Source organism: Rhodococcus oryzae (genome assembly GCF_005049235.1).
Classification (GTDB): Bacteria; Actinomycetota; Actinomycetes; order Mycobacteriales; family Mycobacteriaceae; genus Rhodococcus_G; species Rhodococcus_G oryzae.
In genome coordinates this window covers 56,249-113,919 of the sequence record NZ_SUMD01000002.1, presented here as the reverse complement: position 1 = coordinate 113,919, position 57,671 = coordinate 56,249, and the positions used below count along the sequence as shown (strand labels likewise).

Genomic DNA, 57,671 nt, shown 5'->3' with positions numbered 1-57,671 from the left:
GCCGCAGCCAGGATGTATGGCACGAGGTCACCAGCCGCTAGCGCGGACGGGGCCTTAGCTCAGTTGGTAGAGCGCTGCCTTTGCAAGGCAGATGTCAGGAGTTCGAATCTCCTAGGCTCCACAGCAGGAACACAATCGGATACAGCGTCACATCAACACCCCTCACTCTCCGGTGGGGGGTGTTTTTCGCTGTGCGGGCAAAGGTCACAAGCGGATCGCATGCCGGGGCAAGTTCATCGAATTGTGTTTGAGATCACATGAGCTCGACTACTGTTCGGCTGGGGGAAATCGCAACCGAACCCGGGAGTCGACATGAAACTCAGGAAGATTGTCGCCACTGCACTGTTCGTGACGGCCGCGATGGGCGCCGGGGCGGTCACCGCGCACGCCGACCCAGCCGCGCTGGTCGGTGCCCACATGCAAGGCAGGGATCAGGGCGTCGGTTACAGCACGGGACTCACGCCGGGCGGGAACTCGGTTGTCACGTTGCTCGACGCGGGCGTGTTCCGGGTCTCCGGCGACGGGACCGGGGTCAGCGTGCTCCGGGACGACGGATCGTCCATCGGCACGATTCCCCTCGCATACCGGGTCAACGGTGAGACGCACTCGATAGCGCCCGTGATCGGTGACGGCGGCCGGACCCTGACTCTGACGCCGATGCTGCTTCCGCCGATCGTCCAACCGGTCGCCTGGGACAACCCCGCGGACCAACAGCGCCTGATGGGGGAGATCCAGAAGGCCCAGATGGGCGGGATCGTCGGGCAGACCGTCGGCGGGATCATCGGGCTCCTCGTGGGCTGCGTGGTGGGCGTGCTCGCCGGTTGTTTCCCCGGATCGATCATCGGCTCGCTGATCGGCGGCGTGATCGGGCTGGACATGGTCGGCGGGGAACCGCTGCGGGCGGCGTTCTTCAACTTCGTCGGGCCGCTTCCGACCCTGCCGGGGATGCCGGCACCCGCGGCGCCCTGATCCGCGCCCGCGCAGCAACACACGGCAAACACACAGCCCGCGATCAGCTCCTGGTCGCGGGCTGTGCGCTGTGTGCATCGCCGAGTGTGCAGCTATCGGGGTAAACGTCGAGAGGGGCGGACGGTAGCTGCACACTCCGACGGCGTAGACGGTGCCTGTGCAATTGTGAACAAACCTGTGCAGCAATTGGTTTCGGTACCGCGCGGTCGGATGTCCGAGAGCCCGAATCGGCCAGACCGTCGCGCGAAAAGTATGTGTTACCGTGCGTTCGGCTTCGTGTTCGGAGTCAACGAACACGGGGCGGAGTCGACGGTGGACAAGAGTGTGCGCGCAATCGGGTGGCGGGGTGCGGTCGTGGCGGCGGCCCTGTCGGTGGTCGTAGCCGCGATCGCGGCGCCCACCGCGGCGGCGGCGCCCGCGGACTTCTACACGCCGCCTGCCGACCTGACTGCGAGCGCACCCGGCGACCTGATCCGCAGCGAGCCGTCCGAACTCGCGCTCCGGGTGCCGGGAACCGACGGAGCGTTCCCCGCCGACGGACGGCGCCTCATGTACCGCAGCACGGACGCGAACGGCGCGGCCAACGCGGTCACCGGCACCTACCTCGACCCGCAGCGGCCGTGGGAGGGTCCCGGCCCCCGGCCCCTGGTCAGCCTCGCGGTCGGCACCCATGGCCAGGGGGACCAGTGCGCCCCCTCCAAGCTGCTGAACCAGCTCCTGACCTACGAGGCGCCGATCGGGTTGATGACCGAGTACGAGGTGCTCGGCATCAACGCACTGTTGCTGCAGGGCATCGCCGTCGTCGTCACCGACTACGACGGCCTGGGCACGCCGGGCATGCACACCTACGTCAACCGCGCGGCCGAGGCGCACGCGGTGCTGGACGCGGCCAGGGCCGCCAGGAACCTGCCCGACACCTCGATCACCCCGGCGGGCCCGGTCGGATTCTGGGGATACTCGCAGGGTGGCGGCGCAGCGGCGGCCGCGGCCGAGCTCGCCGCCGACTACGCGCCGGAACTGCAGGTGAAGGGCACCTACGCCGGGGCGCCGCCCGCGGACCTCGCCGCGACCCTGGCGCAGATCGACGGTTCCTTCCTCACCGGCGCGATCGGCTACGCGATCAACGGCCTGTCCCAGGCCTACCCGGAATCCCGGCCGCTCATCGAGGCGGAGCTCAACGACAAGGGCAAGGCGATGCTGGCGGAGACGCGGAACTACTGCGTCGTCGAGACAGGTGCGCGCTTCGCCTTCCAGAAGACCGGCGAGTACACCCGCAGCGGCGAATCGCTCTCCGTGGTGCTCGACCGGCTGCCGCTGGCGAAGGAACTGCTGGAGCGACAGCGGATCGGTACGCGGACGCCGTCGGGACCGGTGCTGATCCAGTCCGGCAACCACGACGACGTGGTGCCCTTCGGTCAGGCCGAACAGCTGGCCGGGGCCTGGTGCGGTCGCGGTGCGACGGTGCAGTTCACCGAGAACCCGCTCCCGAGCGTCCTGCCGGGCTCCGTGATAAACCACGCTGCGCCGCTGGTCCTCGGCCTGCCCGAGGCACTGACCTACATGGTCGACCGGTTCCACGATCGACCGGCGCCGAGCACCTGTTCGTCCTGACGCCTTCTGGCCCTCCGGTAGCAGGGGCCACCGATACCGTGGGGTGATGTGCGGCCGTCGCCGCTCCGCGATGCTCGTGGCATGACAACCGGCGCAGCCCCGCCCCGCTGGTGGGCGCCATCCGCGGTGTACGTGCTGGTGGTGCTCCTCGCGGGCGGCGTGCTCGTGGCTCTCCAGGCGGCGACCGGCCCAGACCCGGACCTGCTCGAACTGGTGCAGTTCGCACCCGCGATCGCGGTGGCGGCGGTCTTGCTGGTGTGGCGGGGCAGGTGGCGGCCGCCGCTGCAGGTCGGCCTGTGGCGGCCAGATCCGGCCGCCCTTGCTGGCGCGATCGGCTCGGTGCTGATCATCCTGGCGCTGCCGGCGGTGGTGCTCGTGTCGCTCGGCGCAGGCCCCGATTTCTCCGCCGTCCGCGCCGGCGCGGCCCCGCTCGGCCTGCTGGTCCTCGCGCAGTGCGTCGGGGCGTGTGGGGAGGAACTCGGCTGGCGGGGGTTCCTGCAGCCCTACCTGCGCACCAGGTATTCCGTGTTGGTCACCGGCGTGCTCGTGGGAATCGTCTGGGGGGTGTGGCACGTCCAGGTGTTCGCGGCGGGCGCCACGTACGCGGCGGCCTTCCTGTCCGCGACGATCGCGATGTCCGTCCTGCTGGCGGTGCTCCTCGGCACCGGGCGCAGGGGCAGCCTGTTGATCGCCACGCTGTTCCACGCGGCCGTCAATCTCGGCCTGCTGGCGTTCGGCGACGCCGGCGGTCGTGCGCCCCTGCTGTGGTCGTCGATGGCCGTCGCCGCGGCGGGCTGTGCCGCGGCGACAGCGTGGATCAGGAGTTCTCGACGTCCCGCAGGCTCGGCGGTGCGGGCGCGACCGGCGGCACCTCGCGCCGACGCTGCTTGAGGTAGACGGCGCCCGCCGCCGCGGCGGCACCGAGACCGACGACGAGCAGCGCCCGCCTGCCGCGCCTGCGACCGCGACCCTTGACCTGCTCGGCGGCAACGGCCGCGACGGCCTGCTCGTCCACAAGCGCAAGGGCGGGGACGGCCTTCGGCCGGGACGACAGTGCTTTCCTGGCCAGGGTGTAGCCCTGACGGCCGAGGTAGAGGCTCAACGCCCCGGTGCCCTTGGCCACCACTCCGGTGCCCTTCGCGACACCTCCCGTGCCCCTGGCGAAGCCGAGCGCCGCGAGCTGCGCGAGCCTCAATGCGCTACTGAGCGTGGTGGATTCGGGGGCGGGGGGTACGACCTCGAGGGTGGGCGCCTGCTCTGCCGGGGCGGGGACAGAAACCGGGGTGGACTTCGTCGCGCGAGTCATCTGTCCACTGTCGCACATGTTCCGTACGGCGGAATGGCACCATGGTGGAGTGACCTCACCGAATCAGACCGCAACCGCAACGCTGCACACCAACCGCGGCGACATCAAGATCGTCCTGTTCGGCAACCACGCGCCGAAGACCGTCGCGAACTTCGTCGGCCTCGCCGACGGCACCCAGGACTACAGCACCGAGAACGCCTCGGGCGGCAAGACCGGACCGTTCTACGACGGCGCCGTCTTCCACCGCGTCATCGACGGCTTCATGATCCAGGGCGGCGACCCGACCGGCACCGGCCGTGGCGGCCCGGGCTACCAGTTCGGCGACGAGTTCCACCCGGAGCTGCAGTTCGACAAGCCGTACCTGCTGGCCATGGCGAACGCCGGCCCGGGCACCAACGGCTCGCAGTTCTTCATCACCACCGGCAAGACCCCGCACCTCAACCGCAAGCACACCATCTTCGGTGAGGTCGTGGACGCGGAGTCGAAGAAGGTCGTCGACGCCATCTCCGGAACCTCGGTCGACCGCACGGACCGCCCGCTGGAGGCGGTCGTCATCAACAGCATCACCATCTCCTGATCGGTACCGCGAGATGACCAACCCCGGTTGGGGTGGCGTGGCCGGTGACGGCACGCCGCCCCAACCGCGGTGCGTCCGGCACCCGGACCGGCCCACCGCGCTCTCCTGCACCCGCTGCGGCCGTCCCGCGTGCGTCGAGTGCCTGCGACCGGCCGCCGTCGGCCAGCACTGCGTCGACTGCATCGCCGCCGACGCCAAGACCGCCCGTTCGGCCCGCACCGTCGCCGGTGCTCCGCTCCGGACCGGCCTGCCCACCCCGATCGTCACCTATGTCCTGATCGGGCTCAACGTCCTGATCTACGCGATCACGGTGCTCCAGTCCGGCAACGTGGCGAACAATCACCTCGGCTCGCCGCTGTTCACCAGCTGGGCGCTGTGGCCGCCCGCGGTTGCCGACGGCGACCTGGTTCGCGTCGTCGGCAGCGGCTTCCTGCACTTCGGTGCGGTCCACCTGCTGGTCAACATGTTCGCGCTCTGGGTGATCGGCCGCGACACCGAGATCATCCTCGGGCGCTCCCGCTACGTCGCGGTGTACCTCGTCTCGATCCTCGGTGGCTCGGCCGCCGTGATGGCCTTCCAGGTGAATGCCGTCACCGCGGGCGCCTCGGGTGCGGTCTTCGGACTGATGGGTGCGCAGGCGGTGATCCTGCTGCGGCTCAAGCGCAGCCCCGGCCCGGTCTTGGCCATCATCGCCCTCAACGTGATCATCAGCGTGACGATCCCGGGGATCTCGCTGTGGGGGCACCTCGGCGGGCTCGTCGCGGGCGCTGCCGCCACCGCGGCGCTGATGTTCGCCCCCGGCAGCCTCGGTACCCCCGCGGAGCGCCAGAAGGCGCGCACGCTCGGCTGGGGCGGCCTCGCCGCCGTCACCGTCGTCTCGGTCGGAGTCATCGCGCTGCGGATGGCGCAGCTGCGGTCCGAACTCGGGATGTAGTCGCCTCGCCGGCTACGGGCGCGGCCGCTCCGGCGGCACCAGCCCGCGGCCGGCGAGCGCCTCGAAGACATCGGTGGGATCGGTACCGAGGTCCCAGCGACCGAAGATCATCAGCTTGTCGTCGTCGACCCCGGGCGGGCGCACGTCGATCTCCAGCATCGGCACCCGACGGCCCAGCCGCGGATAGCGCACGATCCGGACCCGGCTCAGCTCCGACGCCTGGTACTCGTGGCGTCCGGTCAGCCGCTGCACCGCGATCCCCCTCGCGCCGTCGAGCACGGCGAGCCGGGGCCGCTGGCGCAGCCCAAGCGCGGTGATCACCAGCAGCCCGAGCGCGCCGAGTCCGATCAGCACCCGTCCCGCCGGATCCGAGGCCACCGCCGCGGCGGCGAGGAGCATGGCCACCCCGCCGACACCGGTTGCGATCAGCGCACCGGTGGGTGTGGACCATGCGAGCTCGGGGTTGTGCACAGGGTTTTCGGGGTTGTGCACAGGCTCTCCACAGCTATCCACAGGGTTTATCCACATTGGGGATGAATGACAACGATGTAATTGATGCTGCCTGAAGGGGGATATCCCCAGGTCAGCGCCATCTCATCGTCATGATGAGGCCGACAACCATGAATCCGAAGCCGACCAGGAAGTTGTAGGCCCCCAGGTCGTTCATCCAGGTGATCTGGTCCGCGGCCAGGTAGTAAACGATCAGCCACGCGAGCCCGAGCAGCATGAAGCCGAGCATCACAGACACGTAGAGCGTGCTGGACGGGCCGACCTTGACCTTCACGGGCGTGCGGTTCGCGGGATTGATCGTGTAGTCGGTCTTCTTGCGGACCTTCGACTTGGGCATGACGTCCTCGTTGGTTCAGTGTGGATCGTGCGATTGCGTCGGCGTCGGCGTCGACGCCCACCAGGTAGATTCGAGATTACCGGTGGTGAGTACACGCTAGCCGAGCACAGACGTGCCCGGGCAGGGTCTGCTGGCTGGACCCGCGAGCACGACAGGGGAGGAGGCGGGGAGCTGTGACCGAACCCGATCCGTCCGCACCCGATCCGACGGCACCCGATCGCACCGTGTCCCACCGGCCTGCGGCGCACGTGGCGCCGCGGCGCAGGCAACTCTTCTGGAAGATCTGCGTCCCGATCGTCTGCGTGGTGACCGGGCTGCTCCTGGCGACCACCCGCGCGGTCTCGGAGGGCAACGAGTTGCGGCGCGGAGACACCACGAGGCTCTCCGACCTGGTGCGCAGTGCGCAGGCAGACGCGGATGACGCTGCGGGGGTGCGCGACGGGTTGGCCGCGCAGCTGGCCGCCCTCCAGGACGAGGCGGCCGGTTCCGACTCCGATGTCGCCGGCGCCCTCGAGCAGAGCCGGGCGCTGGAGGCCGCGGCGGGCCTGAGCGCGGTCACCGGACCCGGAGTGCGGGTGACCCTCACCGACGCGCCCCGCGACTCCGACGGCAAGTTCCCCGCGGGAGCCTCGCCCGATGATCTCGTCGTGCACCAGCAGGATGTGCAGAGCGTGCTGAACGCGCTCTGGGCGGGCGGGGCGGTCGCGGTCGGGATGCAGGACCAGCGCATCGTCAACACCTCGGCGCCGCGTTGTATCGGCAACACGCTGCTGCTGCACGGGCGGACCTACAGCCCGCCGTATCAGATGACGGCGATCGGCGACCCGGCCCGGATCGAGGCCGCGCTCGCCGCCGAGCCCGGCGTGCGCACCTTCAAGCAGTACGCCGTCCGCTACGGGCTGGGGTACACCCAGGAGGCGTCGGACACGTTCACCGTGCCTGCGTATACCGGGCAGCTGCGGACCAAGTTCGCGAACTAGGCGCCTGCGCCGCCCGTGCGTGATCCGTACCCCAGGCGGGGTGCCGATCGCGCACAGGCGGCGAAGCCGCATATCCTGCTGCAATGCGCATCCTGGTCGTCGACAACTACGACAGCTTCGTGTTCAACCTGGTGCAGTACCTCGGCCAGCTCGGCACCAAGGCCACCGTCTGGCGCAACGACGACCCGGAGCTCGCCGACCGCGATGCCGTCGCGGCGCAGTTCGACGGGGTGCTGCTGAGCCCGGGACCTGGCACGCCTCAGCGGGCAGGCGCGAGCATGGACCTGGTCGCGGCGTGCGCGGCGGCCCGCACCCCGCTGCTCGGGGTGTGCCTCGGCCACCAGTCCATCGGCGCCGCGTTCGGCGCCACCGTCGATCGGGCACCGGAACTGCTGCACGGCAAGACCAGCCAGGTCAGCCACGACGGCACCGGGGTGCTGGCCGGGCTGCCCGACCCGTTCACCGCCACCCGCTACCACTCGCTGACGGTGCTGCCGGAGACGATGCCGGACGAGCTGATCGCCACCGCGCACACCGACACCGGGATCGTGATGGCGATGCGGCACCGGGAGCTGCCGATCCACGGCGTCCAGTTCCATCCGGAGTCGGTGCTGACCCAGGGCGGCCACCGGATGCTGGCGAACTGGCTCGAGGTGTGCGGGCAGCGGCCGCCGGAGGCGCTCGTCTCGACGCTGGAGGCCGAGGTCGCGCAGGCGCTGGGGTCCGCGCTCACCCACAACTGAGCCGGACGCCGCGGCCGGCCTGAGTCAGCTGATCCGGAGCGGCAGGCGGAGGTGGCGCCGCACGAAGATGCTCGGCACCCAGCTCGCCTCGTCGGCGATGGAGATCCGGGTGCTGCGTTCGAGGAGAAGGGTGACGGCGGCGAGGGCTTCCATCCGCGCGAGCGCCGACCCGATGCAGAAATGGGCGCCCTTGCCGAAGGCGAGATGGGAGCGGATACCCGGGCGGTCGAGGACGACCTCGTCGGGACGCTCGAACCGGGCGGGATCGCGGTTCGCCGACCCCCACAGCAGGAGGGCGTGACTGCCCGCAGGTAGCGCGACCCCGCCCAGCGTGGTGTCCGCGACGACATGCCGGTGGTGCGCACGGAACGGGGATTCCAGGCGGAGCGCCTCGTCGAGGAAGGGGTCGATCAGGGCGGGATCGTCGCGGAGCGCGCGCTGGACGTCGGGGTGGGTGGCGAGCAGCCGTGCCGAACTGGCGATCAGCCCGGCCGTCGACTCGCCGCCCGCGCCGACCAACTGAACGAGGATCAGCACCGCGACGTCGTCGGTCAGGTCACCGGTCGCGCAGGCGCGCGCCAGCACGCCCATGAGGTCGTCCTTCAGATCGTCCTTGGCCCGGACGAACTGCGTGTGCAGGTAGCCGGCGAGCTCGACCGACGAGGTGACGAGCTGACCGAGTCGGTCCGCGGTGACCACTCCGCCGAGCAGTTCCGTGCTGTCGTACGCCCAGGTCAGGAGCTGTGGGACGTCACCCTCGGGCAGGCCGACGAGATGCGCGATGAGGGCGAGGGGCAGCTTGTCGGCCATGTCGGTCGCGTAGTCGATCCGGTCGTCCCGCACTCCCTCGGCCCACAGCCGATCGGCCAGGACATCGACCGTCGGGCCAAGCGCGCGGATCCTCTTGCCGAGCGTCTGCAGCACCAGCTTGCGGTGGTGGGCGTGCGTCGGGTCGTCGGCGGTCGCGAGCACGTGCACCGCCCGTCCGCCGCCGTCCATGTCGAAGGTCACCGGTGGCCCGTCGGGCTGCTGAACGAGGACCCCTGTCAGGTTCGACGAGAAGTCGTCGACGCGCGCCGCCGCCTCGGTGACCAGATCCCAGGTGGAGACGAGATAGAAGTCGGTTCCCGGGACCCGGTGGACGGGCGAGTTCTCTCGGAGCGCGCGGTACAGCGCGTTCGGGTCGTCGAGATTCGCCGGATCGAAGAGGTCGATCCCCTCGAGTGGCAATGCGGTCATCGATTCTCCCACCGGTAGTAGAACGTGTTTCAGAATTACCACGTTCACCCGGCGCCGAGTGCATGTCAAGGGCGTGGGGGAAGATGAGATCGTGCCGCGTGACCTGCATAAAACGGAAAGTCTCACGCTCTCGATCCGATGCCGCCCCCGTGCAGCTCATCGCGGCAAATCGCGGGTCGAGTTATAGACTGATTGGGAAATTTGTCTCATCACGAGACAAATTCACACAGCGCTATCCGGAGGCGATTCGTGGGTGAACCGGGCGCGGGGTCGGACTGGCTGGCAGGCGGCAACCGCCGTGCGATCGCGGTGGCGAGAATCCACGCCGCCGCCGCGGAGTTGTTCCTCGAGCGGGGACTCGACCGGGTCAGCGTCGAGGATGTCGCGGCAAGGGCCGGGTGTTCACGAGCGACCCTCTACCGGTACGTCGGGGGCAAGTCCGCGCTGATCGGCGGAGTGGTCTCCGCGGCGGCCGCGGCGGTGGCCCAGCGGGTCGCGGTCGAGGTGGAACCGCTGAGCGGTTCCCGCCGGATCGTCGAGGCGATCCTGATCTCCGTCGCGGCCGTGCGCGCGGACGCCGCGCTGTCGCAGTGGCTGACGAACTCCCGCACCGGCCGCGGCGACGACTACCTCGCGTCATCCCCCGAACTCGGGAGGGTCGCCACGGCGTTGACGGGCATCGCGCCCGATGCGGAGGCTGCGCAGTGGATCGTGCGGGTGGTCATCTCGCTGCTCACGGTGCCGGCGGGAGACCCGGCGGCGGAACGCCGGATCGTTGAACGGTTCGTCGAACCGGCCTTTCGGTAGCCGCGGCGTCCGGGACGCCGCGCCTACGCGTGAGGGGCACCCTCGCGCGGTCGAACCGCACGACGATGCCCCTCAACGGAACGGGTTACCGGCTCTACCGGGGAATGCCGAGCTGACCGATCCCGACCGAGATGGTCGAGGTCTTGGAGATCTCCGAACCCGCCGGCTGCGCCTGGGTGACCACCTTGCCGACCTGATCGGTCTCCAGGGTCGCCTCCGGATGCTGGACGAGCTGGCTCGAGGACCCGGTCCAGCCCGCGCGCCGAAGTGAGTCCAGCGCCTGCGACACGCTCTGGTTGTTCAGGTTGGGCATCGTGACCATGTTGCCGTTCGACACCCGGATCTTGACGGTGGCACCCTTGGCCTCCGCGCTGCCTCCGGACGGGTCGGTGGAGACGACCTCGCCCTTGGGCTTGCCGGAGTCGATGTTCTCGACCTGGACCTTGAAGCCCGCGCCCTCGATGTTCGGTTGCGCGACGTCGAGGGTCTGGCCGACGACGTTCGGGATCCGGATCTGCTCCGGTCCGCTGCCGAGGGTGATCTTCACGGCGCCGTCCAGCGCGACATTCGACCCGGCTTCCGGCTTCTGCGCGACCACCTTGTCCAGCTGGTCTTGCGTCGACGCGGCGGTGCTCACCGTCGAATCCAACTGCAGGCCGATCGCGTTCAGCGCCTGCGCCGCCTGCGCCTGCGTCATGCCGGTCAGCGTCGGGACCTCCACCTCCTGCGGACCGGTGGACACGTCGAGAGTCACCGTGGTGCCCTCGTCGGCCCTGGTCCCCGCGACGGGGATGCTGGCGATGACGTTGCCCGAGGCTACGTCATCGCTCGGCTTCGGCTGGCTCTGCACCCGGAAACCGAGATCCTGCAGCGCGTTCTGGGCGTCCTGCGCGGACTGGTTGGCGACGTTCGGGACCGTGACCTGTGCGGCCTTCGAGCCGGGGCCGAGCGACCACAGGAACGCGCCGACGATGCCGATCACAGCCAGGGCCGCCACCGACAGCAGCACCGCGCGCACGGCCTTGCGGCTGCGCGGCTGACCGTCCTCCGGCGCAGGCGCGGCCGCCTGCGCCACCGGCGGGGGCGAGACGGGGGGCGCGCCGTACCGGTTCGACCCGTCCACCGCGCCGAGGATCGTGGTGCGGTCCTCGTCGTTCATTACCATCGGCGCGCCCGGACGCTGACCGCCGAGCACCCGCACCAGATCGGAGCGCATGTCGGCGGCGCTCTGGTACCGGTTGGCCGGGTTCTTGCTCATCGCCTTGAGGATCACCGAGTCGAGCTCGCGCGGCACGTTCGGGTTCACGCTCGAGGGGAGGGCCGGATCCTCCCGGACATGCTGGTAGGCGACGGCCACCGGGGAATCGCCCTTGAAGGGCGGCTCGCCGGTGAGGATCTCGAACAGCACGCAGCCGAGCGAGTACACGTCCGAGCGGGCGTCGACCTGCTCGCCGCGCGCCTGCTCGGGCGAGAGGTACTGAGCCGTGCCGATCACCGCGGACGTCTGCGTCATCGGGCTGGAGGCATCGGAGATCGCGCGGGCGATGCCGAAGTCCATTACCTTCACCGCGCCCGCGCGGTTGATCATGATGTTCGCCGGCTTGATGTCGCGGTGCACGATCCCGTTGCGATGGCTGAAATCGAGCGCCGCACACACGTCGGCGATGACCTCCATCGCGCGCCGGGCCTGCATGGGGCCCTCGGTGCGGACGATATCGCGCAGCGTGTCGCCGTCGACGTACTCCATCACGATGTACGGCAGCGGACCGCCGTCGGTCTCGGCCTCGCCGGTGTCGTAGACGGCCACGATGGCGGGATGGTTCAGTGCCGCCGCGTTCTGCGCCTCGCGGCGGAAACGGAGGTAGAACGTGGGGTCGCGGGCGAGATCGGCGCGCAGCACCTTGATCGCTACATCCCGGCTCAGGCGCATGTCGCGGGCGAGGTGCACCTCGGACATGCCACCGAAGCCGAGGATCTCGCCCAGCTCGTAGCGGGAGGAGAGCTTGCGGGGTGTGGTCATGGCTGTCCTTGCGGGGCCGGTTCGAGGACGTCCGGCGTGGTCGTGGCGGTGGTCGTGCGGGGCGCTGTCGTGGTCGTGGTGGTCGGTTCCGTCGTGGTGGTCGTCGGCTCCGTGGTGGTCGTCGTCGTCGGCTCCGTGGTGGTCGGTTCCGTCGTGGTGGTCGTCGGTTCCTCGGTCGTGGTCGTCCGTTCCGTGGTGGTGGTCACGGGCGGGCGGGTGGTGGTGGTGACCACCGGCCGCGTCGTCGTCACCAGCGGCGGCGTCGGATTGCTCGGCGCTCCGCCACCGCCGGACAGGAGAATCCACACGGAGATCAGCAGGGCCGCGAGTAGCAGTCCGCCGCCGCCCCACGCCAGGATCTTCTGTCCCTTGGTCATGCCCGTCGCCACCGCCGGTTCCGACCCGGAATCGGGGCCAGCATATTCGCGCTGGGACGTCGGCAACATCTGGGTCCCGACGATGGGCGGCACCGCGCCCGTCCCCGGCCGCGGCGGCAGGCCGGCCCCGGGCAGCGGCGGCCGCGCGCCGGACCTGACCACGGCGACCGCGTCGGCGAATTCGCCGCCGCTGCCGTACCGCGCGGCCGGGTCCTTGGCCATCGTGATGTCGATCAGCTCGCGCACGTTCGGCGGCAGATCCGCAGGCAGCGGGCTCGGCACCTCCTGAACGTGCTTCATCGCCACCGTCAGCGCGCCGTCGCCGACGAACGGGCGACGGCCGGAGAGGGCCTCGTAGCCGACCACGCCGAGCGAGTACACGTCGCTGGCAGGCGAGGCGTCCTGTCCGAGGGCCTGTTCGGGCGCGATGTACTGGGCGGTGCCCATCACCATGCCGGTCCGGGTCACCGGGGAGGCCTCGACCGCCTTCGCGATGCCGAAGTCGGTGATCTTCACCTGGCCGGCCGGGGTGATCAGGATGTTGCCGGGCTTGACGTCGCGGTGCACCACGCCCGCCTCGTGCGCCACCTGAAGGGCGCGGCCGGTCTGCTCGAGCATGTCGAGCGCGTGCGGCAGCGCCAGCCGGCCGACACGCCCCAGCACCGCGTTCAGCGGCTCTCCGTTGACCAACTCCATCACCAGGTATGCGGTGGACTGGCCGACGCTGTCGAGGGTCTCGCCGTAGTCGTAGATCCCCGCGATGCCGGGGTGGTTGAGCTGGGCGGTGGTGCGGGCCTCCGTGCGGAAGCGCTCCAGGAACTCGGGGTCCGCGGAGTACTCCGACTTGAGGACCTTGACCGCGACCCGGCGGTGCAGGCGGTTGTCGACGCCCTCCCAGACCTGGCCCATCCCGCCGGTGGCGATCAGCCGCTGTAGCCGGTACCGGTTCGCGATCACCGCGCCGTTGTTCAGACTCATCACTCAGCCCCCCTGCCGCAGTCCGGCTTCGATGACGGCCCGCCCGATCGGTGCCGCGACCGAGCCTCCGGTCGCGGCAAGGGCGCGGTCGCCGCCGTTCTCCACGAGCACGGCGATCGCGATCTCCGGGTTCGCCGCGGGGGCGAACCCGATGTACCAGGCGTGCGGTGGGGTATTGCGGGGATCGCTGCCGTGCTCGGCGGTTCCGGTCTTGGACGCGATCTGGACGCCGGGGATCTTGTTGCCGCCGCCGGTGTTGTTCTCCGAGCCGATCATCAGGTCGGTGAGCGTCGCCGCCACCTGCGGGGACACCGCCTGACCCAGCGACTCGGGGTGCGTCGTCGCCAGGTTCGACAGGTCGGGGCTCTGCAGCTGGGCCACCACGTGCGGCTGCATCCGGACGCCGCCGTTCGCGACGGTCGCGGCGATCACGGCGTTCTCCAGCGGGGTCAGCGCCACGTCGCGCTGGCCGATGCTGGACTGCCCGAGCGCGGCGTCGTCGGGAATCGATCCGACGGTGCCGTCCGCGACGGGCATCGGGATGCCGGGTGAATCGGGCTGGATGCCGAACCCGGCGGCCTCGTCCTTCAGGGCGTCGGCGCCGGTCCGGATGCCCAACTCGACGAACGCCGTGTTGCAGGACCTGGCGAAGGCCTCCCGCAGCGAGGCGGTCGGACCGCTGCCACAGGTGCTGCCGTTGTAGTTCTCCAGCGTCGTGTTGGTGCCGGGCAGCGTGATGTTCGGTGCCGCGGTCAGCTGCTCCTCCGGGTTCGCCCCGTTGCTCAGCGCGGCGGCGGTGACCACCACCTTGAACGTGGAGCCGGGCGGATAGGTCTGCGAGATGGCCCGGTTGAGCAGCGGCTTGTCCTCGTCCTCGTTCAGCGCCTCCCAGGCCTGGGTGCTGACCGCACCGTCGTGGCTGGCCAGCAGGTTCGGGTCGTAGCTGGGCGTGCTCACCATCGCCAGCACCTCGCCGGTGCTGGGCCGGATCGCGACCACGGAGCCGGTGTAGCCCTTCGCGGTCAGCTGGTCGTACGCCACCTGCTGGACGACCGGGTCGAGAGTGGTGACCACGTTGCCGCCGCGCGGGTCGCGGCCGGAGACCAGGTCGAAGAACCGCCGCCCGAACAGCCGGTTGTCGGAGCCGTTGAGCACCTGGTCCTCGGTGCGTTCGAGTCCCGTGCTGCCGTAGAGCATCGAGTAGAAGCCGGTGACCGGCGCGTTCGCGAACGGGCTCGACGGCGCCGCCGGGTTCGGCGGATACGTGCGCAGGTACTTGTACCGGTCGTCGGTGGGGATCGACGCGGCCAGCACCTGACCGCCCGCCGAGATCTGTCCGCGCTGACGCGAGTACTCGTCGAGCAGGACCCGGGAGTTCCGCGGGTCGGTGCGCAGGTCGTCGGCCTTGATGACCTGCACGTACGTGGCGTTGGCCAGGAGCGCCACCACCATCACCATGACCGCCATCGCGACGCGGCGCAGGGGCGTGTTCATGGGCGCCTCAGCATTTCGGTCGGTGCGTCCGCGATGGGGGCGGGTCCCTTCTTCGTGGGCTTCGGCGGGGTCCGCGCGGAGTCGGAGATCTTGATGAGCAGCGCCAGCAGCAGGTAGTTCGCCAGCAGCGAGGAGCCGCCGTACGACATGTAGGGGGTGGTCAGGCCGGTCAGCGGGATCAGCTTGGTCACGCCGCCGACGACCACGAAGACCTGGATCGCCACGGTGAACGAGAGCCCGGCGGCGAGCAGCTTGCCGAAGCTGTCACGCACCGCAAGCGCGGTCCGCAGCCCGCGGATGACGAAGATCAGGAACAGCATCAGCACGGCGGCCAGGCCGATCAGCCCGAGCTCCTCGCCGATCGTGGCGACGATGAAGTCGGTCTTCGCGAACGGGACCTGGGACGGCCGCCCGCTGCCGAGGCCGGTTCCGGCGAGCCCGCCGGTTGCGAGCCCGAACAGCGACTGCGAGATCTGATACCCGGTGTTGTTGTAGTCGCCGAGCGGGTCGAGCCAGGTGTTCACCCGGACCCGGACGTGGCCGAAGAGCTGATAGGCGAACACGAACCCGAGCGCGAGCAGCCCGCCGCCGATCAGCAGCCAGCCGACCCGTTCGGTGGCGATGTAGAGCATCACCAGCACGGTGCCGAACAGCAGCAGCGAGGTGCCCAGGTCCTTTTCGAGCACCAGCACGCCGATCGAGACGACCCAGGCGACGAGGATCGGCCCGAGGTCGCGGGCGCGCGGCAGGTCCATGCCGAAGAAATGCCTGCCCGCCGTGGTGAACAGCTCGCGCTTGGACACCAGGACAGAGGCGAAGAAGATGATCAGCAGGATCTTGGCGAATTCGCCGGGCTGAATGCTGAAGAACGGCAACTTGATCCAGATCTTCGCGCCGTTCACCTCGGACATCGACGACGGCAGCACCGCGGGGAGTGCGAGCAGCACCAGACCGGCAAGGCCGAGGGTGTAGCTGTAGCGCGCCAGCAGTCGGTAGTCCTCGAGGAACACCAGCACCGCGATGAAGCCGGCGATCGCGAGCGCGGTCCACAGCACCTGCTGATTGGCGTCGGGGGAGGGGATCTCCCACCCGAAGGAGGCCGCGGTCGCGGCGTCGGCGAGGTCGAGTCGGTGGATGAGCACCAGCCCGAGACCGTTGAGCAGCGCGACGATCGGCAGCAGCAGGGGGTCGGCGTACGGCGCGAACCTGCGCACCGCGAGGTGGGCGATGACGAACAGGACGGCATAGGCGAGCGCGTACTTGGCCAGGTCCAGGGTGATCTTCTGCTCCTGGCTCGCCTCGACCAGGATCAGCGACAGGGTGGTGATCGCGATGGCGCAGCAGATCAGCACCAGTTCGACGTTGCGTCGGTTCGATTGCACGGGTGCGGGCGCGAACCCTCCGGCCGGACTCGGGAAGGAGGGCCCCGACGGTGCCGCGGAGACAGACATCAGCGGCCGGTCCTGCAGTTCTGCCCGGGCACCTGTGCCTGAGCCAACTCGGAGGGGCTGATCGGCGGTGCCGCGGTGGTGCCGGGCGTCGGCGGCGCCGCGGACGGCGGCGGTGGGTTGGTCGGCGCGGCCGGGGTGGTCGGCGCGGCGGGGACACCGGTCGCCGGGGGAGCGGGAGGCGCGGCGGTGGCGCTCTGGCACACCGGGAGCAGGTCGGCGGTCGCGAGACGGCTCATCTGCCGCTTGGCGTCGTCGAGGCTCCCGGACGGCAGGCCGGCGCGCACCTGTTCACGGGCCGAGGGCTGCAGATCGTCCACCATCATCAGGGTGCAGTTCGTCGGCTCGGCGTCCGGGGTCACCAGGCTCAGCGAGCCGCTGTTGGTGATGCACCCGACGAGGTTCGCCTCCTGCAGCGAGTACCCGAACACGGAACCGGGGACGCCGCGCAGCACGGTCACCCGGCTGTCGTCCGCGCCCACGTAGTAGTTGCTGCGGATCAGGCTGCGCCCGACCACGAGTCCCACGACCACGACGGCGATCAGGCCCAGCCCCAACAGGATCCAGGTCAGTCGGCGCTTCGGCTTCGCGGCGTCGGTGTCGACCGGGCCGGTCACCCGGCGCGGGGTCGCCCGCGGCGGGCGCATGGCGGCGGCCCGTCCGGCGGCGGTGTCCGGCGGCGGGGAGTCGTCCTCGTCCTCGTGGGAGGCGGCGCCCGCCACGATGGGATGGCTCTGGCCGTAGTCGAGGTCGATGACGTCGGCGACCACGACGGTGACGTTGTCCGGTCCGCCGCTGCGCAGCGCCAGTTCGATCAGCCGGTCGGCGGACTCGCCGTGCTCCCCCTCACCGAGCACCTCCGAGATGGTCTCGTCGCTGACGACATCGGAGAGCCCGTCGGAGCACAGCAGGTACCGGTCGCCCGCGCGGGCCTCCCGGACCGTGAGCGTCGGCTCGATCTCGTTGCCGGTCAGCGCCCGCATGATCAGGGAACGCTGCGGGTGGGTGTGCGCCTGCTCGGCGGTGATCCGTCCCTCGTCGACGAGGGACTGGACGAAGGTGTCGTCGCGGGTGATCTGGGTGAGCACGCCCTCGCGCAGCAGGTACGCGCGTGAGTCGCCGATGTGCACCAGGCCGAGCTTGCTGCCCGCGAACAGGATCGCGGTCAGGGTGGTGCCCATGCCGTCGAGTTCGGGCTCCTCCTCGACCTGATCGGCGATGGCGGCGTTGCCCGCGCGGGTGGCGGCCTCGAGCTTGCCCAGCAGGTCCTCGCCGGGTTCGTCGTCGTCGAGATGTGCGAGGGCCGCGATCATCAGCTGGGAGGCGACCTCGCCCGCGGCGTGGCCGCCCATGCCGTCGGCGAGCGCGAGTAGCCGGGCGCCCGCGTACACGGAATCTTCGTTGTTCGAGCGCACCAGGCCGCGGTCGCTGCGCGCCGCGTAACGGAGGACGAGGGTCACGGGCGCAGCTCGATCACGGTCTTGCCCACGCGAACCGGGGTGCCGAGGGGAACCCGCACCGCGGTGGTCACCTTCGCCCGGTCCAGGTAGGTGCCGTTCGTCGATCCGAGATCCTCCACGTACCAGTCGGTTCCGCGCTGGGACAGCCGGGCGTGCCGGGTGGAGGCGTAGTCGTCGGTGAGCACGAGCGTGGAATCGTCGGCTCGGCCGATCAGGACGGGCTGCGCGCCGAGCGTGATGCGGGTGCCCGCCAGCGCGCCCTGCGTGACGATGAGGAACTTGGCCACCTTCGGCTTGCCGAACGAGGGCAGCACCGAGGCGCTCCGCGAATACCGGGGCGGGACACGCACACCCGAGGCGGCGTAGACGTCACTGCGCAGGGCCCGGAGCACGCCCCAGACGAACAGCCACAGCAACAGCAGGAAGCCCGCCCTGGTCAACTGCAGGATGAGTCCCTGCACGGCGGTCCACCTCCTCATTCGTGGCGATCGGGTGGTCCCGAACTCCGGCATTTTATAGGCAGCATCCTATGGCGATGCGGCCTGTGTCGATCGCGATATGGGTGCGCAACCACCATACGGAATCCGAAGAGGCTTCCGCTGGTTCGGCTGTTACCGCCGTGGCGGATCAGAGGATACGGACCAGGATCTCGGAGTTGCCCGCGCGGATCACATCACCGTCGGCGAGCTGCCAATCCTGAACCGGGGCGCCGTTCACGGTGGTGCCGTTGGTCGAGCCGAGATCCGAGAGCATCGCGACCTGGCCGTCCCAGCGGATCTCGATGTGGCGACGCGAGACTCCGGTGTCGGGCAGCCGGAACTGTGCCTCCTGACCGCGGCCGATCACGTTGCGGCCCTCGCGGAGCTGGAAGTTGCGGCCGCTGCCGTCCTCGAGCTGCAGCGTGACCGTGAAGGTGCGGTCGGCATCGAAGCCCGAGTACGCGCCCGCGCCGTACGGCTGCTGGTCGTAGGCCGGGTAGTCCTGGCCGTACGCGCCCTGCTGGTAGTCGTAGCTCTGCGGGGCCTGCGGGGCCTGCGGGGCCGGGTAGCCGGAGCCCTGCTGCTGCGGCGGGTAGGCGGGGGACTGCGGCGGGTAGGCCGGCGCGCTCTGCTGGTAGCCGCCCTGCTGCGCGTAGGGATCGTTGGCGGGCTGGGCGTACGGGTCGTTGCCGCCCTGCTGCGCGTAGGGATCGCCCGCGCCCTGTGCGTAGGGATCGTTCGCCGGCTGGGCGTACGGGTCGCTGCCGCCCTGCGCGTACGGATCCTGGTAGCCGCCGCCGTAGGGGCGCTCGTAGCCGTTGCGCGGCTGCTCGCTCGCGTAGCCGTTGTTGCGCGGCTGCTCGCTGGGGTAGCTGTTGCCGTTGGCGTACCCGTTCGAGGCGTATGCCGGCTGGTATTCGGGCCGGCCCTCGTTGTCCGCGGGCTCGCGGTTGGCGTCGTAGCCTGAGTTCTGCGTCATGGGGCCAGCTCCTGGGTTCGGATGAGCGGAGGGTCGAGGTAGCGGGACTGCGTGCACTTCCGGGCCTGGGCTACGAGCCGGTGGCCGCCCCGCATCGGGGTCCACCGTCCCGCTGGTCCGGAACTGGCCCGTGTGCAACGCCGGGCTCGGTTCGAACCGCACGGTGATGGGGCCATAGGTCTGCCATCCCTGGTCGCGGATGAAGCCCTCAAGGTGTCGGGCGAAGGCCTTGACTGTCAAGTCCCGGTCCGTCGCCAGTTCGTCGTGATCGGATTCGTTGATGGTGATCACGTACATGTTGGGGGCCAGCAGGTGTCCGCCATCGAGGTGCTGAACCCGGTCGGTGGCCTCCTGTTGGAGTGCGGATTCCACCTCTTGGGGCATGACGCCGCCTCCGAAGACCCGGGCGAAGGCATCCCCGACGGCGCCCTGCAGCTTGCGCTCGAATCGCTGGACGATCCCCATCGTGGCTCCTCTCCGGTCCCGGTGGCGTGTCGCGGCCTCGATGCCGCCACTGCATGATATCTACCTTTGCCGGACGCCGGTGTGGGTGATCGCTTCCTTCGCAGGTCGGGAGGGCGAATCGTCATTCCCGACCGGCACGTGTTAATGTTTCCGGCGTCGCTCGGGCGAGTGGCGGAATGGCAGACGCGCTGGCTTCAGGTGCCAGTGTCCTTCGGGACGTGGGGGTTCAAGTCCCCCTTCGCCCACCAGGAGCAGTTCTACGAACTGCGACGAACGAGGTCACGAACTCGAAAGAGGTCGTGACCTCGTTTTTCGTTGGCTTGGGTCGCCTGATCCTCCGCTTCGGCGTGTGTGGGGGTGAGCGCCGGCAGGTTCCCCTTTCCGACGTCGCCATCTCTTCGGCGGATTGCGTGACGTGATTCCGGACTGCGAGGCAGGTCAGGCCCAGGGACTGGTCTGGGCAGTCCGCGACTCTGCCGGACGTCGCCGACAGGGTGGGGATTGCGCCAGAACCGGTAGTACCCCCAGTTAGTCTTCGAACCGTGAAAACTACCGACCTTGGCAAAGTGCGCGCGACCCTGTGGGCCGCCGCCGACGAACTGCGAGCCAACTCGAAGCTGACGCCGGGTCAGTACCGCGACCCGGTACTAGGGTTGGTGTTCCTCGCATACGCCGAGAATCGCTTCGAAGCAGTGCGTGGCGAGATCGAGACAAGGGCGACCAAACGCAACCCTGCGACGATCGCAGACTTCAAGGCGAGGTCGGTGCTGTACGTGCCCGATGAGTCGCGTCTGTCTCACCTCGTCGACCTGCCTGAGGGCGATGACGTTGGCAAGGCCGTCGATCAAGCGATGAGGGCGGTCGAGGCGGCCAATCCGGAACTCAAGGACATCCTGCCGCGCGGCTACCAGAAGCTTGAACGCTCAACGCTGATCGAGTTGCTGCGTATGTTCGCGCCGCTACCCACCCAGCTCGAAGGTGACGCGTTCGGCTTCATCTACGAAGACTTCCTGTCGAACTTCGCCGCTCAGGAAGGCAAAGGCGGCGGTGAGTACTTCACGCCTTACTCGATCGTCCGGCTCATCGTCGAGATCCTGGAGCCATTCCAAGGCCGCGTACTGGATCCTGCTTGCGGGTCGGGCGGCATGTTCGTTCAATGCGCGAAGTTCGTCGAGCGCCACCACGAATCCGCGACCCGCAAGCTCTCGATCTACGGAGCGGAGAAGACCGACGACACCGTCCCGTTGGCCAAGATGAACTTGGCGTTACATGGCCTCTCAGGCGACATCCGACAGGCCAACAGCTATTACGAAGACCCACACGGCGCGGTCGGCGCATTCGACTATGTCATGGCTAACCCTCCGTTCAACGTCGACAAGGTAAAGAAAGACCAGCTCGCTGGCGACAAGAGGTTCCCCTTCGGCATGCCGCGCAATGACAACGCGAACTACCTGTGGATTCAGGAGTTTTACTCCGCGCTCAAGCCGGACGGTCGCGCGGGCTTCGTCATGGCGAACTCAGCGGGCGATGCAGGCCATTCCGAAAAGGAGATCCGCAAGCAGATCGTCGAGTCGGGCGCGGTCGACGTCATGGTTGCGATCAGCTCCAACTTCTTCTATACGGTGACCTTGCCCGTGACGCTGTGGTTCTTCGACAAAGCCAAGGCAGGCACCACTCGTGAGGACACGGTTCTCTTCCTCGACGCTCGACACATCTACAACCAGATCGACCGCGCCCACCGCGATTTCAAACCGGAACAGATCGAGTTCCTCGCCAACGTCGTGCGGCTCTACCGTGGCGAGGATGTCGAAAAGGTCGCAGGCAGCGAGACCTTGATCGAGCAGCACTTCCCTGACGGCACGTACGTCGACGTTCCAGGCCTGTGCAAGATCGCCACCCGCGCTGAGATTGAGGCGCAAGGGTGGAGCCTCAACCCTGGTCGCTACGCGGGTTCTGCTGCCGTCGACGAGGATGACGAAGAATTCGTGGTCAAGCTCGAAGAGCTGTACGAGGAGTTTACCCAGTTGAGTGGTGAGGCCGACTCGCTTCGGGCCAAGGTCGACGCGGCGATGCAAGGGATTCTCGACGTATGAGCACCGAGTCAACGATCGGTGAACTGATAGAGACGCTGATCGATTACCGAGGCAAGACGCCGCCCAAAACGGAAGCAGGAGTGCCGCTGGTCACGGCGAAAGTGATCAAGGGCGGGACCATCTTGACCGATCGGCGTGAGTACATCGCCGAGGCCACCTACGAGACTTGGATGCGAAGAGGATTGCCAAAGTCTGGCGACGTCCTCGTCACCACAGAAGCTCCACTGGGCGAGGTCGCCCGGGTTGGACTAGACGCCAAAATTGCGCTGGCACAGCGGGTCATCCTCCTTCGGCCTGATCCTGGCCTTGTCGACCCCAGCTACTTCTTCCACTACCTCCGCTCGCCAAATGCGCAAGCGAGCTTGCGTCGACGTGCTAGCGGGACGACAGTGAGCGGCATCAGGCAGCCAGAACTGAAGGCTGTGGAGATCCCACTACTTCCGAGGAGTTCGCAGGCGGTCGTCGGCGCAGTCCTTGACGCAATCGAGGACCTGATCGCGAACAATCGGCGGCAGGTGGAAGTGCTGGAGGAGATGGCGCGGGCCATCTACCGCGAGTGGTTCGTGAAGTTCCGCTACCCCGGACACGAGGACATCTCCCTCATCGACTCCGACCTCGGCCCGATTCCTGATGGGTGGGAAGTGCGAACAGTTGCGGACCTGTGTACCCGCATTCAGGCCGGTGCCACCCCCAAACGGTCCGAGCCGAAATTCTGGTCCGACCCTGAAGTCGACTGGTACAAGACGGGCGACCTCACGGACTCGGTCCTGATTAGCTCGTCTGAACGGATTTCAGCTCTCGCAATGGTGAAGGGCCGAATATTTGAACCCGAGACAGTTCTGATGGCGATCTACGGCTCGCCGACTGTTGGGCGTCTTGGCCTCGTGGCCACCGCTTCTAGCGCAAATCAAGCCGCGCTCGGCTTGGTCGCCAACCAAGCTGTTGCGACCACCGAGTATCTATGGTTCGTGCTCGAAAGTCTACGGGTCCACCTAAACACGATCGCCCAGGGAGCGGCGCAACAAAACGTGAGTAAGGACAAGGTGGCGTCAGCGCGCGCTATTGCGCCCCCACACCCGATCGTGACCGCCTTTACCGATGTGGTACGCGCGCCTTGGCGGCTTTCGCACGCCCTTCAGCGTGAAATTGTCGCTTTGAGCGAACTTCGCGACTTGCTGCTCCCAAAGCTTGTGACCGGGCAGATTGATGTCTCGAAGCTCGATCTCGACGCGCTGATTGCGGGGGTAGTTGCGTAATGATGGCGAAGGGTCCGGAGTACGACTACGTCGAGAAGCCAAGCATGGAGCTGCTTGCCAAGCTCGGCTGGACTCCAGTCGACGCCTTCTCCGAAACCCTTGGCGCGCAAGGCACGCTAGGCCGCGACTCTCAGCATGAGGTCGTGCTCACCCACCGACTCCGGTTCGCGATGCGCAAGCTCATCCCAGAGGATGTGCCCGATACCGCGATCAACGAGGCCATCGAGGTACTCACCAAAGACCGCTCGGCCATGGACCGTGTGCGCGCCAACCGCGAGGTTCATGACCTGCTGTGCGACGGCTACCAGGCCGAATGGGTCGATGAGAACGGCGACAAATGCATCGAGGCGCTTCGCTACCTCGACTTGAAGGACCCGACGAACAACGACCTGCTGGCGGTGCAGCAGATGTGGGTCAAGGGCCATCTGCACAGCCGCCGGCTCGATGTCGCCCTGTTTGTCAACGGCGTGCCGCTGGTGCTGATGGAGTTCAAGGAACCGAATGAGCCGGTGCAGTCGGCTTACGGCGACAACCTCACCGACTATCGCGATACCATCCCGCAACTCTTCGTCCCCAACTGCTTCGTGCTGCTCTCCAACGGCAGCGAGGCCAAGGTGGGGTCGACGTACTCTCCGTGGGAGTTCTTCGGTGACTGGAAGGTCATCGACGCCGATGGGACGCGCGGCAAGATCGCCTTGGAGACCGCGTTGCGTGGCACCTGTGACCCTGCGATCCTGCTCGACCTGTTCGAGAACTTCGTCGCCTATCTGGAGCGCCCGGGTGGGCTGATCAAGAACATCGCACGCTCGCACCAGTACCTCGGAGTCAACGCCGCGATCGAGAACCTGCACCGTGCACGTTCCGAGCAGGACAAACGGCTCGGGGTCTTCTGGCACACACAGGGTTCCGGCAAGTCATTGTCGATGCTGTGGTTCACGCAAAAGGTGCTCCGCCAGGTCGCGGGCAAGTGGACGTTCATCATGGTCACAGACCGAACCGAACTCGACACCCAGCTCCACGGCGAGTTCGCTGACGCCGGAGCTATCCCACCAGAGGCGAGGGTCCACGCCGAATCAATCACGCACCTGCGCGAGCTGCTGACCGCTGACCACCGCTACGTCTTCACACTGATCCAGAAGTTCCAGCCGTCCAAGGCGGCCGGCGAGCGTGAGATGCCCGTGCTGTCTGACCGCTCCGACGTCATCGTCATCACCGACGAGGCCCACCGCAGCCAGTACGACACCCTCGCGCTCAACATGCGCCGTGCACTGCCCAACGCTTCCATGATGGGCTTCACCGGGACCCCTCTGATCGCCGGCGAGGAGCAGGCGACGCGCGAGCAGTTCGGCCCCTACGTCAGCACCTACAGCTTCCGCGACGCCATCGAAGATGGCGCGACTGTCCCGCTCTACTACGAAAACCGCATCCCAGAGCTGCAACTGGTCAACGAGGGGTTCTCTGACGAGCTCGACGCCCTCCTCGAAGACGCCGAGTTGGATGAGGACGCGGAGGGTGCGCTGACGCGGGAGTTCGGCACCCAGTACACGCTGCTGACCCGGCCCGAGCGGCTCAAGACGATCGCTGCCGACTTGGTGCGGCACTTCGTCGGGCGTGGGTTCTCTGGCAAGGCGATGTACGTCGGCCTCGACAAAGCTGCCGCCGTACGGATGTATGACCTCGTCCAGGAGGCATGGGCTGAGCACCTCGACGAGTTGCGCCGGCAGCATGATGTGCTGCCTGAGCTGGAGCGCCTCTGGCTGGCGTCACGGATCGAGCTGATGAAGACCACCGACATGGCGGTCGTGGTCTCCCAAGGCCAGAACGAACTGAAGATGCTCGACGACCTCGGTCTCGACATCCGCCCCCACCGTGAGCGGATGAACCGCGAAGACCTCGCCGAGAAGTTCAAGGACGCCGACGACCCGCTGCGGCTGGTTTTCGTCTGCGCGATGTGGATGACCGGCTTCGACGCCCCGAGCGTGTCGACGGTCTACCTGGACCGGCCGATGAAGAACCACACGCTGATGCAGACCATTGCGCGCGCCAATCGCGTTTTCCCGGAGAAGGACAACGGGCTCATCGTCGACTACGTCGGCGTCTTCCGGAACCTGGAGAAGGCGCTCGCAGTCTACGGTGCTGCGAACACCGGGGAGTCCCCGATCGAGATCATCGACGCCCTCGCCGGTGAACTGGATTCAGCGGTCACAGAACTGATCTCATACTGCGCGAGCATCGGTGTGGACCTCATTTCCATGCGCGATGCCGAGGGCTTCAACCACATCGCCGAGCGCGATGCCGCTGTCGAGGCTCTGCTGGTCGACGAGGAAACCCGTAACGACTTCACCTTGAAGGCGCGCCAAGTACGGAAGCTCTTCAAGGCGCTTCTGCCGAACCCGAAGGCCGCCGCGCAGCAGCGCACGGTTGCCGCTATCCGGGTATTGCATGAACGGATCATCGAGGTCACCCGGCCACCAGAGGCTGACATCTCGGCCGTGCGCAACGCCGTGGACGCCCTGCTCGACCGGTCGGTCGGCGCTGAAGAGTACGTCATCCGAGCCGCGGCCGAGGGCACCAAGCCCGACCCGTTGATCGACCTGTCGCTCATCGACTTCGATGGCCTTGCGGCGAAGTTCACCGGCCGTAAGCGGGCCGAGACCGACCGCCTCGCACAACTGCTGCGGCAGCAGGCCATCGGCGCAGCGTTGCGCAACCCGACGCGATTCGAACTCGTCGAGCGCATCGAACAACTGATTGCCGACTACAACGCAGGCAGCGTCAACATCGACGAGTACCTGCGCCGCCTCATCGAGCTGTCCGGGACGCTGACAGAGGAAGAAGAACGCGCTGTCCGCGAAGGCATGAGCGAGGAAGAACTCGCCATCTTCGACCTACTAACCCAGCCCGATCCTGTACTCACCGCAGAGGAGCGCGAGGCGGTCAAGGAGAGCGCGAAGAAGCTCCTGGAGCACCTCCACGAGAAGCTCATCCAGGACTGGCGACGCAAGGTCGCGACCACCAACGACGTCAACAGCACAATCCGCCGCGTGCTCGACGAGGGTCTCCCGGAAGGCCCGTATACGTTGGACATCTTTATGAGCAAGGTCCACCTCGTGTACGACCACGTTCTCACTGCGTACGGCGACGATGGAAACAGCGCCTACAGTCGACACCTCGACATCAGTTGCCCGCAGGCGGTAGAGGCCGATCTCGCCGGACCGCTCGACTTGAGCAAGATCGCTGACGAGGTGGTGGCGCGCATCCGTGCCGACCCAACTTTCGCAGCCGAGGTTGCAGCGCAGATTCAGGCCCGAAACTGAGTGCGACAGCCGAATTTCGGGGTGCGAACATGATTTCGTATCACCACAGACCAGAACAGACCCCACCGCGCCCGGACCGCACGGCCGCGTTGCTATAGCGCACGGATCGGCCGATGGATCTGGCGCCGCCCTTGGTGAATCCGTGGGTCACAGCGCTCTGATCTCGACCTCGCCGAGACCCTGTCCTTGACCCCGGGGAGCGCTGCCGTGGGACGCAGCGCAGTACGGCCATTCCACCGCGACGGCCAACGAGAAGTCATCACCCTGCCTGTAGCATCACGCCCGTGAGCGCGCCGTGCGTCTCGATCAAGCGACTGGTCGAGAACTCGCTCGCAGCCATGCTTGCTGCCATCGAGGTCTACAACAAGCCCCAGATGACCTACCGCGACGGGGTCACCGTGACGCTCGTTGTGAACGCCTGGGAGTTGGCGCTCAAGGCAACCCTGCGACAAAACAGGCAGTCGACCTTCTACCCGAAGAATCCTGGCCAGCGGTACCTTTCGGTCGGAATCGACGACGCGCTCAGGCGGGTCAACGCCGGAAACCTCTGGCCGGCTGACGTTGATGGCGTTGCGGCAACTGCAAACATCAAAGCCCTCACGGAGTACCGCGATCGGGCGATCCATCTGGGAGCAGTCCCTCCCGCTGACGCTCAGCGCTGTCGGACCAGTGTGATCTGCTAGCTCTGAGTCCGTTCGATGGGAAGGTCACCGGTGCCGAATCAGTCAGATGCAACGCGGTCTAGCTCGCCGTATCGTGCGGTGGGCCCCAACAACGAGACACGAACCATCCCCGATCGGGTCGCGCTGCGCGTGTGGGTCGCCGCCGGTGGCCGGTGTGCGATGTGCAACAAGCGACTGCTCGACGATCAGTACACCGGCGCCGAGGTCGCCGTCGGCCAGCTTGCCCACATCGTCGGTTGGTCCACCAGCCCCGGTTCGCCGCGAGGAAATGCGCCGCTGCCGGGCGAGGAACGCAACACCGCAGACAACCTGATGTTGCTCTGCTACGACCAGCACCGTGTCATCGACAACGCCACTATGTGGGACGTATACGACGTCGACATGTTGCGTCGCATCAAGCGTGAGCACGAGCACAGGATCCGCCAGCTAACCGCGCTGCGTGATGAGGATCGGACGACCGTCCTACGCGTTGTTGGTGCGATCCGGGGCGCAGGTGTGACCGTCAATCCACAGACCGTGGCCGCCACCCTGTTGGCCGACTCCCGGTATCCCGACTACAGCCTGATTGGAATTGACGAACTCGAGGTGGATCTGCGGCACCTGCCCGGCGAGGCCGAGTCGGCTGAGGTGTACTGGTCGACCGGCGTGGCGATGATCCAGGAGCGGCTCCGATTGCTGCGTGCCCGAATCGACAGGGAGTCGGTCCGGCATATTTCGGTATTCGCGTTTGCTCGAATTCCCCTCCTGATCGCGCTCGGCGCCGAACTGGACGACACAACTCCGGCGCAGATCTACGCGAAACGACGCGGACATGGCGAGGGCTGGGGATGGGTGCCCGATGCTCTTACCGTCGACTTCGAGTACGTGACCCGCAGAGGAGGGACGGATCCGCACCAGGTCGCGGTGATGTTCTCGGTATCCGGAAGCATCGACATCGCTCGGCTTCCGGCGTCTGTCGACGCATCGACAACCGTGTACGAGGTGCGGCCAATCGGAGTCACACCGGGGCCCGAGATCATCAGCTCCCCGGGGTCGCTCGAGAACTTCACCCGCACATGGCGGGACCTGTTGTCGCACATAGAGGTCGACCACCCAGGCATAGAGGAGATCGACGTCCTTCCTGCGGTACCTGTCACCGCAGCGGTGACAATCGGACGGACTCCGATGAGGAACGTCCATCCAACTCTTCGGGTGCACGACCGGGTGTCGGACGGTGGCTACAACTTCACCCTGGCGGTCACACCATGAAACTCCACGCCTACTTCAAGCACTTTCTCGAGAACACCGTCAACCTCGACGACTCGCGCATCGAGACGCTCAACAAGCGAGTCGATGCGATCTCGTCATTCCTGCGGGACCACGAGGTCTTCGGTGAGTTCTTTCTCGACGTCGTCGCACAGGGGTCGTTCGCGCAGCGGACGATCATCAAGCCAGTCGGGTCGCGCGAGTACGACGCGGATGTGCTTCTGTCGCTGAAGGAGCACCCGGACTGGACCCCAGCGCAGTACACGCAGGAGCTCTACAAGGCGTTCGACGGCAGCGGTCGGTACAAGGGGATGGCCCATCGGCGTACGCGGTGCGTGTACATCGACTACGCCGACCCCTTCCACATCGACGTCATTCCCTACGTCGAGTCGCGAATGGACATCACCAACAACAAGACCAACGACTGGGAGCACTCTGACCCGGAGAGCTTCACCGCATGGCTCGAAGGCAAGACCCGTATCACCGGTGGACGCCTGCCGACCGTCCTGCGCCTCCTCAAATACCTGCGTGACAGCAAGACGACCTTCTCAGTGAAGTCAGTGCTCCTGACAATCCTCGTCGGGGAGCGCATCGAGTCCTGGCGCACCGACGTCGACGCCGGTCACTACGGGGACATTCCGACTGCGCTGGTCAACATCGTCAAGGACCTGGACCAGTATCTGCAGGCGAACCACTTCATGCCAGCCATCTGGGATCCAGCAGGGACGGGCCAGGACTTCAGTGGGCGATGGGACCAGGACGGGTACGCAAACTTCCGCCGGCAGATTCACCACTACGCCGGCAAGATCCGCGAGGCATACGACGAGCCCGACAAGGCCACGAGCCTCGTGGCGTGGCAGGCGATCTTCGGTACCCGTTTCCAGGCGCCACCAGCGGCGGACACCGTCACAGGGAGTGCGGCTCGCGAGGACACGGGTGAGCAGTTCATTGACACCACCCTGCGCATCCCGGTGCGGATTTCAGCGTCGGTCCGCCTCGTCGGGCGGGTACGGCGTGCGGGTGTACTGAGACCGTACGATCTGCCCAAACGTGGCGATCGGGTCGGCAAGGGCCGCTACATCGACTTCCGACTCGACGTCTGCACGGTGCCGGAGCCCTACCAGGTGTACTGGAAGGTCAAGAACACCGGCGCCGAGGCCAGACGACGCAATCAGCTGCGCGGACAGGTTAGGCGCGGGGAATCGAGCATGTACGAGCACACCGAATACATCGGCGGCCACTACGTGGAGGTCTATATCGTCAAGGACGGAGTCTGCGTCGCTCGAGACCGCCAGCAGGTCATCGTCCAGCCGGGTATGGGCGGGTAGCTGGCGGAACTGGTAACCCGGCATAGGTCGGATTACCGGTGCCGGACTCCAGCGGCCTGCGGGGCGGGCTCTAGCGAGGAAAAGTGATAGAGCCCCGTGGAGTGGTGTGAACCGTTGACGCGAAGCTCTGCACGCTGGGCCAGCGTGATGGTTGGCTACCGCCGACGGGGTCCGTACGTGCTCCAACCTTTCATGTGCGGTTCGAGGTCTTCGTGGCTGCAGGACGTTACCTGCATGATGCGTAACGGCCCGTTGAGCGGATCGGTAGCTTCGGCGTGTTGGCGGATCCAGTTGGCCCATTCGTGTGCGGCCTCGGCGTCGAAGCCTGTGGATCGAGCGGTGACGGCATCGATCTCGTCGGCGTACTCCCGCATGGCTGCCACAGAGTCGCGTCGCGCCAGTTCGTCGCGAAGCTTCTCGGCATTGCGTTGCTGGGTGAGCGCAGTAAACGCCTCCTTCCTGACCTCTTGCCAGCGGACCTCGCGGATTTCCGTGCGGCGTGCCTCCTCTTCTCGTGCCCAGTGAGCTTGTGCCTCGGATATCTCGAGGCGTTGGATGAAGGTGGGAATCTGCTCTTCGAGAGTGGTTTCGCCGGTGTCACGCAGGCTCAGGATCGACTGTCGGTCCCACTGCTTGGTGAGAGTCAGTTCGAGCCTGCCGGAGGCTAGGAAGCCCTTGTTCGCGGTCGTGGTCTGGACTCGGGTGTAGTACTCGGTGCCGGTGGTGAAGGCGAAACCAGTCCTGCCGCGTTGGTCGAGTTCACGAACGGTAACGGCCACCTCGGACGAGGGCAGACTGAGCGCGAGATCGGGGCTTACCTCGCTGTGACCCCTGTAGGCGTTGTGAGGCCGGGAGACCTTCCACCCCATCTCGGTCGCCGCAGACACGATTGCCTGCAGGAGCCTGGCTGTGCGCGAGATCTGCTTTTTGGACACATATGCGCGCTTGTCCTGGAATGTGACCACTGCCGGATGGGGGTCACGCAGTTGTCGGGTGACCTTGAAGTCCCTCAGGGGTGTCAGCGTCGTGAAATCTGGCTCGAGGTAGGCGGTGACGCCGAGGGTTGGGTCCATCCGGGTCGGCTCATGTGTAAGTCGCTGGCCTACGGGCAGCAGTCCTTCTCTGGCCAGTAAGCCCTCAATCTGCTCGATGCCATGGACGTTGATGTCAGCCCCGAGTTCGAGTCGTCCGCCCGCGGCTACGACGGCATCCAATACCTCGATCGCGCGTGCCTGGAGTAACTGCCGTTCACGTTCTTGCTCGGCTCGGGCTTGCGCTTCCTTTCGTTCACGCTGACGCTCGGCCTCGACGCGTTTGGTCTGCTCTTGCAGAACTCGCGTGCCCTGGGGGGTGATCTTCGCGGTCCAGGTCTTGCTCCTTCCCACTACCTGTATCAGTCCTCGGTTGTGCAGGCCGCGTGCCGATACACGGTGTGAGGTCCCGTCGTACACGCCATCGGCGCATCCGTCGGCGACCCATTTCAGCAGGTCGTGCTGCGCCACGGTCAGATGGTCGGGTGAACGTCCCATCAGGTCTCCCAGTTCTTCGCGCTGCTTGGAGGGACTTCCTCCGGTCCTAGTTGACATCTTGACCCCTTCTGGTGAAGGCGCAGCCCAGCGCGTCACTTCGCCGGGCACGCGTGAGCGGGACCGTGCGATACGTGATGTGGCTGCGCGGTCACCAGTGCTGGGGGCGGAGCGAAGGTCATCCGGCTGCTCCTCCCAGCGACCGCGTGCACGGAGGAGAAGGACGATGGTCGAGGTCGGCTGTCGGACCCGGCTTCTACACTGCGCCCCATGCTTCCTGGCCTGACGACCCTGATCGCGACGATGCGGTTCGAGCATCCCTGGCTGGAGGACGAGTTCGTCGAGGAGTCTCGACGCATCGGTCGCTCCGAGCAAGGGAAGAAGCACCACCACGTTCCGCAGATGTACTTGCGGCGGTGGGCGGTGGACGGGAAGGTACAGCCGACTCAGGTTGATTCCCAGCAGGCCCACCGGCCGCAGCCTCCGAAGGAGGTTGCGTACCAGAACAACTTCTACAGTCTGCCCGAGGTCGACGGCACGATGGACCTGCCGCTGAAGTGGATCGAAACCCATCTCGCGCGAATCGAATCCGAATGTGCATGCCACCTGGACGCACTCACCGCATGGGGCGCCGGCGTGGTGTCCGATGTTGCGCTGAAACGGGATCTGTCGGTGTTCCTGGGGCTGCAGATCACCCGGACGGTCGGCAATCGGCAGCGGGCGATTCCACTGGTCGAGGGGCCGGACTCTGCCAAGCGTCTGTTCTTGAGGAAGGCGAACCCGCAGTGGAGCCCGGCGCAGATCGAGGAGTCGATGAATCGCCGGCAGGACCATCCGAAGCACGAGGCGCTCGACCTGATGATCAAGGATGTGCGCAACGTCGTCGCGGACGCCTTGTACCAGCGAGAATGGGCGGTCTATCGGACTGCATCTCCACTCGTCGCCAGTGATGACCCGGTGGTCTTCCTTGCCGGACCACCGCTGCCTCGGTCGGCCTTTGTTGGTGCGATGGGCAGCGCCGTAGTGCTGTATCCAGTCGGACCACACTGCCTCCTCGTCATGCTCCGGCCGGGGCTTCGTCATCGGGGCCCGTACAGGCTTGACGCAGCCGAGACCCTGAGCATCAACACCGAAATCGTTGCAGCAGCAACCAAGACGGCGTTCGAGCGCCCCGGCGACGACATTGCCGTGAACATCGCTGTGCCCCCACGCCCAGTAGTGACCGAACTCGACGACGAGCAGGCTCGCAACCTAGGAGACTCAGAGGCACTGCAGCACCTTCTGCAGTCGGCCACCCCGCGTACACGGTGGACTGCGGACGCCAAAGCCGCCCCTGACTGGCCTGTCTCACGGTGGTACGCCGGCTAGGACCCCACGTGTGGGAGCGGAACTGCCCCGCTCTGGCTGACTAACCAACTGAACTGGGCAGTTCCCTCCGCTGCGGATCAGAGTCGGTCAAGGGCGGACAAGAGGGCGTGCTCGATGGTGTAAGAGGTGGCCCCCTTCGCGACGAGAGTCAGGCCCGAGTCGAGAAGTGTTACGACAGGACCCCATTCGCCCGTGGCGATGAAATCCATCGTGAGCACCGCATGCAGCCCGCGGGCGGCGGCCGACTCGGCGACATCGACGAGCAGTTGCCGAATCGTCGGCATCGACTCGAACGACAGCGCACGCGATACAGGCACACCACGTGCGTCGAGGTCTACGCCGATTCGCGCGGCCACGTCACCCCTACGGTTCGGAGGAAGCGTCCCCGGCAGCAAGGTGCGGTAGTCGGCGAGCAGGCTCGCCTCGATGCCGGTGGCGACGTGCTCGGCTGTCGGCATGAGCGCAGACCAGCCGAGACCGGATCCCATCGCATTCTGTTCCAGCGCTGCGTCCAACGGCGGGTCCTTCTCGACTCGCCCGTCCTCGACGATGGCACGGAACGCGGCGATGCCGGCGGCCCACCGGGGGATCTCCAATTCGTGAAAGCGGTTGTTTCGCACGATGATTCGCTGTGGGTCGAGGCCCGCAGCGGTGAGCGCCTGATCGATGATGGTCTTCGAGTCGACGCTCCAACGGACGACCACTTCATGGGGCCCGAAACTGCACCGCGCAGTGACGGGGATCCGGTGGGCCAGGGCCGCTGGCTGGCCGTCGATCACGATGGGGGCGCCGCCCGCGATGGTGATGGTTGTCGGGATAGGCCCGGTCAGCACACCCGTGCCGTCGCAGTCGTAGCAGTGACGGTGGTAGTGGCCGGTGCCGGCGCAGGTCGAGCAGTCCTGGTTCGGCTCGTACGTACCCGCCGGTTCAGCGGTCGCCGCGTCGAGGTCGATGATCCTCGGCGGTCCGAGATGTATGCACATGCATTCGCCCAGAATCTGTCCGGTCCCGGCGCAGTCGGTGCACGCACGTTCGGTCAGTGGCGGACGGGACTGCCCCGGTTTGGTTGACTCGTGGGGTTGTATAGCTCAGCTCGCGGAGCAGACAGGGTCCATTGCAGGGTCCGGTGCCGCTATTGCGATTTGCGTGCTCCTCGCCGTCCGTCAACGGGAAACGGCCGATTATTGGAAGGCCGATCGTCAGGAACCAGTCGAGGCCGGCAGGGGAGGTGAGAATCCATCCGGCCACAGGGTTGAGGCTGAATAGCGAATATCGGTCAGGTCCGCGTGCGTCAGGTTGGCGTCGTCGAGCGTCGCGCCGGTCAGGTCCGCGCCGGTCAGGTCCGCACTGGTCAGGTCCGCGCCGGTCAGGTCCGCGAGCTTCAGGTTCGCGCTGGCGAGCGTCGCGCCGGTCAGGTTCGCGCCGGACAGCGTCGCGCGGGACAGCGTCGCGCGGGACAAGTCCGCGCTGAACAGAATCGCACTGGTCAGTGTCGCGCCGGTCAGCCTTGCGCCGGTCAGCCTTGCGCCGGTCAGGTCCGCGCCGGTCAACCTCGCGCCGGCCAACCTAGCGTCGGTCAAGGTCGCGGAGGACAGCTTCGCGTCAATCAGGTTCGCAGCGCGCATGTTCGCGCCGATCAGCTTCGCGCCGAACAGGTTCGTGTCAACCAGGGTCGCGCGGAACAGCGTCGCGCCGGTCAGGTCCGCGCCGGACATATCCGCATGGGACATGTCCGCGTGCGTCAGCTTCGCGCCGGACAGGTCCGCGGCGGGCAGCCTCGCGGAGGTCAGAATCGCGGCGTAGAGGTCCGCGCGGGACAGCGTCGCGCGGGAAAGGTCCGCACGGGAAAGGTCCGCCGAGTTGAGAGAGAGCGCACCAGCTGGCCAGCATTTTTCGGGGCTGGCTGTTTTTCTCGCGCGGCGACGGATGACATTGATGACCGCAGCGCGGACTTCCCGCTCCTGACGGTCCGGGGCCGGTTGTGGCGGGTTGGGGGTCAATCGGGGGGACTTTCGGCCGGCGATGGTCCGTTGAGGAAGTGGGCCTGGCCCAGGCGGGGTGGGCACGCTGGATGGGGCACGGTCTGTCCGAAGGTATGCGCACAGGAGGTCGATGCAGACCTGGCGCTCGGCATCGTTTCCGTAGATGTGCCAGTCGTCGGCGAGGGAGGCGAGAGCGTAGATTCCTGCCTGTCGGATCGCAGGAGAGTCGTGTCCGAGCTGTTCTGCGCAAGTGGTGTAGCGGCTACGCAGTTCCCCTGTCTTCTGGAGGACATGTGCTTCTTTCTGGAGCACGTGCGCTGCCTCGGTGGCGAGCTGCTTGCGATAGGCGAGGAAGGCTGCGCCGCCGAGGCCGATGATCCCGATCAAGGTGACCGTGGTGCGAGCGGCATCGAACCACTGAGATCCGTTGAGGTAGAAACCGTTCTCCCACACCGCTTTGCCAGCCTGCAAGCGCGCGAACACCAACAGCACCGTCAGCCCGACGCCGGTCGTGACTGCTGTTCCGAGCAAGACCCACGAGCGCAGCTGCCAGCGGGTCGCCTTCATCGAGGTCCTGTTCACAGGAGCATCTTCCTCGAACCGATTGCACGGTGTCCCTGGCGGGCGCCTGTGAGTCTCGCCGGTACCAGGGGCGTGCCCGCGATATGGCTACGGAGCGACCCACACGTAGCTCGATACCACGAGGGCGCTGGGAAGGGTCGAGATCACAACCATGTTGGCCCAAGTGCCGGCGGGAATGTCGATCCGGGTTGGGCCGCGGTCGACCGGCACCCGCAGGTGTACGTGAACGGTGAGATGCCGTTGATCGAGTCGGCCTGGACCGTCCGGCAGGCGGGGCTCGCACCGCAACTGGCCGTTGACTTGAAAACTTAAACACTGTATTACTTAAGTTCTTAAGCAGTGCTCGTGAAGGGGTGGGTCATGCACAAGATCGAGGTCGACGACGAAGTGTTCGCGCTGCTGCAGCAGTTGGCCGTGCCGTTTGTAGATACGCCCAACTCGGTTCTACGCAGGAAGCTGCTCGGGTCGAAGCAGGAGACGCCGCCGGATGGAGGCCCGTCGGACTCGACAGTTCCCCGTCCCGCCCCGAGGCTGCATAACCGGACCGGAGAGCTGATGCCGTTCATCACTTCCGGAAAGATCAAGCCGAACGACATCCTGATCTACATCAAGCGCAACGGTGAAAGCTTTCGCGGCACAGTGACCAACGACGGATGGATTCAGGTCAACGGAAACACCTACTTCTCCCCCTCCGGCGCGTTGAAGGCGTGCGTGGGACATGACGTAAACGGGTGGAAGACCTGGACTCACCAGCGCACCAATCAACTCCTGGACACGTTCAGGAAGTAGGGAACGTCCCCGCAGGTCCGGGGCGCAGCGGCACGTCGAGCCGAACACAAGCATCTTCTGTGTCACTGGCTAGGGGTGGTGACCTCACCGCCGAGGAACTAATCCGGAGCCGCCCCGTCCAGGGGTCGAGGAGTAGACGGGGGCTGCCCAGGTTTGGTTGACGAGCTTTTGGGCGCCGAGGGATTTCACCCTGCAGCGGCCGTGAGGCGTGCGGCGTGGGCGATCACCCGGTCGGGGCCGTGCGCGAGCACATCCTGCAGGGGGGTTGGTTCGTCCGTCGAACTCGGCGCTGGGGGTGGCCATCCACGCCGACAGGCTGACCGGGCCGCCGGGGAACACCTTCTGCAGCGCGTCCAGACCGGGGACGATGCCGGCAGCGTTGTCGGGGACGAACTGCCACGCCGGCAGTCGCCACTCGCGGCCACGCTTGATTCCGATCAGCTTGCCCTCGTCGATCTTCGCGGTGATCACCTGTTCCCGCACCCCGAGCAGGGCTGCCGCTTGCTTGCAGGTCAGGCCACTGTCCGCGAGGGCCTGGCGGGCAGCGTACTGGTCGTGGAGGTCTCCTATGACGGCCTCGAGAGCCTCGGCCTAGCTGGGAGCCGGGCCCCACGCTGCGGCGTCGAGATCGTCGTCGGTGGTCACGGCGGCTGCGACCCGCGCGACCTCATCGGGGTTGGCCTCGGCGAGCAGTTTGGTCAACGCGGGCAGCAGTGCGTCGGATCCGTTGTCGGGTGTCTGTGCCGGCGCCGGAGCCAGGGTGATCTTGTGGTTCGCGATCAACCGCTCAATCAGGCGGCCAGTCTGTTCGGGTGACAGATCGGCGGTGGCACGGACGGCGTCCGCGTCGTCCTCGGTGAGCTCGGCGACAAGATGCAGTTGCACGCGGCGGGCAGCCGGCCCCTCGTGGCCGGTGCCGCGCCTTGTTGTCGCAGCCATCGGATCTCCTCGTGCCAAGTTGTGAAAGCCACCCCTGCAGCAAGTCTATGCAGCGGACATTGGGTATCCGGGCGCAGTCAGCGCAGGTCATGAACTTTGGGGCTGCCCCGGTTTGGTGGCGAATCAACTGATCTGGGGGCAGTCCCCTGCGCCGCGAGCGGTCGTTGCTGTACGTGGCCGCGACGCGGGCGCGGGACGAACTGGTGGTGTACACGGGCGCAGAGTGACCTGCTGCCGGGCCCACGTGCCGTGCTGTCCTAGTAGGTCAGGTTCAGCGGCACCTCCGCACGGGCAATGTCGGTGTCCATGTCAGAGTGGCATGGCATATTGCGGCAGCACAGGTGAGTGCGCACATCGGCCGACAGGGAGGGATGGTTGCATGACCCCGGACGTGGTGTCACTCGAGGCTGCAGTCTGTACTGCGGTTGAACAGGGACGAGCGGAACTGTCCCGGTTGGATGACGTCGTCGACGGTCTCGTCAGTGCCTTCGCCGGGGTGGCGGCATGCCCGCAGCCGGTGTCGCCGTTGGTCGCAAAGCTCGACGATCTCGCTCGGGGTTTACCACGAGACCTTCGACGCCACCTCGACCGCGAGCGTGACTCGCTCGGATCGTTCAACATCGCGTTCTTCGGGCGGACCGGGGTCGGGAAGAGCACCCTGCTGTCGGCGTTCGGCCAGCTCGACGGCGAGTTCGTGTCGCCCGGTGTCAGCGACTGGACCACCGACGTCCACCGCGTTGAGTGGCGTGGCTGCCGGCTCTACGACACCCCAGGCATCAACGGGTGGGGTCGCACAGAGAGCCGCCACGATCTCGAGTCCAAGGCCCGCCGGGCCGTCGAGATCGCCGACATAGTGTTGCTGTGCTTCGACAACCAGAGCCAGCAGGCAATGGAGTTCGAGAAGATCGCCGCGTGGATCCGGGACCACGGGAAGCCGGTGGTGGCGGTGCTCAATGTTCGCAACCCACGCTGGCGGCATCCCGCCACGGTTCCCGAGACTCGTCGCAAGACCCTGTCCGAATCGGTTCGCCAGCACACGGACAACATCCGGACCGAGCTGGCGCAGATCGGCCTGCCGGACACCCCGGTCGTCGCGATCCACAGCAGGCGGGCATTGTTCGCGCGTGCCACGACACCGTTCCATGGGCCTGCCCAGAAGGAGTTTCTCCACGAACGTGATGCGTTCGGGGTCGAGTACCTCGCGCGCTGGTCCAACTTCGGGACCCTCGAGCAGTTGCTCGCAGCCTCCATCACGGAAGGTGGTGCGGAGCTTCGCCTGGCCGCGCTCCGCGAGGACATCCGCGGGCGGTATCAACGCACGGTCACCGATCTGGAAAGTCTCGCGGTCGATATCGAACGCGAAGCCGATGCACTCGAGCGCAACATCGAGTCGCTGTTCGCGGTGCTGGGTTACCCAGAGGGTGACGAGCGAGCGAAGTGGTTGTACGACGCCGACGAGGATCTCGTCGCCCTCTCCGAGGCATCGCGGGGCCGGCCGTACACCTCCAAGGCGCAGGGCAGTCTCTGCCGCTACGTCCGCTACATCACCTCGTCACACCTGGCGGTTTGCAGGCGCAACGCGCGCGCGGCGGCGGACGAGTTGATTCAGAGTGCCTTCGACGAGGGCAAGTCGATCGACGATTCTGAGTTCAAGGAGGCCGTTTTCGACGAGGACGCAGTCGCTGCCGTCGAACAGACGATCTGGGCGGACCGCGGCACGTTTCTGAAGCGCGAACTCAAGGTTGCGGTTGAGCACGATCACACCCACAGCCCATCCGCCAGCGCTCGCGCGGCCTCGATCCTCGGCGCAGAAGGCAATGGTGGGCTCGGCAAGGTGGTTCAGGGCGGAGGTATCGCTGTCGGACTCGGGGTCCTCGCCGTACCTGTCATCATGAACCTCTGGAACCCTGTCGGTTGGGCTGTTGGAGTGGCGGTCGTGGGCGTCGGAATTGCTGGTCAGGTGCAGCAGTTCTTCGGCAAGCGAATGAGTGATCAGGCAGACGAGCGAACACGCAAGGCGAGAGCCCAAGCGATCGCAGATACTAACCGTGCCGTCGACCAAACGTTCGACGATCGTGAAGACTTCGTCGTAGCTGCGAGTCGGGATGCGGGATGGGAGCTTCTGGCCGGCGGGGTTCGGGAATCGCTACGCGGTGCAATCGAATTGCGCGAGGCGTCCCGCAGGATCGAGCAACTGATCGGCAAGGTGCAAGCCGGAGCGAACTCGATCGAGGGCACACCCGCGGTGGCAGATGTCCTGCACCGGGCGCAGCGCCGATTGGCCGACACCCCCGCAGCGTTGACTGGAGCGCTGCTCGGGGAGGGCTGGCTCGCGACCGCGGAAACCGAACACAGACCGGCAGAGATCGATTCCGCCGTCCAAGCGATGTACATGGGGCGCCACGGCCACGACAAGAGCAGGCTGCAACGCGCAATCGCGGGTGCGTGGAACACACCACGCGTAGAGCGTATTCGTTCATGGCGGGAAGAGCTCGAGGACGCTGCCATGCGTGATCCGTCGATTCTCGAAGTTGCGCACGAATTTTCGCGGGTCTCTCGGATGAATCCGACACTGGTGGTCCTCGGTGACTACAACTCCGGCAAGTCGTCGCTGATCCGCCGAATCCTCGTCGAAAACGGTCAGCACACGAATGCGCCGCTCGACATCCGAGCTGTGCCAGCGACCGACGCCGCACACCGGCACGAGTTCCCTCGTTTCGACCTCGTGGACACCCCTGGGTTGCAGAGCGGGCATGCCGACCACGACGCGCAGGCGCTGGAGGCGGTCGTCGAGTCGGCACTCGTGTTCGTCGTCGTCCACATAAATCTGTTGGTCGGGAATACCAGCCTGCTGGAACTGATCGCACGTGGCTCGGACACCATTGCCGCCAAGGGTGGGCGGATGATTTTCCTCGTCAATCGATGTGACGAACTCGGCGTGGATCCGATTACCGCATCTGACGCGTACGTCAATATGCAGGACCGTAAGCGCGACGAGCTTCGGGCAGCCTTCTCCGGTCGATCCATCGAGATCGACAGTGACAGGATCCACTGCCTGTCGGGGGACCCGTTCGGCCTCATCGGAAGCGACGCGGCGGTTGAACCGCAGGACTTTGCAGAGAACAGGCTGTGGGACGGTGTCGCAGCACTGACGGAGACGATGGCAAACCTGCCCGACGTCCAGTTGGCCTCGGCAACTGTCGCCGCTGCATTCGACACTGCGGTCACCGGACTCATCCGGCACCGAGTGCGACTGCACCGGAAGAACGCCGCCGCGGCGGAGGAGTTGCGGGTCCTGGAACCGATCATTGCGGCTGTGCAGGCAGCACTTGATGACGCAACAGTCCTCGGCGCATCGCTCCGAGAGGAGGCCCGCCAGATCATTGACAGTCACGGGTCGAGCGCGAAAGCCAGGATCTACGAGATGGACCGAAACGACAGTGAGGCACTGGAGCAACTCGTCGTGTCCTGGTTCGAAGAACCAGAGCTCACGGACGCACTGAGCAGGTACCTCAAAGAAGCGAAGAGGAGCTTGGACGAGTGGCAGAGCGAGCACGTATCCGCGATTGATCGCGAGCGTCGAGAGGCGGACTTCCAGTTGTCCCATGGAATCGCCGAGGAGTTCCAGGTCGACGGCGGCGCCCTGTACGAGGACGTGGCAGAAGGCGCGGGCCAGGTGGCAGCAGCTGCAGCACCACTTGTGAAGGCCTTCGGGAACAGGGACGCCGTGTATGCGATCGGTAAACTGTTCAACCACAAGTTCAAGCCGTGGGGTGCAGTGAAAGGCGGGGCGAAGGTCGCCAAGGTTGCGAACGTACTCGCAGTTGTCGGCGCTGCGGTGGATGTGGCAGTGATGGCCAACGACGCCCGCAAGTCCAGTGAGCACAAGGATGCACAGGTCGCGGCGGCCCAAGCCGTTGACGAGTATTCAGCAGTTCTGATCGACACGATTGTGCAGGGCGATGACATCGACGGTCCGCTGAGCTACCTCGAACAGAGAAAAACGGAGCTCGAGTCGCTGCTTGCTGATCAACTGGGTCACGCGAGCGCAACGCGGCAGGCTGTCGATGAATTGGCCTCCCGGATGGAAGTTGTTGGTTCTCTGCTTGTCTCGGCAGGCGAGATGGTGGAAGCGCAAGGGAGTCAGGAGTGACCGTGGTTGATGTTGATGCTGTGCGGGACTGGCTGGAACGGCTTCCGGGTGGGTCGTTGGCCGAGCAGTATGCCAAGGAATGGGCGACGTTCGGGACGTCGGTCCGCCCGGTGGTGACACTGTTCGGCTCCTACGACGCGGGCAAGAGTTCCTTGCTGCGCAGATTGCTTGTCGACTCGGGAAGGGCGGTTCCAGATTGGCTCACCATCAGTGCCCGCCACGAAACCTTCGAAGTCAACGAGGTCGATACCGACGGCTACATCATCCGTGACACCCCGGGATTCGTTGTCGGCGCATCCGACGTTCGTGGTCAGAACAACTCGCAGCGCGCAATGTCGGCAGTGGGGCTCACCGACATCGGTATCGCGGTACTGACACCACAGTTGGCAACCGCCGAGCGGGATGTGCTTCAGAGAGTCGTGGCCGAGGGATGGCCGCCGGGATCGTTGTGGTTTGTCATCTCACGTTTCGACGAGGCCGGTGTGAACCCGGAGTACGACCTCGACGAGTACCGCGAGTTGAGTGCTCGGAAGGTGAGGGAGCTCCGCGAGGTATTCGAGTTGGGCGCAGACGTTCCGGTTTTCGTTGTCGCGCAGGATCCTTTCCAGACCGCGGGTCCTGACACCGACATCGATCGCGGGGAATGGGACGCCTACCGGGACTGGGACGGAATGCGAGATCTCACGGAGGCCGTTTACGCGATCTCCAGCGCATCCGTGGCTGAGCTACGAGGCGCAGCCGGTCGCCGGTACTGGGGCGCCGCCTTGGACGCTGTCCTCAACGAGCTACAAGGACAATTGGCGGAGTACCGGTCCAGTGCCGAGATCGCGGCTACCGGCACAGCGAGGCGTGACGGTTGGGAAGCCGAACTGGACGCCCTCGACCGCGCCGCCCGGGCCAGCCTCGCCGGCCTTGTCGAGGAGGTGGTACGGCAATCCGAGTTGGGCTCGTACACCGGGGACGTGCAGGGCGAGATCCGGCGGCAACTCGAACAGTGGTTCACGAAGCACGAGGCACGCCTCCAGCGGCTGACCCAGTCAATCACCAAGGCCGGCGGTCGTGAGCGAGCACGGCCGTCGTGGGAAGGCTTCGCTTCCCTCGTCGCATCAGTTGACGCGGAGCCGGAGCCCACTGTGAACGAGCCGAGGGAGCAGTTCGCTCCCCATATGGAACAGGTCGGCAAGATGCTGATCGGCGTTCTCAAGGCTGCGGACGGCCAGAGTTCAGGGTCTGCAAAAGTTCTGACGACCAAGGCTGCAGGTAGTGCCAAGGCTGTGGGTGGACTGACCCGACACATCGGGGTGGCAGAAGCCGCACTTCCTCTGGCGGTACACATCGCGAAATGGGTGGACGACCGCTCAGCAGATCGTGCCACGCAAGGCAACGGCATGCCGGTGGCGAGGGGAGACCTTCAACAGTTCGTCGATGACTGCACAGCGCGCGCAAACGCTATCTGGCAGCCATTCGTTGACGACGTAAGGGAGGTTGTCGATGTGGAAACCGCCAACCAGGTTGCTCTCCATGACAGCCTTAGCCGACTCGTCGGACAGATGCAGGATTCCATCGCGGAGGGCAAAAGCCTGACGTTGAAAGGAGCGGTGTCGGCGCAGGAGCATTAGCTCGTCGCCGGCGGGTGGCCATTCGGCCATTGGGCGGATATGGCCAACCGCCCAATGTAGGGTTGGGGATTCTCGGCTCATGGGGAACTCAGGATGTCTGGTGGCCCGGTCGGCTTGCGCAAGAAGGGAATCGACGAGGGGTGACTGCGCCAGTTGAGCCGAACGCCGGCCAGATCAAGCCGAGGTCCGCTGGTGACCCGGCGCCCCTCAATCGCTGGGAACGGACGGCCGCCGCGCTCGCCGGCGTGACGGGCAGTGTGGCAGGCGGCGTCGCGGTCTTCGTCACTGACAATCAGGCCGGTACCGCCGCCCTTCTCGTCGCCGGGGTTGCCTTCCTCCTGATTGGAATCCAAGGAACCGCGCTGAAGCGAATCGGGTCAGGCGACCAGGTTGCCGAGTTCGACCTACGCGCAGCCAATGAAGTTGTCGACAAGGCGGAGGCAGTCCGGGCCGCGGGCCAGCCAGAAAGGGACGTCGAAGCGCTAGTCGACGTCGCAATCATGATCGACCCTTCTGTGGAGCACCGACCATTTGTACGAGAGGTCCGCTACGCACAGAGAGTCGGCGAGGCGCTTGATCGGATCTTCGGCCAGAAGTCCGTGCTGAGGGAACCTGTCTGGGACAGGGGTCGAAGGCCCGACTTCCAGTTGGTCGTGAATGGCCACGATATTGATGTCGAAGTACTTCACCACCTCTGGAGCCTGGTCGACCTCGAGCTCATCGCGGAAGAGGCCGCAAGAAGTGGCCAGCCGATTCTCGCGATTTCGGACACGACGGTGCCGCCCTGGGCCATGGAGTTCAACAGTATGGACCATGCCGTTCCGGTCGAAGTTGTGTCGTGGCGTGGCGGCAATGACGACGATCTCCTGCAGCGAGCTGTCTTGCGGTTGTCGCGCTAGCTGTCGACCCCACCCCTACTCGGTCGTAACGCCACTGTCCGAAAAGACGGTATATCGATCATGAAGACAGCACGTCTCGTGACGGCGCTGTTCGCCTCGGTGATTCTACTGGCCGGCTGCGGCCAGAGCGACTCGCCCACACCGGCCGACCTGAGCACCGTGTCCTCAGCATCGCCGACAGTGACAGAACCCGAAGCGTCCGACCCTGAGCCACCCCTAGTAGTGGAACCGGTACCGGCCCTAGTCGAATCGGAGCAGGTCCTCACCGAACCCAACCACTCCGTCGTCGAGGAAGAGCCCTACATCGTTGACTGCCAAGCGGGGATGGGCCCGATCATCACCTACTGGTCGGACGGCACCACAACTGGCTACTCGGACTACTGTCAGTCTGCGCACGATAAGGCTGGTCGGGACGAGGCAGCGGCCAACACCCCGACCTGCGACGGGGTCAAGTGCACGTACCCTAACGGCGCAACGATGCCGGATCCGAATGCCGCGCCCCCAATACCCGACGACCGCTGCACAAACCAGATCAATTATGCGGGAGACCCACGCTCGAATGCTGAGATCAACTCCATCGGTGCAGCGACGGGGCGTTGCCCTGATCCAATCACATAGCCTAGTTGTTGCAGGTCATAACGTTGTAGATACCGGCGAAAGACCGGGCCGCAGACAGCGGACGGGGCCTTCGGTGGCAGGAAGAGAAGCACCACCAACTCGCCCGCCGAAGGAAAGGGCCGTCCGCGCCCCACCGTAATTCGCCGCTGTCCGGCGAAGGAAGCCGCAGGCTTGTCCAGCTGTCTGGTACTGCCCGCCCAGGAAGGGACTCCCCGGATTGGCTGACGAATCAACTGAACTGGAGCAGTTCCCTTCATTGCGGATCAGAGGCCGTCAAGGCAGGAAAGGAGGGCGTGTTCGATTGTGTAGGAGGTGGTCCCCTTCGCGACGAGAGTCAGGTCTGAGTCGAGAAGTGTTACGGCGGGACCCCATTCGCCGGTGGCGATGAAATCCATCGTGAGCACCGCGTGCAGGCCGCGGGCGGCGGCCGACTCGGCGACGTCGATGAGCAGTTGCCGGATCGTTGGCATCGACTCGAACGACAGCGCACGCGATACAGGCACACCACGTGCGTCGAGGTCTACGCCGATTCGCGCGGCCACGTCACCTCGGAGGTTGAGGGGCAGCGTCCCCGGCAGCAAGGTGCGGTAGTCCGCGAGCAGGCTCGCTTCGATGCCGGTGGCGATGTGCTCGGCTGTCGGCATGAGCGCGAACCAGCCGAGACCGGATCCCATCGCATCCTGTTCCAGTGATGCGTCCGACGGCGGGTCCTTCTCAATTCGTCCGTCCTCGACGACGGCACGGAACGCGGCGATGCCAGCAGCCCACCGGGGGATCTCCAACTCGTGAAGATTGTTGTTCCGCACGACGATTCGCTGTGGGTCGAGGCCCGCAGCGGTGAGCGCCTGATCGATGATGCTCTTCGAGTCGACGCTCCACCGGACGACCACTTCACGGGGCCCGAAACTGCACCGCGCAGTGACGGGGATCCGGTGGGCCAGAGCCGCTGGCTGGCCGTCGATCACGATGAGGGCGCCGCCCGCGATGGTGATGGTCGTCGGGATCGGGCCGGCCAGCACGCCCGTGCCGCCGCAGTCGTAGCAGTGACGGTGGTAGTGGCCGGTGCCGGCGCAGGTCGAGCAGTCCTGATTCGGCTCGTACGTACCCACCGGTTCAGCGGTCGCCGCGTCGAGGTCGATGATCCCCGGCGCACCCAGATGTATGCACATGCATTCGCCCAGAACCTGTCCGGTCCCGGCGCAGTCCGTGCACGCACGCTCGGTCAGTGGCGGACGTCGGAGCAGGATTCGGGTGGCGTCCTCGGCCAGCCTCTCGGCATGCCCGACAATGATGTCCCGCACGGCCTGCGGCCAGTTCTGCGCAACGTCTCGCCGGTTTCGCTCTCCGAGACTGTCCCGGTGTTCGTTCGAGTCGGCGTCACCACCGGCCGGATCAGCAGAGTCCGGGTCGAGGTAGCTCAGCAGGGCGTCTGTGCTTGAGAACACTGGGCCCGACTCGAGCCGACGTTCGGGTTGATCGCTGGTGTAGATCTGGTCGCCGATGCCGACCGATCGGTAGTCGGTGCCACCGGTTTCCACTGAACCCCACACCCGGAATCGCAGTCCATCGTCATCGAGTTCGAGCCCGATCCCGCCGTAGCGGGCATACCGCGGGTCCAGCATCGACAACGCGGATTCAAGTGCCGCAGCGTCTGACTCGGCCGATGGTTCGGATGTCGTCATTCGTGCTCTCCGATCACTCGCGCCTGCGGGCATGGGCACACGCTGGGCGGCACCACCTCTGCCGAGCGATGATCGCAGGCAGTGCAGCCCGCCCGGTGCGCTCACCTCGGACTCGTTCCGCACCGATCATGTCCGTGCGTGGGTGTTCATGAATCCAGGGATTGGTCAGCGTGTAGTGAATCATGCTGCAGTGCAATTCGTATCGAATGAACCATCAAATTACATCAACGTGATTCAACTCTTGTCTTCAACCGGTTCCAGCCGGTATGGTGCTCGTTATCGGACGTCAACCCGATAACTGAATACTCACTTTGTTTGTCGAGTACAGGAAGGGTTGACGTCAGATGATCGAGATCAGGGCCGCTCGCTTCGGGCGGCATGTGACCCGAACTGTCGCCCCTGACGAGGTCGTCCGGGTTGAGCTCAGACTCCCCGCACGCACCGCCGCAATGCTTTTCGAGCTCGCTCATCTGCGGGAACGCACCCTCAGCTCGGTCGCCGGTCAGGCGATCAGCGAGTTCGGGCAGCGGAACCCCCTCCACCCAACCGGCGATTCATCGTCGACGCCGCCGTCGGCCGGAGAGTCCGCGAAGGGGGTGGGCGACATGTAATCGGCATGCCCTAGAAATGGAAAAAGCCGGGCGCCAACCCGGCTTGTTTCCTCGAAACTTCGTTCAGCGGCTCGAACCGCTGTCCTAACAAATTCCCTCTGTCAAAGGAGCTTTGTTGTGTCTATTTCATCGTGCCTGAACGGCGATGTCAACCCTGCACGGGCCGGCGTGTTCGGCGGTGGTCTCTGATGGGCCGTCATGTAGCCATGAAGTCCGCCCCACCTGTCGAGCGAGCTGTGCCGACGGCTGCCATGCAACGCGTCTGCAGCAGTCGCACTGACGACGGCGTCGGGTCCTCAGCGGACTTCGCCACGCCGGCAGAGAACAGGCTCTGGACCGGGGTCGACGATGCACACCGCGAGCGCGCCGCTCTGCTCGCCGGGCAGGAGCGCGTGCTCCCGCCCTCGCCGCACACCGAGCAGGCTGTTGCGGTCGCCATCGCACTCTGGGTGCGCACACCGGCACAGACGCCGGCAGCGGACCGAGACGCGGTCACCGCGCTGGCTGCGGTCCTCCAACTCGATGCGGACGATCGTGGACACGTCAGCGTCGAGAAGGCGCTGATGCCACGCGAGCTCGAGCGAGTTTTGGCGATGAACCCACGGGGCTGGTCACCGGTGTCGATCCCGACCTATCGCGCATACCTGACGGCCGCCGGCCGTGTCGTGCACCCGACATTGTTTCCGCCGCTTCGTCGTCGTTCGCTCGTCGAGATCCGGCAGCTGCGCCGGTGGCCGGGGGTGGTCAAGGGTGCGGAGCTTCGCGTCGCCTCACTCGACGACCAGACCAACGCGTACGCGTGGGCTCAGCGGGACAGCTACTTCACGCGCCGCGCGCAAGTCGTGCTCGATCTGGTCACCGGGGCCGGACTGCGTGCAGCCGAGCTGCGACGATTGCGATTCGGTGACATCACCCCACTGGAGCTTCCGGGTGGCGTCGTCGTCGTGGTCGTCGCCGTCAGCTCGTACAGGGGTCGAGTGCGACGGGTACCGATCGTCGACGACGGCAAAGCGATGCGGCTACTGAAGGTGTGTGACGGGAAACGCGCGGACGCGTTTGTGCTGGCTCCGGACGGTGTTCACGTCGAGCGCAATGCAGTGAATCGAATTTCCGAGCGCCTGTGCCAACATGGTTGCCCGCCAATTGATTTCGAGGCCCTGCGCAATCGGTGGGTCGTCGACCTGGCGAGTGTCGTTCCCGCCGCGATCTTCATGGCTCTTGCCGACGTGTCGCTCGAGGATCTCCAGCGGCTGGTGCGCGCGTTCGAGGTGGTTGAGGACCTCGACGTGCTGAGCACCTACCTGCGGGCGGTGCAGCCATGATTACACCTATCACTCGTGAGTATGAGCTTGACGCCGCCATTTTCGGTGAGGCTCTGGCCATCATCGACCGCGGCGGCGCCGACCGACTCATCGAGCAGTACTGGGAGGACAGCCGCGGCGTCGGCGGCCGAACGCCGAAGGGTCCGCGCTACACAATCCGCGCGGTGCTGGTCGCCGCCCTGACCTTGCTGATACTGGGGCGGACGGTCAGTATCAAGCAGATCCTTTCTGCCATAGCGAACTTCACCGAGCCCCAGTTGGCTGCGGTCGGGATGGCCGGCGAGGACCTGTCGGTGGTTCTGGGGCGTTGGCGGCGTGAGTACAAGGTCTTCCAGAAGTGGCTGACCGACCGTCTGGAACCACTCGACTCCGGGCCAGACCTACCCGCCAGGCGGATCACCAACGCGGCGCACCGTCGACAACTCAGCGGCCGCACCGCCAAGCAACGCGCCAGAAGCGCCGTAGGGCTCGAGCGGGCGAGGACTGTGATCAACAGGATCGTCGCCGGCAGCATCATTGAACCCCGACCCGAGGGTTGTGTGGGGGACGTGGTGGCCGACGAGACGATCATCCGACTGGCCGGCCCGTCCGCCGGCCTGGGCAGTCGACCCGACAAGAACCGGGGCGCTGCGTACCTCGGCAATTACCACGTCCAGAGCAGGAAGAAGGTGGACAGCACCGGTGCGACGATCATCGAGACCCACAAAGCAGGCTTCAGCGTCGGTGTTACGGCGTTGACGCGGGTCGGTCCCCGCCACGCCCTGCACTCGGTGACCCCGGTGATCACGGCGATCGACATCCACTTCCCGAACGCGGCAGACGTGGCCGGGTTGGCTCACGCACTCGCGCACCACATCCGCAACGGCTTCGACTGCCGACGTGGTGGGCGTCATGCCTGGCCACTGCTGACCACCGACATGGGATACATCGCCGCGAACGACTTCGCCCGGTTGATGCTCGATCGGGAGTACGCGCATGTCTCGCGGTACCCGAAGCACTGGGGGATGGTCCTACCGTCGGCGAATGCTCTCGGGGCGCCGTCCGAGCAGTTGCCAGGTCCGGTGCAGGGATACGGGGCCTTCTACTGCCCGGCGGCAATGCCGAAGCTCAAAGGCGGTCTCGTTCACCGCACACTCGATCTCCTGGACGGCGACGGGTTCCGCAGGCACGATCGGCGACTGGCCAACGTCCTGCCTTTGTTGATGGGCACGAACTCACGTCCCAAGCTCGCTCGCCCGACACGGGGGCGGCCGAGGCTTGGCGATCCGGCGCCAGACAAGGTCGTCAAGATCGACGTTGTCTGCCCGGCGGTGCAGGGACGCTGTCGATGCCCACTGAAGCCGGCATCGATGGACACGGCACCTGTCGACGCGCCACTGGTTGAACCGACTTGGGCGGCGGCGCAGTACACGTGCTGCGAGAAGTCCTCGACAACGGTGTCTCTGACCGCCGAGCAGTTCAAACGGGCGCAGTTCGGCCTGGTGCCAGGCTCATGGGAACACGCAACGTACTACGAGGCCGCCAGGTCGCTGACGGAGCAACGCTTCAGCATCCTGAAATCGCAGCACGTCACGGGCTACCAGACTCTGACCTGGGCACCGCGCCGAGAGCCGATGATCAAACTGATCATCGCGCTGACGTTCGCCGCCGCCAACCGGACCGCGCAAGGACGCAGTATAGGAGAAATCTCACAGCGCGAGGAGTCGATCGACATCCGTATGCGCCAACTCACTCGGGACCTCGGGCACGATCCGACCAGGACGCCACCCCGAACCTGACACAACAAGCGCTCCGAGGGGGCGATCGGCCCAGGCCGATCGCCCCCTCGGCGTGTGTGCGGGCGCAGGAAATCCCCGGGACAATCGTTAGTACATGCATTCGAATATGGCCGATTCGCTGCCTGCGCTGTCAGCGAGGTATCCGCGGTCGCGGTGTCGGCCGGCTGGGGAGGTGAACCCCGGTGGAGCTCCGGGTCAGTGCGGATTCGTGTTCGTCCTGGTCAGGGCTGTGGATAATCTCGGGAATCCTGGGAGCAAAGCTTTGGACGCCCGTGGTGGTTCGCTGGGCTGGCCAGGGTTCGTGTACCGCTCACCAGAGCAGTTCGATGAACTGCCACGAACGAGGTCACGAACTCCGAGGAGATCGTGACCTCGTTCTTTTTTGGTTGATATGGCCCGACGTGTGTGGCAGGCGGGAAGGCTCGTGACGTCGCTCACAATCCAGTGAGGTCACGATCCGGTCACGCTATGGTTACCGGCAACACTGACCGCAGCTGACTTGATCGCTGCGGTCAGTCGTCATTTCGGGGCCTTTTCGCGGTCCCGCGTCATCCGAGCCTGGTCACCAGGCCGATCGCGACATCCCGCAACGGCGTCAGCCGGGTTGTGGTCGCCACCCTCCCCATGGTCCGCGAGGCGCGCACCAGCGCACGGGTGGGCCGTCGACGGCACCGGTCGTAACGACGCAGGGCCTCGGGCACGTCCGCGCTCTCCGTCAGCGCTCTGCCGAGGGCCACCGCGTCGATCATCGCCTCGCACGCCCCGCGGCCCAGGTTCGGTGCCATCGCGTGTGCCGCGTCGCCGATCAGGGCCACGTTGCCCCGTACGTACGAGGGCAGCGGCGGGCTCTCGTAGAGGTCGTGGTGGAGCAGCGTGGCGGGGTCGAGTCGATCGAGGATCGTCCGGACCTCGGAGTGCCAGCCGCCGAAGCGCTCGCGCAGGAAGGCGGCTCCGCCGTCGACCGCGTCGGGTTCGACGCGGACCGCGGCGAAGAAGTTCGTCAGGCCACCGTCGCGTGGGCTGATCCCGAAGAGTGCGCCGTCGCCCCAGGTCTCGGCGGAGCTGTCGGCGGTGCCGGACACCCAGCCCCGCCAGGCGGCCATCCCGAGCGGGCGGGGGCGGTAACGCTCGCCTAACACCGCGTCCCGGATCCGGCTGTTGATGCCGTCCGCGGCGATCACGACGTCGGCCCCGTCGCCGCACCGGTCCCCGGTGGTGTCGTAGCGCAGCACTCCCGGACCGAGGGGCGCGGCCAGGGTGGTCAGCAGCGCGGGCCGCGACAGCAGGGTGGTGGACCCGCCCCGCACCGTGACGCGGGCGATGGCGGTGCCGTCCGAGCGGAGCAGGGCGCCGGACGACTGCGAGACGCCGAGCTCCCGGACCCGGTCGCCGAGTCCGATCGCGTCGAGGGCGGCGAGCGCCTGCGGCCACAGGCCGAGCGCGGTGCCGGTGTCGGGCAGCGTGTCGGCGCGCTCGTGCACCCGAACCTCCCATCCGGCCCGGATCAGGTAGTTCGCGGCCGTGAGTCCGCCGATGCCGCCGCCGACGACGGTTGCTGTTCCCCTCATGCCTGACACGCTACTACGGATGTAGTAGCGATACTACTGTTGTAGTGTCGCGGCATGTCCGGTAAGCGTGAGCGCGTCCTCGACGCCGCCATCGAGGTGCTCGGCACGCGCGGCCTGCGTGGGCTCACGCACCGGGCCGTGGACGAGGTCGCCGGCATCCCGCAGGGCTCCACCTCGAACTACTTCCGGACCAGGGAATCGCTGCTGGAGGCGGTCATGCACCGTCTCGTCGAGCGCGATCGCGAGGACTGGAGCGCGCTCGCGGCGGTGCCCACGCCGGCCTCGGTGGACGAGTTCGTCGACGGGATGGCCGCGTTCGTCCGGTCGGCCACCGGACCGGACCGGATTCGGACCGCCGCTCGGTACGCACTGGTCGTCGCCGCGGTGGCGGAGCCGGCGCTGGCCGCCCCGCTCGGCCGGGCCAGGGGCGAGCTCCTCTCCTGGGCGACCGGCCTGCTCGCGGGGCTCGGTGCGGCCGAGCCGGAGCGCGAGTGCCGAATCCTGGCGGACTACGTGGACGGGATGATCCTGCATCAGTTGTCAACGCCCGCAGCACAATTCGATCCCTCAGGCGAGATCGAGACGCTCGCGCGGGCCCTGTTCGGGGCGGATTCCGGCTGCCCCTGAGCCCCGGGGATTCCCGACCTATGCACTGGTCAGGCGGCCAAAAAGGCTAACCTAAGTTGGCGCTCAACGGGGGTGCTGAATTATCGTGTTCGGAACATGCTGGACACACAACCGTCCAGATAGTCACTCAGCCACGTCGGCGGAGGCGGGGACACATCCCGGTCACCGTCTGCCGCCGCAGCTGAATGGGCGCGCCGGCCCAGTGTTGCGTCGGCGCTTTGTATTGCCACGTGATGGCCATCAGCGTTGCTGGTCGTCTGTGCATCTGACGCACACGAAGGCTAGGTATGAAGCAATTTCCAGGCCACAGGTCTCCCGGACCCCAGGGCCTCTATGACCCCGCGAACGAGCACGACGCCTGTGGTGTCGCGTTCGTCGTCGACATGCACGGGCGGCGCAGCCGCGACATCGTCGAGAAGGCCATCACCGCGCTGGTGAACCTCGAACACCGTGGTGCTGCCGGTTCCGAGCCGAACACCGGCGACGGCGCGGGCATCATGCTGCAGGTCCCGGACTCGTTCCTGCGCGCGGTCGTCGACTTCGACCTGCCCGCCGAGGGTGCCTACGCGACCGGTATCGGGTTCCTCCCGCAGGCCGCCGCGGCCGCCGACGAGGCCGCCGCGGGCGTCGAGAAGATCGCCGCAGAGGAGGGCCTGACGGTCCTCGGCTGGCGCGAAGTCCCGACCGACGACTCCTCGCTCGGTGCGATGGCGCGCGACGCGATGCCGACGTTCCGGCAGGTCTTCGTCGTGGCGGCCGACGCGTCGGTCACCGGCATGGCCCTGGAGCGGCGCGCCTACGTGGTCCGCAAGCGCGTCGAGCACGAGCTCGGCGACGGCGGGGCGGGCGCGGACGGCCCTGGCCGGGAGTCGGTGTACTTCCCGAGCCTGTCCGGCCAGACCATCGTCTACAAGGGCATGCTCACCACGCCGCAGCTCAAGAGCTTCTACCTGGACCTCCAGGACGAGCGGATGGAGTCGGCGCTCGGCCTCGTGCACTCGCGCTTCTCCACCAACACCTTCCCGTCGTGGCCGCTGGCGCACCCGTTCCGGCGCGTCGCGCACAACGGTGAGATCAACACCGTCACCGGCAACGAGAACTGGATGCGCGCTCGCGAGTCGCTCATCGAGTCCGATGTGTTCGGTGCAGGCGCGCTCGAGAAGATCTTCCCGATCTGCACCCCGGGTGCCAGCGACACCGCGCGCTTCGACGAGGTGCTCGAGATGCTGCATCTCGGTGGCCGCAGCCTCCCGCACTCGGTGCTGATGATGATCCCCGAGGCGTGGGAGCGGCACGAGAGCATGGACCCGGCCCGCCGGGCGTTCTACGAGTACCACTCCACGCTGATGGAGCCCTGGGACGGACCCGCCTCGGTGTGCTTCACCGACGGCACCGTCATCGGCGCCGTGCTGGACCGCAACGGTCTGCGCCCGAGCCGCATCTGGGTGACCGACGACGGACTGGTCGTGATGGCCTCCGAGGTCGGCGTCCTCGACATCGATCCCGCCAAGGTGATCAAGAAGGTCCGCCTGCAGCCGGGCCGGATGTTCCTGGTCGACACCGCGCAGGGCCGGATCATCAGCGACGACGAGATCAAGTCGGAGCTGGCGGCCGAGCACCCCTACCAGGAGTGGCTCGACGCCGGGCTCGTCCACATGGCCGACCTGCCCGAGCGCGACCACGTGCACATGAACCACGAGCGGGTGCTGATCCGTCAGCAGATGTTCGGGTACACCAACGAGGAACTGAACGTCCTCATCGCGCCGATGGCCAAGACCGGCGGTGAGGCACTCGGTTCGATGGGCACCGACACCCCGATCGCGGTCCTGTCGGCCCGCCCGCGCCTGCTGTTCGACTACTTCTCGCAGCTGTTCGCGCAGGTGACCAACCCGCCGCTGGACGCGATCCGCGAAGAGGTCGTCACCAGCCTCGGCGGCAGCATGGGACCGGAGGGCGACCTGCTCCACCCGGGCCCGGCGTCCTGCCGCCTGCTGGCGCTGCCGCAGCCGATCCTGAACAACGACGACCTCGCCAAGCTGGTCCACGTCAACGACGACGGTGACTTCCCCGGCCTGCGTTCGGTGGTCGTGCCCGGCCTGTACCGGGTCGCCGACGGCGGCAAGGGCCTGCGCAAGGCGCTCGACGACATCCGTCACCAGGTGTCCGAGGCGATCGCGGGCGGGGCCCGGATCATCGTGCTCTCCGACCGGAACTCGAACGAGACGTTCGCCCCGATCCCGTCGCTGCTGCTGACCTCGGCCGTGCACCACCACCTGGTCCGGGAGCGCTCGCGCACCAAGGTCGGACTTGTCATCGAGACCGGTGACGCCCGCGAGGTGCACCACATGGCCACGCTCGTCGGCTTCGGCGCCGCGGCCATCAACCCGTACATGGCCTTCGAGACGATCGAGGACATGATCGAGGGCGGCGACCTCACCGGCATCGCCTTCGAGGACGCGGTCAAGAACTACATCAAGGCCGCGGGCAAGGGCGTGCTGAAGGTGATGTCCAAGATGGGCATCTCCACGCTCGCCTCCTACACCGGCGCGCAGCTGTTCCAGGTGATCGGCCTGTCGCAGGAGCTGGTGGACGAGTACTTCACCGGGCTGAACTCCAGCCTCGGCGGTATCGGCCTCGACGAGCTCGCCGCGGACATCTCCATCCGGCACGCGGCCGCGTACCTGAACCGTCCCGAGGAGCGCGCGCACCGCGAGCTCGAGGTGGGCGGCGAGTACCAGTGGCGTCGCGAGGGCGAGTACCACCTGTTCAACCCGGACACGGTGTTCAAGCTCCAGCACGCCACCCGTACCGGCCAGTACTCGATCTTCAAGGAGTACACCAAGCTCGTCGACGACCAGTCGGAGCGCCTGGCTTCCCTGCGTGGCCTGTTCAAGTTCAAGAGCGGTGTGCGCCAGCCGATCTCGATCGACGAGGTGGAGCCCGCCTCCGAGATCGTCAAGCGCTTCTCGACCGGTGCGATGAGCTACGGCTCCATCTCCGCCGAGGCGCACGAGACGCTGGCCATCGCGATGAACCGTCTCGGCGGCCGCTCCAACTCGGGTGAGGGCGGAGAGCATCCGTCGCGCTTCGAGGTGGAGGCGAACGGCGACTGGCGTCGGTCCGCGATCAAGCAGGTCGCGTCCGGCCGGTTCGGTGTGACCGCGCACTACCTCAGCAACTGCACCGACATCCAGATCAAGATGGCGCAGGGTGCCAAGCCAGGCGAGGGCGGCCAGCTGCCGCCGCACAAGGTGTACCCGTGGGTCGCCGAGGTGCGCGGGTCCACCCCGGGCGTCGGCCTCATCTCGCCGCCGCCGCACCACGACATCTACTCGATCGAGGATCTCGCGCAGCTGATCCACGACCTGAAGAACGCGAATCCCGCAGCTCGGATCCACGTCAAGCTGGTCTCCGAGATCGGTGTCGGCACCGTCGCCGCGGGCGTCTCCAAGGCGCACGCCGACGTGGTGCTGATCTCCGGTCACGACGGCGGCACCGGCGCCACCCCGCTGACCTCGGTCAAGCACGCGGGCGCGCCGTGGGAGCTCGGCCTCGCCGAGACCCAGCAGACGCTGCTGCTCAACGGTCTTCGCGACCGGATCGTGGTGCAGGTCGACGGCCAGCTCAAGACGGGCCGCGACGTGATCATCGCCACGCTGCTCGGTGGCGAGGAGTTCGGATTCGCCACCGCGCCGCTGGTGGTCTCCGGCTGCATCATGATGCGCGTGTGCCACCTCGACACCTGCCCCGTGGGCGTCGCGACCCAGAACCCGGTGCTGCGCAAGCGTTTCGCGGGCAAGCCCGAGTTCGTGGAGAACTTCTTCATGTTCATCGCGGAGGAGGTGCGTGAGCTCCTCGCCGAGCTCGGCTTCCGCACCATCAACGAGGCGGTCGGCCAGGTCGACGCGCTGGACACCACCGAGGCGCTCGAGCACTGGAAGGCATCCAAGCTCGACCTGTCGCCGATCCTGGCGAAGACCGAGTCGTCCTTCATGGATCAGGACCTGTACTGCACCGGTTCGCAGGACCACGGGCTCGAGAAGGCGCTCGACCAGCAGTTGATCGCACAGAGTCGTGCGGCCATCGACAGCGGTCAGCCGGTGAAGTTCGAGTCGAAGATCACCAACGTCAACCGGACGGTCGGCACCATGCTCGGCCACGAGGTGACCAAGGTGTACGGCGGTGCGGGCCTGCCCGAGGACACCATCGACATCACCTTCACCGGATCCGCGGGCAACAGCTTCGGCGCCTTCGTCCCGAAGGGCATGACGTTGCGCCTGCACGGCGACGCCAACGACTTCGTCGGCAAGGGACTGTCGGGTGGACGCATCGTGGTGCGCCCGCCGCTGCAGGCCGCCGACGGGTTCGTCGCCGAGGAGAACATCATCGCGGGCAACGTGATCCTGTTCGGCGCCACCGGCGGCGAGGCCCTGATCCGCGGCATCGCGGGTGAGCGTTTCGCGGTCCGGAACTCCGGCGCGACCGCGGTGGTCGAGGGCGTGGGCGACCACGCCTGCGAGTACATGACCGGTGGACGGGTGGTCGTGCTCGGCGCGACCGGACGCAACTTCGGTGCCGGCATGTCCGGTGGCGTGGCGTTCGTCTACAACCCGGAGAAGGCCTTCGAGAAGGACCTCAACACGGAACTGGTCGATCTCGAGGACCTCGAGCACGAGGACTTCGGCTGGCTGAAGGGTGCCATCGAACGGCACCGGGACGAGACCGGCTCCGAGGTTGCCGCGCGCATCCTCTCGGATTGGTCTCAGCAGGTGAATCACTTCGTGAAGGTGATGCCGCGCGACTACAAGAAGGTGCTCGTGGCGATCGACACCGCGAAGAAGAACGGAACTGACGTGGACGAGGCAATCATGGAGGCAGCTCGTGGGTGATCCAAGCGGCTTCCTCAAGCACACCTCGCGCGAATTGCCGGTCCGGCGGCCGGTGCCGCTGCGACTGATGGACTGGAAGGAGGTGTACGAGGACTTCGATTCGAAGACCCTCCGCACCCAGGCCAGCCGATGCATGGACTGCGGTATCCCGTTCTGCCACAACGGTTGCCCGCTCGGGAATCTGATTCCCGAGTGGAACGACCTGGTGCACAAGGATCGCTGGCGCGACAGCATCGACCGTTTGCACGCGACCAACAACTTCCCGGAGTTCACCGGTCGGTTGTGCCCGGCGCCCTGCGAGGCGTCCTGCGTGCTCGGCATCAACCAGGATCCGGTCACCATCAAGCAGGTCGAGGTCGAGATCATCGACCGCGCCTTCGACGAGGGCTGGGTCAAGCCGGTGCGGCCGTCCAGCCTGACCGGTAAGAAGATCGCGATCGTCGGTTCCGGGCCCGCCGGCCTGGCCGCGGCGCAGCAGCTCACCAGGGCCGGTCACACCGTGACCGTGTTCGAGCGGGCCGACCGCATCGGTGGTCTGCTCCGCTACGGCATCCCCGAGTTCAAGATGGAGAAGCGCCACATCGACCGGCGCCTCGTCCAGATGGAGTCCGAGGGCACCATCTTCCGCCCGGGAGTCAATGTCGGCGTGGACATCTCGGCGGATCAGCTGCGCGCGGACTTCGACGCCGTGGTGCTGGCCGGCGGCGCAACCGAGGCGCGCGACCTGCCGATCCCCGGCCGCGAGCTGGACGGCATCCATCAGGCGATGGAGTTCCTGCCGATCGCCAACCGCGTGCAGCTCGGCGATGCGGACGCACCGTCGATCACCGCGGAGGGCAAGAAGGTCGTCATCATCGGTGGCGGCGACACCGGCGCCGACTGCCTGGGCACCTCGCTGCGCCAGGGCGCGGAGCTGGTGCACCAGTTCGAGATCATGCCGCGTCCGCCGGAGGCCCGCGCGGACTCCACCCCGTGGCCGACGTACCCGCTCATGTACCGGGTCTCCTCGGCACACGAGGAGGGCGGCGAGCGGGTGTTCGCGGTGAACACCGAGCAGTTCTCCGGAGTGGACGGCAAGGTCACC

Annotated in this window: 44 protein-coding genes and 2 tRNA genes (2 of these 46 running past the window's edge); 28 read left to right on the top strand and 18 right to left on the bottom strand. The window is 66.5% G+C overall.

The window, feature by feature from the left end:
• The 5 genes from FCG67_RS25155 to FCG67_RS03945 form a co-directional block, all read left to right on the top strand.
• On the top strand, positions 1–41 hold the end of the coding sequence (locus FCG67_RS25155) for a DLW-39 family protein (protein ID WP_209927981.1). It extends 70 nt beyond the left edge of the window; only the last 41 of its 111 coding nucleotides appear in the window; its start codon lies off the left edge, out of view; its stop codon occupies positions 39–41.
• A 7-nt stretch (positions 42–48) separates the two neighbouring features.
• Positions 49–121, top strand: a tRNA-Ala gene (locus FCG67_RS03960).
• Positions 122–312: 191 nt separating this feature from the next.
• The gene (locus tag FCG67_RS03955; RefSeq protein WP_136907368.1) at positions 313–969 is read left to right on the top strand and encodes a DUF8020 domain-containing protein; all 657 of its coding nucleotides are present in this window, start codon (positions 313–315) and stop codon (positions 967–969) included.
• Positions 970–1,293: 324 nt separating this feature from the next.
• Positions 1,294–2,580 carry a lipase family protein gene (locus FCG67_RS03950; protein ID WP_425467797.1) on the top strand — a complete coding sequence of 429 codons (1,287 nt, stop codon included), beginning with the start codon at positions 1,294–1,296 and terminating at the stop codon, positions 2,578–2,580.
• Positions 2,581–2,661: 81 nt separating this feature from the next.
• The gene (locus FCG67_RS03945) at positions 2,662–3,471 is read left to right on the top strand and encodes a CPBP family intramembrane glutamic endopeptidase (protein WP_136907364.1); all 810 of its coding nucleotides are present in this window, start codon (positions 2,662–2,664) and stop codon (positions 3,469–3,471) included.
• Here FCG67_RS03945 and FCG67_RS03940 read toward each other — a convergent pair.
• The gene (locus FCG67_RS03940) at positions 3,398–3,886 is read right to left on the bottom strand and encodes a hypothetical protein (RefSeq protein ID WP_136907362.1); all 489 of its coding nucleotides are present in this window, start codon (positions 3,884–3,886) and stop codon (positions 3,398–3,400) included. The genes FCG67_RS03945 and FCG67_RS03940 overlap by 74 nt on opposite strands.
• Positions 3,887–3,902: 16 nt before the next feature.
• Between FCG67_RS03940 and FCG67_RS03935 the strand changes: the two genes are divergently transcribed.
• Entirely contained in the window at positions 3,903–4,463 is a 561-nt protein-coding gene (locus FCG67_RS03935) for a peptidylprolyl isomerase (RefSeq protein ID WP_211243103.1), read from the top strand.
• Between the two features lie 13 nt (positions 4,464–4,476).
• A complete protein-coding gene (locus FCG67_RS03930; protein WP_136907359.1) occupies positions 4,477–5,397 on the top strand; it encodes a rhomboid family intramembrane serine protease in 921 nt (306 codons plus the stop codon).
• Positions 5,398–5,409: 12 nt separating this feature from the next.
• Here FCG67_RS03930 and FCG67_RS03925 read toward each other — a convergent pair whose 3' ends face one another.
• Positions 5,410–5,889, bottom strand: coding sequence for a PH domain-containing protein (locus FCG67_RS03925; protein WP_246044828.1), 480 nt, complete (start codon positions 5,887–5,889; stop codon positions 5,410–5,412).
• Between the two features lie 91 nt (positions 5,890–5,980).
• Positions 5,981–6,244, bottom strand: coding sequence for a cell division protein CrgA (gene crgA / locus FCG67_RS03920; protein WP_136907357.1), 264 nt, complete (start codon positions 6,242–6,244; stop codon positions 5,981–5,983).
• 248 nt (positions 6,245–6,492) lie between these two features.
• Here crgA and FCG67_RS03915 point away from each other — a divergent pair, with 248 nt between their 5' ends.
• The gene (locus FCG67_RS03915; RefSeq protein ID WP_136908053.1) at positions 6,493–7,224 is read left to right on the top strand and encodes a DUF881 domain-containing protein; all 732 of its coding nucleotides are present in this window, start codon (positions 6,493–6,495) and stop codon (positions 7,222–7,224) included.
• Between the two features lie 83 nt (positions 7,225–7,307).
• A complete protein-coding gene (locus tag FCG67_RS03910) occupies positions 7,308–7,967 on the top strand; it encodes an aminodeoxychorismate/anthranilate synthase component II (RefSeq protein ID WP_077043331.1) in 660 nt (219 codons plus the stop codon).
• 24 nt (positions 7,968–7,991) lie between these two features.
• On the opposite strand, the gene FCG67_RS03905 is transcribed toward FCG67_RS03910, so the two are convergent.
• Entirely contained in the window at positions 7,992–9,206 is a 1,215-nt protein-coding gene (locus FCG67_RS03905; RefSeq protein ID WP_136907356.1) for a cytochrome P450, read from the bottom strand.
• Between the two features lie 249 nt (positions 9,207–9,455).
• On the opposite strand from FCG67_RS03905, the gene FCG67_RS03900 reads away from it, so the two are divergent.
• Positions 9,456–10,013, top strand: a complete 558-nt coding sequence (locus FCG67_RS03900; RefSeq protein ID WP_136907355.1) for a TetR/AcrR family transcriptional regulator — start codon at positions 9,456–9,458, stop codon at positions 10,011–10,013.
• 94 nt (positions 10,014–10,107) lie between these two features.
• On the opposite strand, the gene pknB is transcribed toward FCG67_RS03900, so the two are convergent.
• The 7 genes from pknB to FCG67_RS03865 all read right to left on the bottom strand — a co-directional run bounded on the left by pknB (position 10,108) and on the right by FCG67_RS03865 (position 19,713).
• On the bottom strand, positions 10,108–12,033 hold the full coding sequence (gene pknB, locus FCG67_RS03895) for a Stk1 family PASTA domain-containing Ser/Thr kinase (RefSeq protein ID WP_136907353.1): 1,926 nt from the start codon (positions 12,031–12,033) through the stop codon (positions 10,108–10,110).
• On the bottom strand, positions 12,030–13,388 hold the full coding sequence (locus tag FCG67_RS03890) for a serine/threonine-protein kinase (RefSeq protein WP_136907351.1): 1,359 nt from the start codon (positions 13,386–13,388) through the stop codon (positions 12,030–12,032). The genes pknB and FCG67_RS03890 overlap by 4 nt, the downstream gene beginning before the upstream one ends.
• Before the next feature lie 3 nt (positions 13,389–13,391).
• The gene (locus FCG67_RS03885) at positions 13,392–14,882 is read right to left on the bottom strand and encodes a peptidoglycan D,D-transpeptidase FtsI family protein (protein WP_136907349.1); all 1,491 of its coding nucleotides are present in this window, start codon (positions 14,880–14,882) and stop codon (positions 13,392–13,394) included.
• Complete coding sequence (locus FCG67_RS03880; RefSeq protein ID WP_136907347.1) at positions 14,879–16,333, bottom strand: FtsW/RodA/SpoVE family cell cycle protein; 1,455 nt, start codon at positions 16,331–16,333, stop codon at positions 14,879–14,881. Before FCG67_RS03880 ends, FCG67_RS03885 begins: the two co-directional genes overlap by 4 nt.
• Complete coding sequence (locus FCG67_RS03875) at positions 16,333–17,790, bottom strand: PP2C family serine/threonine-protein phosphatase (RefSeq protein ID WP_136907345.1); 1,458 nt, start codon at positions 17,788–17,790, stop codon at positions 16,333–16,335. The genes FCG67_RS03880 and FCG67_RS03875 overlap by 1 nt, the downstream gene beginning before the upstream one ends.
• A complete protein-coding gene (locus FCG67_RS03870; RefSeq protein ID WP_077044015.1) occupies positions 17,787–18,251 on the bottom strand; it encodes an FHA domain-containing protein FhaB/FipA in 465 nt (154 codons plus the stop codon). The genes FCG67_RS03875 and FCG67_RS03870 overlap by 4 nt, the downstream gene beginning before the upstream one ends.
• 166 nt (positions 18,252–18,417) lie before the next feature.
• A complete protein-coding gene (locus FCG67_RS03865; protein ID WP_136907344.1) occupies positions 18,418–19,713 on the bottom strand; it encodes an FHA domain-containing protein in 1,296 nt (431 codons plus the stop codon).
• Between the two features lie 162 nt (positions 19,714–19,875).
• Here FCG67_RS03865 and FCG67_RS03860 point away from each other — a divergent pair.
• The 7 genes from FCG67_RS03860 to FCG67_RS03830 all read left to right on the top strand — a co-directional run bounded on the left by FCG67_RS03860 (position 19,876) and on the right by FCG67_RS03830 (position 29,635).
• Positions 19,876–19,961 (top strand) — tRNA-Leu (locus tag FCG67_RS03860).
• Between the two features lie 294 nt (positions 19,962–20,255).
• A complete protein-coding gene (locus tag FCG67_RS03855; protein WP_246044827.1) occupies positions 20,256–21,806 on the top strand; it encodes a type I restriction-modification system subunit M in 1,551 nt (516 codons plus the stop codon).
• Positions 21,803–23,062, top strand: coding sequence for a restriction endonuclease subunit S (locus FCG67_RS03850; RefSeq protein WP_136907340.1), 1,260 nt, complete (start codon positions 21,803–21,805; stop codon positions 23,060–23,062). The genes FCG67_RS03855 and FCG67_RS03850 overlap by 4 nt, the downstream gene beginning before the upstream one ends.
• A complete protein-coding gene (locus FCG67_RS03845; protein ID WP_136907338.1) occupies positions 23,062–26,379 on the top strand; it encodes a type I restriction endonuclease subunit R in 3,318 nt (1,105 codons plus the stop codon). Before FCG67_RS03850 ends, FCG67_RS03845 begins: the two co-directional genes overlap by 1 nt.
• Before the next feature lie 284 nt (positions 26,380–26,663).
• Positions 26,664–27,062, top strand: a complete 399-nt coding sequence (locus FCG67_RS03840; protein ID WP_246044824.1) for a DUF3644 domain-containing protein — start codon at positions 26,664–26,666, stop codon at positions 27,060–27,062.
• Between the two features lie 315 nt (positions 27,063–27,377).
• Complete coding sequence (locus FCG67_RS03835) at positions 27,378–28,310, top strand: SAVED domain-containing protein (protein WP_169310440.1); 933 nt, start codon at positions 27,378–27,380, stop codon at positions 28,308–28,310.
• Complete coding sequence (locus FCG67_RS03830) at positions 28,307–29,635, top strand: SMODS domain-containing nucleotidyltransferase (RefSeq protein WP_136907334.1); 1,329 nt, start codon at positions 28,307–28,309, stop codon at positions 29,633–29,635. Before FCG67_RS03835 ends, FCG67_RS03830 begins: the two co-directional genes overlap by 4 nt.
• 155 nt (positions 29,636–29,790) lie before the next feature.
• On the opposite strand, the gene FCG67_RS03825 is transcribed toward FCG67_RS03830, so the two are convergent.
• On the bottom strand, positions 29,791–31,137 hold the full coding sequence (locus FCG67_RS03825) for a hypothetical protein (protein ID WP_246044822.1): 1,347 nt from the start codon (positions 31,135–31,137) through the stop codon (positions 29,791–29,793).
• Between the two features lie 294 nt (positions 31,138–31,431).
• Between FCG67_RS03825 and FCG67_RS03820 the strand changes: the two genes are divergently transcribed.
• Positions 31,432–32,529, top strand: a complete 1,098-nt coding sequence (locus FCG67_RS03820) for a DUF4238 domain-containing protein (RefSeq protein ID WP_136907332.1) — start codon at positions 31,432–31,434, stop codon at positions 32,527–32,529.
• 77 nt (positions 32,530–32,606) lie between these two features.
• On the opposite strand, the gene FCG67_RS03815 is transcribed toward FCG67_RS03820, so the two are convergent.
• Both FCG67_RS03815 and FCG67_RS03810 read right to left on the bottom strand, forming a co-directional pair.
• A complete protein-coding gene (locus FCG67_RS03815) occupies positions 32,607–33,308 on the bottom strand; it encodes a hypothetical protein (RefSeq protein WP_169310439.1) in 702 nt (233 codons plus the stop codon).
• 420 nt (positions 33,309–33,728) lie between these two features.
• Positions 33,729–35,078 (bottom strand): pentapeptide repeat-containing protein, encoded by a 1,350-nt coding sequence (locus FCG67_RS03810; protein ID WP_136907328.1) that lies wholly within the window; start codon positions 35,076–35,078, stop codon positions 33,729–33,731.
• A 375-nt stretch (positions 35,079–35,453) separates the two neighbouring features.
• Between FCG67_RS03810 and FCG67_RS03805 the strand changes: the two genes are divergently transcribed.
• Positions 35,454–35,882 (top strand): restriction system modified-DNA reader domain-containing protein, encoded by a 429-nt coding sequence (locus FCG67_RS03805; protein ID WP_136907326.1) that lies wholly within the window; start codon positions 35,454–35,456, stop codon positions 35,880–35,882.
• Positions 35,883–36,473: 591 nt separating this feature from the next.
• Here FCG67_RS03805 and FCG67_RS03800 read toward each other — a convergent pair.
• Positions 36,474–36,821 (bottom strand): Rossmann-fold NAD(P)-binding domain-containing protein, encoded by a 348-nt coding sequence (locus tag FCG67_RS03800; protein WP_136907324.1) that lies wholly within the window; start codon positions 36,819–36,821, stop codon positions 36,474–36,476.
• 379 nt (positions 36,822–37,200) lie between these two features.
• Between FCG67_RS03800 and FCG67_RS03795 the strand changes: the two genes are divergently transcribed.
• The 4 genes from FCG67_RS03795 to FCG67_RS03780 all read left to right on the top strand — a co-directional run bounded on the left by FCG67_RS03795 (position 37,201) and on the right by FCG67_RS03780 (position 44,110).
• Positions 37,201–40,974, top strand: coding sequence for a GTPase (locus FCG67_RS03795; RefSeq protein WP_169310438.1), 3,774 nt, complete (start codon positions 37,201–37,203; stop codon positions 40,972–40,974).
• Complete coding sequence (locus FCG67_RS03790; protein ID WP_246044820.1) at positions 40,971–42,593, top strand: GTPase domain-containing protein; 1,623 nt, start codon at positions 40,971–40,973, stop codon at positions 42,591–42,593. Before FCG67_RS03795 ends, FCG67_RS03790 begins: the two co-directional genes overlap by 4 nt.
• 140 nt (positions 42,594–42,733) lie before the next feature.
• On the top strand, positions 42,734–43,492 hold the full coding sequence (locus FCG67_RS03785; protein WP_136907320.1) for a hypothetical protein: 759 nt from the start codon (positions 42,734–42,736) through the stop codon (positions 43,490–43,492).
• A gap of 60 nt (positions 43,493–43,552) precedes the next feature.
• Positions 43,553–44,110, top strand: a complete 558-nt coding sequence (locus FCG67_RS03780) for a hypothetical protein (protein ID WP_136907318.1) — start codon at positions 43,553–43,555, stop codon at positions 44,108–44,110.
• Between the two features lie 263 nt (positions 44,111–44,373).
• On the opposite strand, the gene FCG67_RS03775 is transcribed toward FCG67_RS03780, so the two are convergent.
• Together FCG67_RS03775 and FCG67_RS03770 are read right to left on the bottom strand one after the other, a co-directional pair.
• Positions 44,374–45,792, bottom strand: a complete 1,419-nt coding sequence (locus FCG67_RS03775) for a CCHC-type zinc finger protein (RefSeq protein ID WP_136907316.1) — start codon at positions 45,790–45,792, stop codon at positions 44,374–44,376.
• A 224-nt stretch (positions 45,793–46,016) separates the two neighbouring features.
• Positions 46,017–46,262 (bottom strand): hypothetical protein, encoded by a 246-nt coding sequence (locus FCG67_RS03770; RefSeq protein WP_136907314.1) that lies wholly within the window; start codon positions 46,260–46,262, stop codon positions 46,017–46,019.
• Positions 46,263–47,020: 758 nt separating this feature from the next.
• Here FCG67_RS03770 and FCG67_RS24880 point away from each other — a divergent pair.
• Both FCG67_RS24880 and FCG67_RS03760 read left to right on the top strand, forming a co-directional pair.
• A complete protein-coding gene (locus tag FCG67_RS24880; RefSeq protein WP_169310437.1) occupies positions 47,021–47,725 on the top strand; it encodes a site-specific integrase in 705 nt (234 codons plus the stop codon).
• Between the two features lie 164 nt (positions 47,726–47,889).
• Positions 47,890–49,503, top strand: a complete 1,614-nt coding sequence (locus FCG67_RS03760; RefSeq protein WP_246044818.1) for a hypothetical protein — start codon at positions 47,890–47,892, stop codon at positions 49,501–49,503.
• 548 nt (positions 49,504–50,051) lie between these two features.
• On the opposite strand, the gene FCG67_RS03755 is transcribed toward FCG67_RS03760, so the two are convergent.
• Positions 50,052–51,071, bottom strand: coding sequence for an FAD-dependent monooxygenase (locus FCG67_RS03755; protein WP_136907308.1), 1,020 nt, complete (start codon positions 51,069–51,071; stop codon positions 50,052–50,054).
• 54 nt (positions 51,072–51,125) lie between these two features.
• Here FCG67_RS03755 and FCG67_RS03750 point away from each other — a divergent pair, with 54 nt between their 5' ends.
• The 3 genes from FCG67_RS03750 to FCG67_RS03740 all read left to right on the top strand — a co-directional run.
• Positions 51,126–51,698 carry a TetR/AcrR family transcriptional regulator gene (locus tag FCG67_RS03750; protein ID WP_136907306.1) on the top strand — a complete coding sequence of 191 codons (573 nt, stop codon included), beginning with the start codon at positions 51,126–51,128 and terminating at the stop codon, positions 51,696–51,698.
• A 287-nt stretch (positions 51,699–51,985) separates the two neighbouring features.
• On the top strand, positions 51,986–56,587 hold the full coding sequence (gltB, locus tag FCG67_RS03745) for a glutamate synthase large subunit (RefSeq protein ID WP_136907304.1): 4,602 nt from the start codon (positions 51,986–51,988) through the stop codon (positions 56,585–56,587).
• A protein-coding gene (locus tag FCG67_RS03740) for a glutamate synthase subunit beta (RefSeq protein ID WP_097210720.1) crosses the window boundary here: on the top strand, positions 56,580–57,671 show its 5' portion. It continues 360 nt past the right edge of the window; 1,092 of the gene's 1,452 nt are visible here — the first part of the coding sequence; it begins with the start codon at positions 56,580–56,582; its stop codon lies beyond the right edge, outside the window. Before gltB ends, FCG67_RS03740 begins: the two co-directional genes overlap by 8 nt.

What these genes read in the sequence shown, in the direction of transcription:
- FCG67_RS03955 (WP_136907368.1), top strand. Translation starts at nt 313, where the DNA reads ATGAAACTCAGGAAGATTGTCGCCACTGCACTGTTCGTGACGGCCGCG.
- FCG67_RS03945 (WP_136907364.1), top strand. Translation starts at nt 2,662, where the DNA reads ATGACAACCGGCGCAGCCCCGCCCCGCTGGTGGGCGCCATCCGCGGTG.
- FCG67_RS03940 (WP_136907362.1), bottom strand. Translation starts at nt 3,886, where the DNA reads ATGACTCGCGCGACGAAGTCCACCCCGGTTTCTGTCCCCGCCCCGGCA.
- FCG67_RS03935 (WP_211243103.1), top strand. Translation starts at nt 3,903, where the DNA reads ATGTTCCGTACGGCGGAATGGCACCATGGTGGAGTGACCTCACCGAAT.
- FCG67_RS03930 (WP_136907359.1), top strand. Translation starts at nt 4,477, where the DNA reads ATGACCAACCCCGGTTGGGGTGGCGTGGCCGGTGACGGCACGCCGCCC.
- crgA (WP_136907357.1), bottom strand. Translation starts at nt 6,244, where the DNA reads ATGCCCAAGTCGAAGGTCCGCAAGAAGACCGACTACACGATCAATCCC.
- FCG67_RS03910 (WP_077043331.1), top strand. Translation starts at nt 7,308, where the DNA reads ATGCGCATCCTGGTCGTCGACAACTACGACAGCTTCGTGTTCAACCTG.
- FCG67_RS03905 (WP_136907356.1), bottom strand. Translation starts at nt 9,206, where the DNA reads ATGACCGCATTGCCACTCGAGGGGATCGACCTCTTCGATCCGGCGAAT.
- pknB (WP_136907353.1), bottom strand. Translation starts at nt 12,033, where the DNA reads ATGACCACACCCCGCAAGCTCTCCTCCCGCTACGAGCTGGGCGAGATC.
- FCG67_RS03890 (WP_136907351.1), bottom strand. Translation starts at nt 13,388, where the DNA reads ATGAGTCTGAACAACGGCGCGGTGATCGCGAACCGGTACCGGCTACAG.
- FCG67_RS03885 (WP_136907349.1), bottom strand. Translation starts at nt 14,882, where the DNA reads ATGAACACGCCCCTGCGCCGCGTCGCGATGGCGGTCATGGTGATGGTG.
- FCG67_RS03880 (WP_136907347.1), bottom strand. Translation starts at nt 16,333, where the DNA reads ATGTCTGTCTCCGCGGCACCGTCGGGGCCCTCCTTCCCGAGTCCGGCC.
- FCG67_RS03865 (WP_136907344.1), bottom strand. Translation starts at nt 19,713, where the DNA reads ATGGGGATCGTCCAGCGATTCGAGCGCAAGCTGCAGGGCGCCGTCGGG.
- FCG67_RS03850 (WP_136907340.1), top strand. Translation starts at nt 21,803, where the DNA reads ATGAGCACCGAGTCAACGATCGGTGAACTGATAGAGACGCTGATCGAT.
- FCG67_RS03845 (WP_136907338.1), top strand. Translation starts at nt 23,062, where the DNA reads ATGATGGCGAAGGGTCCGGAGTACGACTACGTCGAGAAGCCAAGCATG.
- FCG67_RS03830 (WP_136907334.1), top strand. Translation starts at nt 28,307, where the DNA reads ATGAAACTCCACGCCTACTTCAAGCACTTTCTCGAGAACACCGTCAAC.
- FCG67_RS03820 (WP_136907332.1), top strand. Translation starts at nt 31,432, where the DNA reads ATGCTTCCTGGCCTGACGACCCTGATCGCGACGATGCGGTTCGAGCAT.
- FCG67_RS03810 (WP_136907328.1), bottom strand. Translation starts at nt 35,078, where the DNA reads ATGAAGGCGACCCGCTGGCAGCTGCGCTCGTGGGTCTTGCTCGGAACA.
- FCG67_RS03805 (WP_136907326.1), top strand. Translation starts at nt 35,454, where the DNA reads ATGCACAAGATCGAGGTCGACGACGAAGTGTTCGCGCTGCTGCAGCAG.
- FCG67_RS03800 (WP_136907324.1), bottom strand. Translation starts at nt 36,821, where the DNA reads ATGGCTGCGACAACAAGGCGCGGCACCGGCCACGAGGGGCCGGCTGCC.
- FCG67_RS03795 (WP_169310438.1), top strand. Translation starts at nt 37,201, where the DNA reads ATGACCCCGGACGTGGTGTCACTCGAGGCTGCAGTCTGTACTGCGGTT.
- FCG67_RS03780 (WP_136907318.1), top strand. Translation starts at nt 43,553, where the DNA reads ATGAAGACAGCACGTCTCGTGACGGCGCTGTTCGCCTCGGTGATTCTA.
- FCG67_RS03775 (WP_136907316.1), bottom strand. Translation starts at nt 45,792, where the DNA reads ATGACGACATCCGAACCATCGGCCGAGTCAGACGCTGCGGCACTTGAA.
- FCG67_RS03770 (WP_136907314.1), bottom strand. Translation starts at nt 46,262, where the DNA reads ATGAGCGAGCTCGAAAAGCATTGCGGCGGTGCGTGCGGGGAGTCTGAG.
- FCG67_RS03755 (WP_136907308.1), bottom strand. Translation starts at nt 51,071, where the DNA reads ATGAGGGGAACAGCAACCGTCGTCGGCGGCGGCATCGGCGGACTCACG.
- FCG67_RS03750 (WP_136907306.1), top strand. Translation starts at nt 51,126, where the DNA reads ATGTCCGGTAAGCGTGAGCGCGTCCTCGACGCCGCCATCGAGGTGCTC.
- gltB (WP_136907304.1), top strand. Translation starts at nt 51,986, where the DNA reads ATGAAGCAATTTCCAGGCCACAGGTCTCCCGGACCCCAGGGCCTCTAT.